This is a genomic window from Phyllobacterium bourgognense (assembly GCF_003337575.1).
Lineage (GTDB): Bacteria > Pseudomonadota > Alphaproteobacteria > Rhizobiales > Rhizobiaceae > Phyllobacterium > Phyllobacterium bourgognense.
Genome location: NZ_QPJM01000001.1, coordinates 461,374 through 519,044, shown reverse-complemented (window position 1 = coordinate 519,044; position 57,671 = coordinate 461,374). Strand labels below are relative to the sequence as shown.

Here is a 57,671-nt window from a genome sequence, read left to right as displayed (position 1 = left end):
GCGGTCAGAGCATCCGACTCAAATACCCGCATCGCATTGGTGGCATCGACGACGCCCTCGCCCGGAACTATTGTCCGCAGCGCCGTCACGATGTCCGAACGGCGCGACATGGTTGCGTCGTCGGCTTTCGGCATCAGTAGTCCGGACATGAACTTTCCCTTGCTACAGCTATTCCAGCATGTCTCGCTATGACATTATCCGCTTGAACGAGATATCGCACAACTACGACGCGAAAGACAATTGCACAATGAAAACAGTTGATTTCAAACATGCACGCGGGCCCGACAGGCTGCGGGTCTATGCGATTGGCGATGTGCATGGCCGGCTCGATCTTTTGCAGGAAATGCATCGGCGCATTCAGGCGGAGAACGAGAAATCACCGCCTTTCGATTGGGTGATTGTTCATCTTGGCGACTACGTCGATCGCGGTCCCGATTCAAAAGGCGTGCTTGATCTTTTGGTCAGCGCACAGAAGAAGACGCACCGAATGCTGGCTATCGCAGGAAATCACGATTTCGGCTTTCTTGAGTTTCTGGCGACTGGCGCTCCCAATGGAATGTTCGCACACAATGGCGGTCGCCAGACTGCACTTTCCTATGGCGTTTCCATCGATTTCAACGATCTTGGATCTGTAGCGGCAGGACGGAACGCGCTGCTAGACGCGGTTCCCCCGGGGCACATAGAATTTCTTCGCGGCCTGAAGCGCTCGATGATTTTTGGCGATTTTTTCTTTTGCCATGCTGGCATACGTCCGGGAATTGACCTCGAAAGTCAGGATCCGGAAGATCTTGTCTGGATCAGGGAGCAATTCCTTGGCGAGCCACGGCTCTATCCAAAAGTCATCATCCATGGCCATACGCCCGTCACTGACGTGGAAATCAGACCAAACCGCATCAATCTCGATACCGGGGCGGTGTTCAGCGGTCGTCTCAGCGCGATCGCAATCGACGCCGAGAACAAGTTTTTCCTTGAGGCGATGTGAAATCCGCTATCAGCGGAAAGAAGTGCTCACGCCGTAACCGTCGCTGGAAACCGTATGGCTACCGGCATCTACCGAGAACAGACCTGCGCCCATGAAGAGGATAGCTGAGAGCATGACGGCAGTTAGAAGTGCAGCACTCTTGGTAGTCATTTCGGCGTTTCCATTGGTTTATATGGGTCTGGCTTCATGCCAGTTAACCAGTGTGGCCAATAAAGGACGCAAGTATTACCAACTAGTGAATTGGAGACACGCTTCACATGAATCCCGACATCCAATCGGATTCGGAATTAGGCTGTTGCCAAGTTGCAACGAAAATCGCGATGCAGACCTAAATCAGTGCCACCCAAGCGCGAGCGAGCGCCAGGCCGGCCGCATCTGCTTCAGCCCCGTCACGCTCCAGATAGGTGCCGTAGTTGGCGAGCCAATCGGGATCCAGATTTTTGATCTGATCATGGAAAACACGTCTCCACTCGTCAACGAGCTTGGTATCGGCCTCGAAATGAAACTGGATGCCATAGACAGCACGACCGATACGAAATGCCTGGTTCCGGGTCATATGACTTGAAGCGAGGGGCACGGCACCTTCAGGAAGCGAAAAGGTGTCACTATGCCAGTGAAAAATCGGAAACTGCTGCGGAACAGCAGAAAGAACGGGATCAGACTTCGCTTCAACAGTTCCGGTCACCTCGTGCCAACCGAATTCGGCCGGATGTCCCAGAATGTTCTCTCCACCGTAGCCGCGTGCAACGAGCTGACTGCCGAGACAGATGCCGAGCACGGCCTTGCCGGCATCGCCAAAGCATTTGATCAGTCTCGCCAATGCGGGAAGATAGGGATAGGTGTCATCATCGAGCGCGCTCTGGTCACCACCGAGTACGACCAGCGCGTCGTGATCCAAATCGTCATTTGGCAAGATTTGATCAAGATAGGGTTGACGCAGATCGATTTCGGCGGCTGCTTCTTCCAATGCGCGTCCGACCTGGCCAAGGCCTGTATTCTGATAATTCTGAACGACGAGAACGCGCATGCAGCCTGCCTGATGATCGTAACAACGGGAGTTCTGGATAGCATGCGCTCTGGAGAGTCGGAAGCCGCCAAATGACCCTGCAAAACCGCGTGACACCTTTTGGCGATATTGTCGCTGCGCCATATCGTGGCGCGCTGATGGGAAATCGCGGCATCATCCACGATCCCGCGACGCGGACTTTGCTCAAGCGTCGATGGACGACACGGGCCTGGATCATCTGCGTCTGCGAATTCAAAGGTGTGCGGCGCGAGGTCATGGCCCGGCGAAGCTGGACCGAATTGTTCTTTTTAGACGAAGCGACAGCGCTCGCAGCGGGACACAGGCCATGCTTCTATTGCCAGCGGCAACAGGCGAAAGCCTTTCAGGCGGCGTGGGCTGACGGGAATAAAACATCGATCCAGCCTGCACCTGCCATGGACGCGGTCCTGCACAGGGAGCGGCTGGATGCAAAGGGTGGCAAACGGCGGCATCCCATTGAAGGTCAAATAAAGGATTTACCGAATGGTACGATGATTGCCAGTGGCGAAGATGCCTATGCTGTCAAAGATGGCGTGACGTATCTTTGGTCTTGGCAGGGGTACACACTATCTGATCCGTCCAGCCGCGATGTTATGCTCCTCACACCGCCTGCAACCGTCCTGGCGCTGAGAGCGGGCTATAACCCGCTCGTGCACCTATACATCAAGCCTTGACACTCACCGGAATTGACCTGCGGAACGTCCAGCCGAGGCTTGTACCCGCGGCAGCTAGCAGAATGACAGCGGACCCGACCAACTGCCTTGGCTGCAGGGCGTGTCCGAAGGCAATATAGTCCACCAAGATCGCAGCAATCGGATAGATGAAGGAAAGCGAGCCCGTAATGTGTGTCGGCAGTTTCTGAATTGCGCTATAGAGCAGGATATACATCAGCCCGGTGTGAACCACGCCAATTGTTACGAGACTGCTCCATTCGCCCGTGCTCTGCGGCAGTCGAGCGAAATCGGCGAATGGTGCAAGCATCAGGACGCCAACGCAGACCTGAATGAGGGCGATGAGGTGTGATGGAATGCCTTTCAGGCGTTTGGCCACTATGGCGGCGATTGCATAGAGAAAGGCTGCACCGAGCGACAGGGCAATGCCTTCCATATAGTCGGAGCCGTTATAAGCGCCTCCAGGTTTGGCCTGGACGATCAGCAGCATTCCCGCAAAGGCGAAACCCAGCCAGAAAAGCTTGGTAGCGGTGAGTTTTTCCTTGAAAACCAATGCGCCCAGACCAACCAGCATGAACGGTTGGACGTTGTACACCGTGGTGGCGATGGCAATGGATGCGCGCGAGTAAGCGGCAAAAAGCAAAACCCAGTTCAACACGATTGCTATGCCGCCAATAACGGCGAGCCCGAAGAGTTTCAGCGAAATGGCATCACGTCGCAGCAGCCCAAGCGCCGCGCAGACAGCAAGCAACGTCACAGCACCAATGGCGCAGCGCCAAAAAACCACCGACAGAACCGGCTGGCCTGACATCAATACAAACCAGCCGATTGTCCCTGAAATGAGCATGGCGGCAGTCATTTCGACGCTGCCCCTGAACACATCTTTTTCCATGGCGAACACCTTTTGTTGATTTGCTAAGGGTATGCGTCAAGTGGCGAATTTGATATATGTCGCGAAAGGCAAAACTCGCGCTTCACCTTCTTATTTGAGGCGAAATAAATGAGTGGCCTTAGGAGGAAATTATGCTTGATGATCTTGACCGAACTATCATCGAGATTCTTGTTCATGATGCGCGTATATCGCTAAAGGAGCTTAGCAATCAGGTGGGCCTGTCTTCGCCCAGCGTTTCCGAGCGATTGCGCCGCCTTGAAGAGAAAAAAGTGATCCGCTCCTTTACGATCGACATCGATCCCGTCGCCCTCGGCTATAGCCTCTCGGCCATCGTACGCGTCAGGCCATTGCCTGGCATGCTGCACATCGTTGAAAAGCTCATCCAGGAGACGCCGGAAATCACTGAATGCGACAAGGTCACAGGTGACGATTGCTTCGTTGGTAAATTACAATTCCGGACGATGGAACAACTCGACATGATACTCGACCGTCTATCGGAAAGGGCCGAGACAAACACTTCCATTGTCAAGTCGTCGCCGGTCAAGCGCCGCCTGCCGCCGCTCAGTTAAACATCCGGATATTCAATGCGCGCAAATTACAAAATGCAGCGGCTCTACGTCACCGACAGTCTTGCCGCCGGGAAGCGCGCAGAGACGGGTCCGGAGGCCGTCAACTATTTGTCCAATGTGTTGCGGATGAAGGACGGGGATGAAATCCTCGTCTTCAACGGGCGGGATGGCGAATGGCGTGCGGCATTGCGATTCGAAAGCAGGAAAAAGCTGTTCCTTGAGCCGCTGGAACAGGTTCGCCAACAGCCCGCCGCGCCCGATCTCGTCTATTGCTTCGCACCGTTGAAGCAGGGCCGGCTCGACTATCTGGTCCAGAAGGCGGTGGAGATGGGCGCAGGCGTTCTGCAGCCGGTAATCACACAACATACGCAAGTTTCTCGCATCGGGATCGAGCGAATCGAGGCCAATGCGATCGAAGCAGCGGAACAATGCGGCGTGCTGGCCATCCCGCAAACGCGTGAGCCTGCAAAGCTCGAAAAGCTGCTTGAAGGCTGGGACAACCAGCGTCGCCTCATTTTCTGTGATGAGGGACATGACACACATAATCCACTGCCGCTGCTGCAGTCGCTCCCGCGTGGCCCGCTTGGTGTCCTCATCGGTCCGGAAGGAGGCTTTTCCGACCAGGAACGCGAAACCTTGCGAAAGCTGCCCTTTGTCACCGCTATTCCACTGGGTCCGCGCATCCTGCGGGCAGATACAGCCGCAGTTGCGGCCCTCGCCTTGATTCAGGCGACGATAGGCGATTGGTGAGTTACAAATACTCTTGATGAGACCATAAGCGAAATTTGCTTGCGCTCCTGCACGAAAACGGTCAATCACGCGCGACGATCTCATCATCTCGGAAAGCACCATCCATGGCGCGCGATACGACAGACGAAACACCGATCACCGGCACTGAAGAACTGGCTACCTATCTTGCTCAGGGATCGAGGCCGGAGACCGACTGGCGCATCGGCACGGAGCATGAGAAGTTCCCATTTTACACGGAAGACAACAGCCCGGTTCCCTATGAAGGACCGCGCGGAATTCGCGCGATCCTCGAAGGCATGAAGTCCAAGCTTGGCTGGGAGCCGATCATCGACGAAGGCAATATCATTGGCCTTGTCGAGCCTACTGGTCAGGGGGCAATCTCGCTTGAACCGGGTGGGCAGTTCGAGCTTTCCGGTGCGCCGCTTCTCACCATTCATCAGACCTGCCGCGAATCCAACGCACATCTGGCGCAGGTGCGCGAAATCGCGGAGCCGCTAGGTATTCGTTTCCTTGGTCTCGGCGGCAGTCCCAAATGGACGCTCGCCGAAACGCCGCGCATGCCGAAATCGCGCTACAACATCATGTCCAACTATATGCCGAAAGTTGGCAAGGACGGCCTGAACATGATGTATCGCACCTGCACGATCCAGGTGAATCTCGACTTCTCGTCCGAAACGGACATGCGCCGCAAGATGCAGGTTTCGATGAAGTTGCAATCCATCGCGACCGCGCTCTTTGCAATGTCGCCATTTACCGAGGGCAGGCCAAACGGTCTGCTGTCATGGCGTTCAAACATCTGGCGCGACACGGACAACAATCGCTCGGGCGTTCTGCCGTTCATCTTCAACAAGAATTTTGGCTTTGCCGACTACGTCGAATGGGCACTCGACGTGCCCATGTATTTTGTCATGCGCCATGGTCGCTATCATGATTGTACCCACGTGACATTCCGTCAATTCATGAACGGCGCTCTGAAGGATTCCATCCCGGAAGGCACGCCGAACATGGGCGACTGGACCAATCATTTATCCACCCTGTTCCCGGAAGTGCGACTGAAGCGCTTCCTCGAAATGCGTGGCGCCGATGGCGGACCTTGGCGCCGCATCTGCGCTCTCCCAGCTTTCTGGGTTGGTTTGCTCTACGATGCCGAGGCGTTGGATGCAGCAGAAGCCATGACCTATGACTGGACCTACTCGGAAGTACAGGCGCTGCGCGACGAGGTTCCGGTGCAAGGCCTGCGCGCCACGCTGCGCAATCGGTCTGTGCATGAAATATCACGTGATGTGCTGGCGATTTCGCGGCTCGGCCTGAAGAACCGGGCAAAGCTCAACAGCGAAGGCTTCGACGAGACGCACTATCTCTCGTCGCTGGAGGAAGTTGTTGCGCGTGGAACAACGTCGGCTGAGCAGATGCTGTCGCAGTATAATACTGCTTGGGGCAGTTCCGTTGAGCCGGCATTTCTGGAATACGCCTATTAGGTCGTGAACTCATAAATCTGATGGAAATGGTATGAGGCCATCTTTTCGGATACAAGGAGCGAAGGCGATGGCAATGTTTATCCATTGTCGAGCCTTTGCGACGCTGTTGCCGGGAAGATGGACCATATCCTCCGGACGCCGAAACGGCTGCGAGCTGCCATGTCGAACCGTTCGGCCGGGGGAAAGACCCCGCCCTTCACGCTTCTCCTCGCATCTTCTTGCCGTTTCAGGCGCCATTTCTACCAGATTTATGAGTTTACGACCTAGTCAACTCGAGGATCGACCATGACAAAAACCATTCTGATTACCGGCGCCAGTCGCGGCATCGGCCGCTCGTCGGCAATTCTTGCAGGTCAGAGGGGCTGGTCGGTCGGCGTCAACTATGTGGGCAATAAAGCTGCTGCCGACGAAGTGGTTGAGACCATCATTGCAGCGGGCGGCAAGGCCAAAGCCATTCAAGGCGATGTTGCTGTCGAAACCGATGTCATCTCCATGTTCGAACAGACCGCCGAACTCGGCACTCTCGACGGTGTCGTGGTGAATGCAGGTATTGTTGCTCCTGGCTCGCGACTGATGGATATGGACATTGAACGTATGCGCCGCATCTTCGACGTGAACGTGCTTGGCGCCTATGTCTGCGCACGCGAGGGCGTACGCCATCTTGCCCGTTCACGTGGTGGCAATGGCGGTTCGATCGTTCTTTTGTCTTCGGCGGCGGCACGGCTCGGCGGACCGGGGGAATATGTCGATTATGCCGGATCGAAAGGTGCCATGGATACGCTGACGATCGGCCTGTCCAAGGAAGTTGGAGCGGAGGGTATCCGCGTCAACGCTATCCGGCCGGGGCTGATTGAGACCGATATTCATGCCAGCGGCGGCCAACCGGACCGGGCGCAGCGTCTTGGGGCTACCGCTCCACTCGGTCGTGCTGGTACTGCCGATGAAGTCGGCCAATCCATCGTGTGGCTCTTGAGTGACGAGTCATCCTATGTGACTGGGGCCATCCTTGACGTAACTGGCGGACGTTGAGCCAAGCCTTACAATTGTGACTCCCGCCGCCCGTTATCTGTGTTATGCGGGAGCTGTATCATTCATGCGGATTTCTGAACCATGCCGAAATACAAAGCGCTCTCCGAAGCCTATATTCCAGAATTGCCGAACTACTACAAAGGCAAGGTTCGAGAGAATTACGATCTGCCGGACGGAAGGCGCATCATCATCGCCACGGACCGCATCAGCGCGTTTGACCGCATTCTTGCGTCCATACCACTGAAGGGTCAGGTGCTGACGCAAACGGCGCGTTTCCAGTTTGAACAGATGCAGGATATTTGCCCCAATCACGTCATAGAGTATCCAGATCCCAATGTATTGGTTTGCCGCAAGCTGACCATCCTGCCGGTTGAAATTGTCGTGCGTGGTTATCTTGCCGGAACAACCGGAACGTCGATACTGACGCTCTATAAGGCCGGTCAGCGTGAAATGTACGGCTTTACCCTTCCCGATGGCATGCAGGACAATGAAAAGCTGCCGGCGCCGATTATCACACCAACCTCAAAGGCCTTCGATGGCGGCCACGACGAACCGCTGACCGCTGACGATATCCTGAAGGAACAGCTTCTTACCGAGGAGCAGTGGGAAACGATTACTGGCTACGCGCTGAAGCTTTTCGCGCGGGGTCAGGAGATCGCCGCGAGCCGTGGTTTGATCCTTGCCGACACGAAGTATGAATTCGGCACTGACGATGAAGGTAACATCGTGCTGGCCGATGAAATCCATACACCGGATTCCAGCCGCTATTGGTTTGCCGACAGCTACGCACCCGGCAAGCGGCCGGTCAGTTTCGACAAGGATTTCGTGCGTAACTGGGTCGTGGAACGTTGCGATCCCTATAAGGACGATATTCCGGAGATACCGGAAGACGTGATAGACGCGACGACGCAGGTCTATATTCAAGCCTATGAAAAGATCACCGACCGGAAATTTGCTGCTGGTGATCCGGCAGTCGATCCGCTGCAGCGTATTCGCAACAATCTGGCGAAATATTTCTAACGAGAGAAAAGTATTGAAGTCGGCGTTACTACGGCGCTAATCTCCCTTCGCGCATCAGCCCGGAGGAGGATCGGCGCCATGAATCTCGTAGACATGTTTTTGAAGGCACAAGGCGGACAAGCTGTCGATGCCCTTTCAAACCAGTTCAATCTCTCCCAGCAGCAAACCATTGCCGCTCTCGAGGCATTGATGCCCGCATTTTCCCAAGGTTTGCAGAGAAATGCCGCCGATCCAATGGGCTTTGGCGGCTTTGTTCAATCGCTCTCATCGGGCCGACAGGTCAATTATTTTGATAACCCGCAAGCAGCTTTCGACCCCATGGGCGTCGCCAATGGCAAGAATGTTCTCGATCAGCTTTTCGGGTCGAAAGACCTGTCGCGAGCCGTCGCCGATCATGCTGCGGCTGTCTCCGGGGTCGGCGCGGATACACTAAAACAGATGCTGCCGGTGGTCGCCTCGATGATGATGGGCGGCCTGTACAAGAAATCGACCGGCCAGTTTGCTGCGGCTGGGCTTGGCGGTGGCAATGTTATCGGCGACCTCATCGAGCAGATGATGCGCCAGAGCGGCGGTCAACCGTCCGCCCCCCAGCAAAGTGCACCTGGCGCAGGCGGCAACCCATGGGGACAGATATTGGAAAGCATGCTCGGCGGAGGTAGTGCCGGAGGACAGGCGCAGCCGCAAGGCCAGGGCAATCCGATGGGCAACAATCCGCTCGGCAAAATATTCGAAGAGATGATGAAGGGTGCTGGCGGCGCGGCGCAGCAAGCGCCGGCGCCGCGTGGCAGAGTCCCCCAAGACGCGGCGCCTCAGGATACGGCGCAGGGACAAAACCCGTTCGGTGATAATCCGCTGGGGAAAATATTCGAGGAAATGATGAAGAATGCTGGAGGGACCGCGGGGCCGCAAACATCACGTGGCATGCCTCAGGACAATGCGCCTCAAGAGACAACGCCGGGCCAAAATCCGTTTGGCGACAACCCCTTGGGCCAGATTTTCGGAGAAATATTCGGTGGTGGTGCGCAGCAGCGTCCAACATCGCAATCACCTCAACCACAGCCGGAAGCCCAGCAAAGAACAGCGCCTACCGCCCCTTCGGATAATCCTCTGAAGGACATACTCGGCCAGATGTTCGATACGGGTAAGCAGACGAACGATCAGTATCAGAAAGGTCTGGAATCCATCTTCGACCAATACAAGCGCGGTATGGATCGCTATCGCTAGGGCGTCGAAGGTTAGATAGACAAGAAAAAGCCCGGCCACTTGCATATGCAATGTGGGCCGGGCAGGAGGCAGGCGGGACGCCGGGAGGGGATTCCGGCGTGAATGGGCGCCTGCTAAACAGTCAAATCGTCAGCCTTAGATGATCGAGCGGGCAGCGCGAACACGCGACCTTACATCGGCCAAGGCGCCCAGTCTTTCACTCGGGTCATCGAGAAGCGAGGTGCCAATAGCAGAATGAAGATCGGCACGGGTAACACCGATATCATGCAGCATTTCGTCATTCCACTCGCCGAGGCTCATAATCGTTTTGCGATTACGACGTGCGACGATTACTTGCCTGACAAAGTTGGCAGCCTGCGACGCAAAGGTTGCGATCGTGCGGGTGAAACCGTTTACTTCAGTCATTCTCGTTGTCGTCGTCATCGCCGTTACTCCTTTTGAAGGGCGATCAAGAAAGTTAAACCGCGCGAAAACCATTTTCCGCGCACCACGCCGCGTTATCCCTTGAACCACTCGTAGGACACCGACGCTTCCTGAACATTTGCAGAATGATGCATAATAATTGATTATTCAAACGAATGTTTTTAATGTAAACCTTCAATAATAATGATGGATCAACCATTCCGGGAACATTACCATGAACGCACCGCTTGATCTCGACCAGTTGCAGACATTCACGGCTATCGCCGACCTAGGTAGCTTTACAAGAGCTGCCGACAAGGTGAACAAAACCCAATCCGCCGTTTCCATGCAGATGCGCCGGCTGGAAGAGCGCGTTTCAAAATCGCTTTTTGAGCGCGACGGCCGCACCAATCGACTGACGGAAGATGGCGAACGCCTGCTGGCCTATGCACGGCGGATGCTGCAGCTCAACAACGAAACCATTGCAGCTTTTGATGATACGCAGCTGCAGGGACACATTCGCATCGGTACACCAGACGACTACGCCGACCGGTTTCTGCCGGAAATCATGGCGCGATTTTCCCGTTCCAATCCCCGCGTCGAGCTATCGGTCGTCTGCGAGCCCACCGTCAATCTCGACGAGATGATCCGCAAGGGGCAACTCGATATTGCGCTCGTAACGCAGTGCGACGAGCAGCGCCGCTCAGAAGTTGTGCGTAGCGAACAGCTGCTTTGGGTTACCTCAGCCCACCATAATGTGCATGAAGAACAAGTACTTCCGCTGGCAGTTGGCCGCCCGACCTGTATCTGGCGCGCTGCCGCGGTGGATGTTCTGGACAGCATGCATCACGATTACCGCATTCTCTTCACAAGCTGGTCGGCCACCGTCTTGGCGGCGGCAGTGCTGGCGGGTCTTGCCGTCTCTATCTTGCCGGAGTGTGCCTTGCGTCCGGGAATGCGCGTTCTGACGGAGGCCGACGGTTTTGGCCGCTTGCCGGAATTCGGTATCGGCATCATGCGCGGCCACACCAAGCCCTCCGCGATCGTCGATGCGCTGGCACAACACATTGTCGAAAGTCTCGACAATCTGTCGATGCCCTCCCCCGTCAGCGTAAGCCAAGCTTCAGCGCCGATCATGGCTAATCAGCGTTTGCGCCAAGTCCGTGCAGCGGAGCTCGTTCCTGGCTGGTGATCACATTCCCCCTTGCCATGCCTTCACTGCGTCCAGGGGATAGAGCAGCATAAGTATGTTGAGGCTGAGATTGTCGCGTATGACCCAGCCAGCCAGCAGCTCGAAGAAGATCGCCAGCACGATCGTCAGCCAGAGGGGAGCCCTGGCGGCGAAGAAGAAGCCTAGTACCATGAATAATATGTCGCTGACGGAATTCAGAACACTATCACCGGTATAGCCGAGCGCAATCGTGGCTTCGCGGTAGCGATTGATGACCATGTCGGTGTTTTCAAAAATCTCCCAGGCTGCCTCGACGACGATAGCCATCAGCAGACGCTGACCGATGGGCAATTTACGGGCGACAAGCCAGAAAATACCGTAGAACAGGAAGCCATGGATAATATGCGAGAGCGTGTACCAGTCGGCGATATGCTGTGAATTATCTGACGAATTCGTCTCGCCAACCCACAGCTTTATTGTGCCGCAAGTACATATCGGGTTGCGGCCCATCCAGAGCAAGATCGCTGCAGCTGCAGCAATCATGAGCGCCCCTATCAGCAGATAATGACGTAATTTCAAACCTTTAGAAGTAGATGCAATATCTGCCGGCACGTGGATTCCCCTTTTCCAACTCTTGCGGATAGGCGATATTCCTGAAGCTTGCAATGGTGCAATCAAGGATTGCCGAGACTTGACCCTGACGGCAGGGGGACTAGGAATAGCGCATGAGCGAAAAGCCCGAATCTGCATCGAATGTTGCCGAATATACTGTCTCTGAAATATCCGGCGCGTTGAAGCGCACGGTCGAGGACACTTTCGGGCATGTAAGGGTCCGCGGCGAGATTTCCGGCTATCGCGGCCCGCATTCGTCTGGCCATGCCTATTTCTCGCTGAAAGACGACAAGGCACGAATCGAGGCGGTCATCTGGCGCGGTTCCATGAGCCGGCTGCGCTTCCAGCCGGAAGAAGGCATGGAAGTCATCGCCACGGGCAAATTGACGACTTATCCGGGCTCTTCCAAATACCAGATCGTCGTCGAACAGATGGAACCGGCTGGCGCCGGAGCGCTGATGGCACTCCTGGAGGAACGCAAGCGCAAGCTTGGTGCAGAGGGGTTGTTCGATCCCGCGGCCAAGCGGCGGCTGCCCTTCATGCCGCGCATTATTGGTGTGGTCACATCGCCGACCGGCGCTGTCATCCGCGACATCATCCACCGCATCACCGATCGTTTCCCGTTGCATGTTCTGGTCTGGCCGGTACGGGTGCAGGGCGAGACTTGCGGCGCCGAAGTCGCCAATGCGATCAATGGTTTCAATGGGTTAGAGCGATGTGGCGTTCTTCCTCGCCCCGATGTTCTGATCGTGGCGCGTGGAGGTGGCAGCCTTGAAGACCTTTGGGGCTTCAACGATGAAGCCGTCGTGCGCGCCGTCGCCGCATCGCAAATTCCCATCATTTCTGCCGTCGGTCACGAGACCGACTGGACGCTGATCGACCTTGCCGCGGACGTTCGCGCACCGACGCCAACTGGTGCTGCGGAGATGGCTGTGCCGGTCAAGGCAGATCTCCGGGCACAGGTCGCAACGCTTGGCGCCCGGCTTGCCTCCGGCATGTCGCGCTATCTCGACCGCCGTCGTCAGGCGCAGCGGGCGCTTGCCCGCGCTCTGCCCTCGGCGGATCAGTTGCTTGCACTTCCACGCCGACATTTCGACGAAACCGCAGGTCGGTTGGGCCGTGCCCTGCAGGCAAATACGCAGAAGAAACGCGGCGAGTTCGACGGCTGCGCAAGGCAGTTATCGCCGCGGCTTCTTCAGCAGAAGATTCGCGAAAAGCGGATTGAAATCAAGCGCTTGGACAGCCAGCTGCCGCGTTGTCTTGCAGCTTTTCTGCACCAGCGGCGCGCAGTTTTCGACCGGCAAGCCGCACGGCTTTCTATCGAACCTGCCGCACGGCTGGCACAGAGAGACCGGCAACATCTGCAGCAGCTGGACCGGCGTCAGGTCCAAGCCGTCAATCTGCTGATCGACCGTGCCAAACGGCGCAGTGGCGAACTTCAACGCCTGCTAAAAACCCTGTCATATCAAGGGGTTCTGGAACGAGGCTTCGCCGTTGTCCTCGACCCTTCGGGTACGCCGATCAAGCGAGCGGGAGCTGTTGCCAGCGGCGATGACCTTACCCTCAAGTTCCGGGACGGTGACGTACACGCTGTCGCAAAAGATGGTGACGAACGTCGATCGCAGCCGAAAACAGAGCGTCCCGCCCCAGCCAAAAAGCCCCCTGTTCCGGCTGGTTCGCAAGGCTCACTCTTTTAGTTGTTCGCGTCGCCACAACCATTTTTCTCGCCGGAGTTGAAAATTTCGTACCAGATTCGATGATTCATGTGTCAGAATCGGGGCTTCTTATGTGAGAATCGAAAATTCTTGCAGAGAAATTGTCCCGGTATTGCAATCTGCCGTTCAAAATCGGGTTTGCTATTCTCGCGTCCAGGCGGGACTGTTCAATTCAATCAGAGATTGTGACCAATCCTCGATGAAACGTTGGCGTTGTGCTCTGTCCTGCACCGCGAGCAGAGCCGGGCCGATGCGGATCGGCTGGGCAACGCCGGACTCTTTCAAATTTTGCGGACCGTCGACGCCGGGCGGCAGTTCACCACTTTCCGTGAAATAGAACGCATTGGTTCGCGCCACGGATTGGCCGCGCTCCGACAGGAGATAATCGAGGAACCGTGCGCCGAGATCTGATCGCTGTGCACCTTTCGGGATAAGCGCACCACGGCTCAAGACGAGCGTATAATCGCGCGGCACGACCACGCCTAATTCCGGGTGGCGCTGCGCCGCGTCATAAGCATAGGAACCGAGCATATTGTAACCGATGTAGAGATTGCCCTTGGCAACCTCATCCAGGATTTCGCCGGTGCAGCAACGAGCCACCGCGGAGGCACGCGCCATGCTTTCCAGCAGGCGGCCGAAGACGGTCGTCGTTTGCCGCGCATCATTGAAGGCAAGAAGATAACCGATCCCGGACAGGCGAATATCATAGGTGCCGACACGGCCGCGATAATAGTTGAGCCGCTCACGCAAGAGGTCGGCGAGTTCGACATGGGTACGGGGAACCTCAGCTGGCGGTACCTTGCTCCTGTTGTAAACGAACACCGCCGGCTCATAGGTAAAGCCGAAGACCTCGTCGCGCCAATTGGCCCACTCCGCGACGCGAAGGGTTTCGGGCGACGTATGCGCCGCGGCACAGCCGTCATTGGCGAGCTTGAGCAGTTGGTCGACCGATGACGACAAGAGCAGATCGCCGAGCGGTTCCTGCTTGCGGCAGGCCTCGCTGGCCAGGGCATTCAGTTCGTTGGTCAGATATTCATTATAATCGATCGACACATCAGGCGACGATTTCTGAAAATCCTCGATCAGCGGCTTTATCGCGGCCAGGTCTGTCGTCGAGTAGACCGTCAGCGTGCTAGCGCCCGGCTGGACGGCTGGAAACAGCGTTTTGTTGCTTTCAGCAGCCAACGCTTGTGCCGCGGTCAAACCAACCATCAAGAGCGCGAAACTCACCTGGATCATTTCGCCACTCCCTTGAACAGCGGCAGCGTCAAAACCACGGTAAAACCTTTTTCGTCGCGGGCGCGAAAGCTCAAGGTGCCACCATGGGCATTTGCCACTTCCTGGGCAATGGCGAAGCCAAGACCTGAGCTGCCTTCATGCGATTTCGACGTAGCAAAGCGCTGCGTCGCTTTCTCCCAGCTCTCAGGCGGGATCCCGGGACCGTCATCCTCAACCTCGACAAAGGCTTGCGTGCCGCTGGCGCGCACCCGCACCTCCAGCCGCTGATCCGTGCCATGCCGCAAAGCATTGTCGATGACGTTGACAATGGCTTCGCGCAGGCTGACCGCGTCGCCGAGAACGAAGGGCCGCTCATCCGGCGCTTCGAAAGAAATGACGATATCGGGATCGACCGTGACCGGAATAGCGACCCGATAGGCGCGTCTTGCCACATCGACAAGACTGATCGGCTCCAGCTGAACAGAATCGGCGCGATGAATCACCATCGCGTGGCTGAGCAATTGGTTGGTCAGCCGGGAGAGTTCGCTTGTTCTTTCCTTGACCCGATTAAAATGCTGGCGGCCCGCCTTGTCGAGTTTGCCGGTGCCCAGAAGATCGATCTGTGCCGTCAGCGCAGTCAATGGGGTGCGTATCTGATGTGCGGCATCAGCAATGAAACGCTGCAACAGATCGACGCGTTCATTGAGCCTTCCCATGAAATGGTTGATCGAGCTGACAAAGGGATCAAGCTCACGCGGCACGTCGACTGTAACCGGCGTCAGATCGTGCGGGTCGCGGCCACGAACCTCCGTCCCCAACTGTTCCACCGGCTGCAACGCATAGCGGATCGCCAGCATGGCACCAGCGAAAGCTAGCAGACTCATGATGAAGACGAGGATCGTCGCGCGCAGCGTGAGCTCGCGGGTCAAAGCCAATCGCGCCTCATTCGTCTGGGCTACGATGACATAGGCACGGCCAGAGACCGCAGGATCGGCGAGGATCCGGGTCGCATGGGCGATGCGCACAGGCTCACCCTTGTAGACGCCCTCTTCGACGCTCAGAGGATCTTGCACGCGCTCCAGTGGGGTTGGTGTCTTGAGATCATCATACCCGGTCAGGGTCTGGCCATGCGTATCGATGACGCGGTAGAAAATCCGGTCGCGGTCCGCGAGGCCGAGCAATTCGAACGCAGAGGTCGGCAGACGTGCAGTCAGTATTCCATCCTCGACCGAAAGACTTTCCGCCATCTGCAACGCCGCGCCAACGAGCAGGCGATCATAGGCCTTGTTCGCGGCAGTCTCGGCATAATACCAGGCAGCACTAACGAGCAGTGCGGCGCCAATAAAAAGGACAAACGAAATGCGCCGGGCAAGACGCCCGAACAGAGACGGGCCGTGTCGCAGGACTTCAGGGCGCATCGCCAGGTACCAGCTGATAACCGAGCCCGCGCACGGTGACGATATGCGCTTTGGCGCCCTCCAGCTTCTTGCGCAAACGGCCTATATAAAGTTCGATCGCGTTGGCGTTCGCCGCTTCATCGAAACCGAAAATCTGATCGAGTAATTCGTCTTTGCTGAAGACGCGGCCCGGCCGTGCAACGAGAACTTCGAGCAGCGTCAGCTCACGCCGCTTCAACTGTACTTCACGCTTGCCGACGTGCACGGATCGCGTGCCGCGATCGACGGCGATATCACCGCATTTGATCAGGTTGGTCGCCTCGCCACCGGTGTGGCGGCGCATCAGGACGCGCGACCGCGCCTCCAATTCGCGGAAGTCAAACGGCTTTACCAGATAGTCGTCCGCCCCAAGATCAAGCGCTCCAACCCGGTCGTCAATTTCAGAACGCGCGGTCAGGACAAGGACGGGAACCGCATTGCCGGATTTACGGATGCGTTTGAGGATTTCAAAGCCATCCATGCCCGGCAACATGACATCGAGAATGATCAGTGCATATTCGGTGAAATCGATGATTTCGGCTGCATCCCGCCCATTGGTTTCCCAGTCTACGGCATGCCCTGTCGCCTCGAAACGCCTGGCGATTGCCTCTCCCACATCGTGCGTGTCTTCTACGAGCAATATGCGCATGGCGTTTCATTCGCATGAAACATCAAGGGCCGCAAACAGTAAAAATCGGCACATCGACAGCCGCTCATGCAACCGCGCAACCGATTGTTTGCGAAACGTTTCAACCGGGCGTTCGTGGCGCCGTTGCCTGAACCAAGCGATGACGTGAGAGCATTTCAGTTTGGAGGCAGAAGCAGTCTGCACCGAGCCAGCCGGTGCATCGAAGGCAATTGGCCACTTCGACCGCGGCAACGGCCTTGCTTCCAACTTGGAGGTAAAGCGATGTGGTTCAGACCATGTAGCGTTACCCTCATCGTAAAAAGAACCCGGTCAGGCTGGACAATGTCTATCCGGGTTCATTTTACGAAATGAGGAATGGGGGCGGACGAAAGTTCGTCCGCGCTCCAAGATTGAACATAGCAGTTCTGCGAATTTTTCCAAGGTTCAAAATGCTTCGATGCTTCTGATCTCATTTGTCAGAACACCGAACGCAACGACACAACCGATTGTTTGCGAAGCGTTTCAACCGGGCGTTTGTGGCGCGATCACTTCAACCAAGCGATGAATTGACAGCATTCACTTTGGAGGCAGAAGCAGTCTGTACCGAGCCAGCCGGTGCATCGAAGGCGATTGGCCACTTCGACCGCGGCAACGGCCTTGCTTCCAACTTGGAGGTAAAGCGATGTGGTTCACACCATGTAGCGTTACCCTCATCATAAAAAGAACCCGGACAGGCTGGCAAGTCTCGTTCCGGGTTCACTTTATGAAATGAGGAATGGGGGCGGACGAAAGTTCGTCCCCGCTCCAAACTCAAACATAGCAGTTCTGCGGATTTTTCCAAGGTTCAAATACGCTAAACAGGGGGTGGACGGCGCGCAACAGAAGATTATCCTGCGGCCAACTTTGTTGAGGCTGGTGGGACATCGGGGCGATGATAATTAGTGATGCTTTTCCAAATGGCTTCCACAAAGGTGAAAAGCTCCGCTCATGTATGCCGCTTCGGCAACGTCGTCTCGATACCCAGCGCCTCTCCCGGCTATCCAACGGTTCCTCATGAACGTTCCTGAGTGGATCGGCCGCATCCTTGGCGGCGGATTGAGCAGTCGCGGCATTGGGTTGCAATGGGCGATTTTGCTCGGATTGTCGATCCTGTTCTTCTTGCTTCTGCACGCGACTCGTCTGCCGGCAGCGCTTCTGCTTGGGCCGATGGCCGCGGCCATTGTCGTGGCTGCAGCGGGCGGTTCGATCCGGCTGCCAATGCGCCCCTTCATTATCGCTCAAGGCGTGATCGGCTGCCTGATCGCGCTCAGTATTCGGCCCGCAGCGCTTGCCGAGATGCTGCACGACTGGCCGCTGTTCCTGGTGGTCATTGGGTCGGTTCTTCTGGCAAGCAACGCGCTCGGCTGGTTGCTGACGCGCTGGCAGGTCTTGCCCGGTACGACCGCCATCTGGGGCTCATCTCCAGGCGCAGCTTCGGCGATGACGCTGATGGCCGAGGCTTTTGGTGCAGACATCCGCCTGGTAGCATTCATGCAATATCTACGCGTGGTCTTTGTGGCAATCGTCGCCTCGGCCGTATCCAGTATATGGGTCGCAGCTCCAGTGGCTCCGGTGCCGGAAATCGTCTGGTTCCCGGCCATTTCCTGGCTTGGTCTTGCACAAACCTTGATACTCATAGCGCTTGGAAGTTCGCTCGCCGTGCGACTGCGCATCCCTGCTGGGCCGCTTCTGGTGCCGCTTGTCGTGGGTGTGGTTCTGCAGAACACGGGTATGATGGAGATCGTATTGCCGCCCTGGCTGCTTGCCGCGAGCTACGCGTTCGTTGGCTGGAATATTGGCTCGCGCTTCACACGGCCCATTCTTGTTCATGCAGCCCGTGCTCTGCCGCGCGTCGTCGCCTCTATCCTGACCTTGATTGCTATCTGCGGAGGAATTGCCGCCATCCTCGTATGGGTGGCCGACGTGGACCCGCTGACGGCTTATCTGGCGACCAGTCCCGGCGGCGCCGATTCCGTTGCGATCATTGCGGCGTCCAGCGATGTCGATGTGGCATTCGTCATGGCGATGCAAACATCGCGTTTCATCGTCGTACTTTTGACAGGCCCTGCGATTGCGCGTTTCATCGCGAAACGAACAGGGGTTTAAGGCCCGTCTTGGATTTGAAGAGTTTCGTGGAGAGATGATGGTACGGACGGGTGGGCTCGAACCACCGACCTCAGGAGCCACAATCCTGCGCTCTAACCAACTGAGCTACGACCGCATACCGTCATATTTTTGACAGGCGTCACATACGAAGGATTGACGCTTTTTGCAAGTGTTCGATGTAACAAAGACAGCAACAAACCGAAAAAGAAAAAGGCCGGGGGAGGATCCGGCCTTTTTCCATCAGCGCAAGACCAGGCGGGAGGAGCCATGAAGTCTTGCTTCCCCTACGGCCGGGAGGAGGATTGCCGTCGGGGTATTTCTTCCGTCAAATCGCCAATTAGGCGACCTTGACGTCCTTGATTGCCTTCTCGACAGCCGACTTGACCGGTGCGGAGATTTCTTCAACTGCCTTCGAAGCAACAGCCTGGAATTCCTTGGCCTGACCGGAGATGGCTTCAGCCTGCTTGCGAACGAATGCGCTCTGCAGTTCGATCACTTCGCCAAAGGACTTCACGCCAATCAACGCTTCGATATGAGCGAAGCCGGCTTCGGTGTTGGCGCGGAACGCAGCCAATGCCTTGAGCGAAAGAGCGGCGCCATTCGACTGAGCAGTTTCAAAAGTGGTTTCAAGGGTCTTCTGGGCAGCTTCGGCCTGATCCTTGATCTTGGCATAAGCTTCCTTGGACTGAGCAACGCCCTTTTCGGTGAATTCGCGAACCTGATCGGTTACAGCGGTTGCATCGAAGGTAGGGATCGAGAACGCATCGGCAGTCTGTTTGGTAGTCTTGCTCATAACAGGTTCCTTCCTTGGTGCAGATGGTCATTTGCCTCTGCAGCTGATTTGATAACCCCTATATAATTCAAAATATGGTGCGTTGCAACATTTATTTTGCAGTGCACAATCGTGTGCCTGTTTCTAAATCGAAATTATTATGTGGACGGTTGTATTACCGCGACGGAAGTTAACTAAACCAAGAGAAAGACATGTAAGATAGAGGGCTGCGAGTGGACGAGTGACGGCTGGATCATTATTAACAAAGTCTTAAGAACATCGCGAGGATGCGACTGTTCGATCGGAGCATGCTGGTCAACATATGGCGTCTGGAACTTATCCATTCATCGACATCGCCGTCCTCGACGAGATCCGCGAGCACTTTGCCAATGGCGATGCGCTGGTCGTGATATCGCAGGATCTGCAGAACGTTATCTGGGCCAATGGCCAAGGTGCGGCGATGCTTGGCTATGCGTCGATCGACGAGATAATCGGTGGCGGAGCGGTGCTCGGCATACAGGCACGGCGGCAGCTCATGGCGCTGGATGGTTTTCCTGCCATCGGGCACGGACGCACTGTTTCGTTGCGCGTTGCCTTCGGGCTTTCCAGCCGCATCCTGACATTCCAGGCGAGCGATCTGACATTGCCGCGCGGCGAACAGGCCATTCTTCTCTCGATCGCCAATTCCGATCGGGCAAGTTCCGGGAAGCAAATCGCATCATTGGCAATCAAGGGCTTTGGCGACCGGACAACCCATGCAGCGATGATCGACGCCAATGGCGGCGTGATCGCCGCATCGCAACAGTTTGCCAGGCTCGAATTCGATGACAAGATCCTCGGCGATCTCGTACGGGAGGTGCGGCTCGAGCGGGACCGCCTGGTCAAACGTCCGGTACAGACAGCCAAGGGCGCCATACCCACCGGTATTGCGAGACTGACGGACAGCCCCGCAATGCATCTGCTGTTTGCGATCGAGCCGGAAATTGTGGGCGGGCAGACAAGCGAAATCGTAGCGGCTGACGACCAGCAGCCCGAACTTGCCGTCGTGCCCGAGGCGCCAATTGCCGATGCGCAGATTGCAGATCAGACCTCTCTCGCATTCGAGCCATCATTTAAAGACACGGAAGCACCTTCGGACATATTCCAGTACGTACCATCCGAGGCGCCGGTGCGCTTTGTCTGGAAGGTCGACGCGCAGGCAAATTTCAGCGAGATATCGCCGGAGTTCTCCGCCGCTGTCGGACCGCAATCGGCGTCGATCATCGGCAGATCTTTCCGGGCCGTGGCTGCGAGCCATGGGTTCGACGACAATGAGGAAATCGCCGCGCTTCTCGAGCGCCGCGACACTTGGTCGGGACGGACGGTGCTATGGCCAATCGAAGGCACCGACCTGCGTGTGCCGATCGAGCTTGCTGCGCTGCCGATCTATTCGCGTGACCGGGTGTTCCTGGGTTTCCGGGGGTTTGGCGTGGCCCGTATGGGCGATGTGACAACCGATCCGAAAGCCGCCGGCGAGACATTGAACGACGTACAAGCGGTGGTGCATAAAGCGGCGGACGTAGACGTCTTCAACGGGGAAAAACCCGCGCTGGAAATCACGCCGGATACAACAGACAATATCATTCCGCTCAAGACGCAACGGCTCTCACGCGACGACGGACGGCTCAACGATGCCGAACGCAATGCATTTCGCGAAATTGCCGAAAGGCTGCGCCGGGAAGTTCTTGGTGATGGCCCGAAGAGCAATGGCGATGCAGAACCTGCGCCAGTTGCCGCGCCGGCTGTAAAGATGGAGCCCAAGGTTCCCGATGCGGAAGTGGTCGGTCCGGGCTATGCTGTTGCGGATGGCGATAGCAAGGACGAACTCGGCCAGCCTGAGGATTTTGCGATAAACATTCGCGAACAGGCGCGGCAAGGTGTCGACACGTCCATTCTCGCGGCCCTGCCCTTGCCGGTCCTGATTCACCGCCACGGCCAGATACTTTATGCAAATCCCGCGCTGCTGGAGAACATATTGTACGCGTCTGCCGAAGCGATCAACGATGCGGGCGGCTTGAGCATCCTCTTCGCCGATGAAACTGGCGATAGCAGCGATGACGACGAAGCCGGCATGAACCTTCGGCGCAGCGATGGCTCGGTGACGCGGGTTCAGGCGCATCTGCAGGCGGTCCGCTGGGACGAAGCAACCGAGAATGGCGAGCGTGCGCTGCTGCTCGCATTGTCGCCGCAAGCCCGGGCTGCCGACCATTTCGAGGTGAGCGAGCGCCAGCTGCTGCAGACGCGCATCGATGAGCTCAGCGCCATTCTCGATACGGCGACCGACGGCGTGATCCTGCTCGATTCAGCCGGTTCGATCCGCTCCGTCAACCATTCCGCCGCTGCGCTCTTCGGCTACGAGCCGGAGGAATTGACCGGCAAAGCCTTCTCCATGCTTTTCGCCATCGAAAGCCAGCGTGCAGCGATGGATTATCTGAACAGTCTTTCAGAAAATGGCGTCGCCAGTCTGCTCAATGACGGGCGCGAGGTGATTGGCCGTGAAGCCCAAGGCCGCTTCATCCCGCTGTTCATGACTATCGGCAAGCTGGACGCCTCCAAAGGATACTGCGTTGTCCTGCGCGACATCACCCACTGGAAACGCGCAGAGGAAGAGCTGGTCAGCGCCCGGCGCGAGGCCGAACGTACGTCTGCGCAGAAGAGCGAATTTCTGGCGCGCATCAGCCATGAAATCCGCACACCGCTCAATGCCATCATCGGCTTTTCCGAATTGATGGCGGACGAGAAGTTCGGCCCTATCGGCAGCGAACGCTACCGCGACTATTTGAACGATATCAGTCGCTCCGGCAATCATGTCCTGTCGCTGGTCAACGATCTACTCGATATCTCGAAGATCGAGGCCGGCGCCGTCGAGATGGATTTCGAGGCGGTTTCGCTCAACGAAGCGCTGACGGAAGCCGTTGCGATCATGCAGCCGCAAGCGAACCGCGAGCGTGTCATCATCCGCTCCAGCCTGACATCGCGGTTGCCCGACATTGTCGCGGACCATCGTTCGATCACGCAGATCGCGTTGAACCTCTTGTCAAATGCGATCCGATTCACGGGACCGGGCGGACAGGTTATCGTTTCCACGAGCTATGAGGCGAGCGGCGATGTGCTTTTGCGTGTGCGGGACACCGGCATCGGCATGACGCGGCAGGAGGTCGAGCAGGCTCTGCGGCCCTACAAGCAGATCACAACGCCGAAGCATTCTCGCAGCGATGGTACCGGGCTTGGCCTGCCGTTGACCAAGGCAATGGCCGAAGCCAACCGCGCCAATTTCACGATCGACTCCAATCCGGGTCGCGGGACGATGGTCGAGATAACATTTCCGTCCACGCGTGTTCTCGCTGAGTAGTCGGCTAATTCACAAACGGGTCATTTCCAACAAATCGATCGTAAAAGGTCTATACCGGCTTGAATTGCCCTGCGTGATCGCTAAACCGTGGATGGCAGTGCAAAAAGCTTACAGCCCCGGCAGCTGGAAGGATTGAAATCGGAAACGCTCATGTCCTGGTACAGGCCAAGGAACCTTCTCGCCACGATCTTGATGTTGGCTCTCATCGCCGTGGGAGTTCTGGCGGCCCTGCCCTACCTCGTCAGTACGGACCTGATTCGGGCCAGGCTTATCCAGGAAATCAGCAACTGGACTGGCTATAGCGTCGAGTCCCGTCAGACGCCGCAGATATCCTTCTTTCCCGTTTTCACCGCTTCGCTAGGCGATATCACCATTCGCAACCCGTGGCAGAGTGAAGGAGCACCCTTCATGCAAGCCGAGAGAATAGAAGTCGACCTGTCGCTTCTTTCCGCGCTACTGGGCAATATCGAATTTACTGAAACCAAAATCGTGCGGCCAAGATTTGTCATCGACGAACCGATCAAAAGCCTTTCCGAGATCGGCGAAGCCCTTGCCAAGAGTGATGGCCGGATCGGCGATGTCGTCCGGGAAGCGCGCGCTGCTGTTGAAGCCAATCCCGCCAAACCGGATATGAGCACCGTATCGTCGCAGCCGTTCGGGCGTGTGCGGCTGGAAGACGCGACGGTCACCTTCAAACGGCCAATCAACGGCGCCGAAGAACAAATCTCGAGCATCAGCGGCGTTTTTGACTGGCCGCAGACCTCGGGCGTTGCGAGTTTCCAGGGCAGAGCCATCTGGCACGGCGAAGAAACGGAAATCGACAGTTCGGCCACGCGGGCTTTGTTACTTCTGGCTGGCGGCACCAGCCCTCTGCAGGTCAATCTCGGCTCGACACCCTTGACGCTGTCATTCAACGGATCGGCCAATGTCTCCAAGGATCAGTTCTTCGAAGGAACGCTGTCGCTGACCTCACCATCCCTGAGACGCACGCTCGAATGGTCGAGAATGGCGACTATTCCGGGCGCGCCGATCGGAAGCTTCGCAATGGATGCATCCGTCTCCGGTTCCGCTACGCGCGTAAAGCTGGACGGACTGACGGCAACACTGAACGACAACCCCGCGAAGGGTGTCATCGAAGTCGTGCTTAATCAGGGCACACCCAGCGTCACCGGCACGCTTGCCTTCGAAACGCTCGACATTCATTCGGTGTTTTCAGGTTTCATGCCCTTGCCGGATGGTTCCGCGGATTCCGACACGGTTATCGACAGTGGTTTCCTGAAGCAGCTCAATCTCGACCTGCGCGTATCCACACAAAAAGCAACGATCGGGACGATCGATCTCTCGAAGGTCGCCGCGACGGCACAAATCCGCAATGGACGCGCGATGTTCGACATCGGCGAGGCCTCGGCATTCGATGGTTCCGTTGCTGCAAGTTTCCAGCTCGCGGATGAGGGGGATGGCGCAACGACCGGTGAATTGCGCCTCAACGGCACCGAAGTAAACAGTGCTTCTATCGCCTCCCTGCTTGGATTTGGCGATCGCTTCCAACTTGGCAAGGGAACACTGTCCCTTGTCTTGAAGGGTCCGATATCACGTTGGTCAACAGCGCTCGGCAATGCCAAGGGAACGCTGTCCATGCGCTTCGGCAGTGGGCAGATCCGTAGCCTGGACTTCAACGGCCTCCTGAGCAAGGCCAAGACGGACCGTTTCTTCAGCCTCAACGAGAAGACAGATGCCTGGCTGGCCTTCGATAAGTTCGAGGCCAAAGCGAATATCATGGATGGGGTGGCGGCCCTGGAGACGGCGCAAATCCAGACCAAGTCCGGCACTCTGAATTTTGCCGGTATCGTGACGCTGATCGGTAAAAGCCTGGCGCTCACGGGCGACTTCGCAGCCCGAGGTCCCGCTCCAGCATCGGCGGCAGGCGCTGCACCGGACGCGCCCAAGCCGGAGCCGACGATCAATCACACGCGCTTTTTTATTGGTGGTTCCTGGGACAACCCGTTTATCTCGCCGATCATTTCGCAGTAGACGAAAGTCGTCAGTGACCGCTCTTGGAAACCCGCGAGAAGATGCTATAGTCTTGGAGCAGAGGATGAGCTTTCGCTCACCCTCCGTTCCTTATCTAAAGACATGAACCCGGACGGTCACTGACCAGGTCGTCCGGGTTTTCTTGACGATAAGGGTTAGACTAAACGGTAGATGCCGCATAGTTTCACCTCCAAGTTTGAGGCAAGGCTGTTGCCGCAGTCGGGGGAGCCTGTCTTCCTCGATACACCGCTGGTCCGGTGTTGTTGCTTCGCCATCAAACTGTTAGCGCGTTAGCGCCATTTCTCATCTATTGCTTGGTTTGATGTGGGCAACAACGAACGTAGAGTTGCATTCGACCTGTTATCTCAGGCTCTGAGGTTGTCCGGGGTTGTCAGTTCCGTGCAGCGGCCTGTTCGTCGCGAGCCTTCTGAACCTCGCGGCGCTTGTTGGCAATCGACGCGATGATCACTCCGACTGCGACGATGGCAATCAGGATGGTACAGGCTGCGTTGATTTCCGGTGTCACGCCAAGCCGGACCTGCGAGTAAATGCGCATCGGGAGGGTCGTTGCGCCGGGGCCAGAGGTGAAACTGGAAATAACCAGATCGTCCAGCGAAAGGGTGAAGGCAAGCATCCAGCCCGAGACCACTGCCGGCAGAATCACCGGCAGCGTCACCTTGAAGAACGTCGTCACCGGCGTTGCCCCCAAGTCCATCGCCGCTTCTTCCAGCGAGCGGTCAAATGTCACCAATCGCGACTGCACGACGACGGCGACAAAGCACATGGAGAAGGTGATATGTGCGAGGGTCATGGTCCACAGGCCGCGGTCGAAGCCGATGGCAACGAACAGCAGCAGCATCGACAATCCCGTGATGACCTCCGGCATGACCAGCGGCGCGTAGATCATTGCTGAAAACAGCAAGCGCCCGCGAAAGCGCGTATAGCGGGTCATAGCCAAGGCACCGAGTGTTCCAAGAATTGTCGCAACCGTGGCCGAGACGAGCCCGACGCGGATCGTCACCCAAGCCGCATCGATGAAGCTCTGGTTGTGAAACAGGGACACGTACCATTTGGTCGAGAACCCTGCCCACACGGTGACGAGCCGGGATTCGTTGAACGAAAAGACGACCAGAAGGACGATCGGCAAATAAAGGAAGGCAAAACCGAACACCAGAGAGGCAATGTTGAAGCGGGACCAGGTGGTGTTCATCTTATTTCTCGCTTTCCTGCGCCCGCGCTTCCGCACGTTGGAACAGAACGATCGGCACGACCAGCAACAGCAGAAGAATCACAGCGACGGCGGAGGAAACCGGCCAGTCGCGGTTGGAGAAGAACTCGTTCCACAGTGTCTTGCCAATCATCAGGGTCTGCGATCCGCCGAGGAGGTCAGGAATGACGAATTCCCCGACTGCAGGAATGAAAACCAGGAAACACCCGGCTATGACGCCCGGCATCGACAGGCGAAAGGTGATTTTCCAGAAGGCGAGTATGGGCGGACAGCCAAGATCTTCAGCTGCTTCGACCAGCGAGTAGTCCATCTTTTCCAGCGCCGAATAAATCGGCAGAACCAGAAATGGCAGGTAAGAATAGACGATACCGATGAAGACGGCTGTATTGGTGTTGAGGATGTTGAGCGGCGTGTCGATCACATGCGCCCACATCAGGAATTGGTTTAGCAGGCCCTCGGGCTTCAAGATGCCTATCCACGCATAGACGCGGATCAGGAAGCTGGTCCAGAACGGCAGGATGACCATCATCAGCAGTGTCGGCCGCACCGTCGCGGGCGCGCGCGCCATGCCGTATGCAATAGGATAGCCGATGATAAGCGTCAGAACGGTCGAAACCGCGGCGATGAGCAAACTGGAAAGATAGGCTTTGTAATAAAGCGGATCCTCCACGAGCCAAATATAGTTGTCCCACGACAACTGAGCGAAGCTCTCCCTGAGCCCTTGCCAACCCGCCGAGAGATTGAACGCAGGCGTATAGGGCGGAATCGCCATGGCGACTTCAGACAGTGAAATCTTGAATACGATGACGAAGGGAATGAGAAAGAAGATCAGTAGCCACAGATAAGGAACGGCTATGACCAGCCGACCAGCAACGGACGATATCAATTTCTGCATGACATCGCCCCCTCACGCGGTCAACACGATACCGGCGTCGGTATCGAAGTTGACCCAGACCGTATCGTCATAGCCCAGCGGGTCTTCAACCGTGCGCACCGCGTTGAGGCTCGCCGCCTTGATGATCCGGCCGCTCTCAAGTTTCACATGGAAAACCGTCATGTCGCCGAAGTAGGCGATGTCATAAAGCTCCCCGTGCGCGGAGTTGACGGACGGATCGGCGGGCTGCTTGCGGCTGACCCGAATTTTCTCCGGTCTTATGGCAAAGCCGACCGGCTGGCCGACAGCGCAATTTCTCGAAGCTGCATCGGTGCGGATCGTCAGGTTTTCAGGAGCGACAGCGATGTCGATCTTGCCATTGGCGACTGCAGCGGCGGTGCCTTCGAACATATTCACATTGCCGATGAAATCGGCGACGAACTTCGAGTTTGGAGCTTCATAGACTTCCGCCGGCGTTGCCACCTGCATGACCTTGCCCTTGTCCATGACAGCGATCCGGTCGGCCATGGTCATCGCCTCTTCCTGGTCGTGGGTAACCACAACGAATGTCAGGCCGAGCTTCATCTGCAGGTCCATGAGTTCAAACTGGGTTTCCTCGCGCAGTTTCTTGTCGAGCGCACCGAGGGGCTCGTCGAGCAGCAAAACCTTCGGACGCTTTGCAACGCAACGCGCAAGCGCGACGCGCTGGCGCTGACCGCCGGAGAGCTGGTGCGGCTTGCGCTTGGCGAACTGCTCGAGCTTCACAAGCTTGAGCATTTCGGCGACACGCGCCTCGATATCGCCCTTGGCCATACCCTCCTGTTTCAGACCGAAAGCGATATTGCCTTCGACCGTCATGTGCGGAAAAAGGGCGTAGGACTGGAACATCATGTTGACCGGGCGCTTATAGGGCGGAATGCCGCGCATATCCTGACCATCGATGAGAATGCGCCCGGCGGTCGGCTCTTCGAAGCCGGCAAGCATGCGCAGGAGAGTCGACTTGCCGCAGCCGGAAGCACCCAGCAGCGCAAAGAATTCGCGATTATAGATGTTGAGGGACAAATCATTGACTGCCGCGAAATCACCGAACTTCTTGGTGACATTTTCGATCGCGATAAAGGGCTTCGCCTGCGGATCGTTCCAAGGTGCGAATGTGCGGCGAAAGCTTCCCAATGATTTCATGATTTGCCCCGGTCTTTTCTGTTCTTGATTTCAAAAGACCCCGGCATTGCCTGCCGGGGTCTTTTGTGGATTATTGGCCTGTGACCACTTTCGTCCACAAGCGCGTCACAACGCGTTGGGTTTTGGTGTCATAGGGTGTGACCGTGAAGAGCTTTGCCAGCACCTCGGGCGTTGGATAGATAGCCGGATCGTCCAGGATTTCCTTGGCGATGGCTGATTGCGAAGCCTTGTTGCCGTTGGCATAGAACACAACGTTGGACGCCTTGGCGGCGACATCCGGCCTCATCAAGTAGTTGATGAGTTCATGCGCCTCTGCCACATGCGGCGCATCAGCGGGGATAGCAAGCACGTCGAACCACATCTGGGCGGCTCCCGGAATGGAATAGCCGACGTTCACACCCGCCTTTGCTTCGGCGGCTCGGTCACGCGCCTGGAAGACATCTCCGGAATAGCCGAGCGCAAGGCAGATATCGCCATTCGCCAGCGCATTGATATATTCGGACGAATGGAACTTGCGGATATATGGGCGAACCGTTTCGAGCAGTGCACCGGCTTTGGCCAGATCGTCGGGATTTTTGCTATCTGGATCAAGTCCGAGATAGGCCAGCACCGACGGCATGACATCGGTTGCAGAATCGAGAACATAGATGCCGCAATCCTTGAACTTCGCAGCAATTTCTGGCTTGAACAACGCATCCCATGTTGGCGGCTCGTCTGTACCAAGGATCGTCTTGGCCTTGTCGACATTGTAGCCCAGCCCAGTTGTGCCCCACATCCAATCGACGGAATATTCATTGCCGGGATCGTATTTCTCGATACGCTGGCTGATGACATCCCACATATTGGAGAGATTGGGCAATTTGGATTTATCTAACTTCTGAAAAACACCAGCCGCAATCTGGCGCTGAAGGAAAGAGGCCGTTGGAACCACGACATCGTAGCCAGTACCGCCTGCGAGAAGCTTGGTCTCGAGAATCTCGTTGGAATCAAAGGTGTCATAGACGACTTTGATGCCGGTTTCCTTGGTGAAATCCTCCAAAGTCGTCGGGTCGATATAATCAGACCAGTTATAGACATTGACGACGCGTTCCTGCGCGAAGGCCGAGCTTGCAAGGCCGAGCGCGAGAGTGGCCGTCAACAGAGCGGTTTTGATACCCATTTAGTTCTCCATGATGCTGGCACTAATCCTTTGAATTGTGCCGGGGTTCCCGTGATTGGCCTCCACCTTTTTAGATTGCGAAGGCTTCGTCAACTGGCTTCAGGCAACACTTTCATTGAAAATTGCGCAAGTGCGAAATTTTCAATGATGCAGCGCAGTTGTCGTGTGGAGAATTGCGACTAGCGGACGACCGCCGCCACGCGTTTTTGACGCCGATATTCCCAGCCGAGATGCATGAGCAGTGCGGCGAGAATGATGGCGCCGCCGATGATCGTGCGCGGAGCCGGGACCTCGTTGTGCAGGAGCCAGACCCAGACCGGGCCGAGCACAGGTTCGAGCGTGCTGATCAGCGCGGCCAGCGCCGAGGGAATGAGCCGCGCGCCGCTGACGAAGAACGCGAGGCCGAGGCCGAGATTGACCGCGCCGAGTGCAAAGAGCAGGCCGAAATCGCGCACGCTCGTGCTGAACTGGCCGGCCATCGTCGAGGCCACGCAGGCGGCAATGACCACGCCGAGAAAAACCGCCGGCGTCATGCGCAGATGCGCCTTGCGGCGGGTTATGACGGTGGCGATGGCGAACGAGATGGCAATCAACAGCGCCAGCATATCGCCGATGGGCGAAACCTCCCCGTCAAGTGAATCCGACACCATGATGGCAACGCCGGCAATGACCACGGCAATGGCGATCCATGTGGCGGAACTGATGCGCTCGCGGAACAATATCCACGAGATCAAAGCCGCAAAGAGCGGAACACCCGCCTGCAGCAGGAGCACATTGGCGACCGTCGTATAGGACAGCGCGATGATGAAGCAGGATGAGGCGATGGCGAAGCAAATGGCGACGCCGAGGCCGGCCAGTCCCATATGCTGAAACAGCCGCCATGTGCCGCGCGGCCCGTCGCGCACCAGCATGAAGCAGAGGAGAAACAGCGCGGCGAAGACCGAGCGCCAGAAGACGATCGTCCAGTTGTCATTGGCTTCGACGAAGCGCGTGAGAGCGCCGCCGGTGCTCCACGCGATCGCGGCACCCGCCACCAGCAGACAGCCGATCATAGCCTCCGAAGAGCTCTTGGCTGGGTCAGGCCCGGTGACGGGCGGCAGGGGCACGGCGGAGATACTCATGCACGCGACAATGCCAAGCTTGTGGCAAAGGTTGAGTCTGGAAAACGACTGTTGATTGTCGGTTTAACGGCATGTTGGCAGCAGGTTGGCAAGGGGCGGCAATTGTCGTCCCTCGTCTTTGCGAGATCACACCATATGATGCGAATGACCGAAAGGCTGGAACCGCAGGCTGACATCGCCGACAAGCATTGTCGTTCCATCGGTCATCAGCGCCGTCGTCGTACCGGTGATCGCCGAGCCGTCGGCAAACTGCTTTGCGCCCTTCGGGTCCGGGAGAAGATTGATCAGCTTGATGCCCGCATCGCTCATGGTCATCAACTCGCCATCCTCGCTGATGCCGTTCTGGTTGGTATCCTGCCAGACACGGAACTCATTCCATCGGGCATCGTTCTGATCCAGCATGTTGTCGTGATTGGTATCGAAGGCATAACGCAGGCCTTCGAGATCGGTGACGTTCTCGCTGTCGATTTCCTTTTCGGTCTTCCACAACGCGAAAGCGATTTCGCGGGCCTGGTCGATCTTGCCGTCAGGACCGGCGGCACCGTCTTTGGCGAGATCGATCACCAGCAAGCCATCATCAGGACCAACCCAAGCCGTGCGGTCTGGCGTGCCATCGGAATTCCAATCGAAGCGTGGGGTGGAAATATCGGCAAGGTCCATGCGCTCGAGCAGGCGTACATCGAGAGTGTTGTCGTTGTTTAGGTCGAGGAGGACGGGATGACTGCCATAAATAACAATGGTATTCAGATGAATGGTCCCATCGGGGTCTTCAGTATGATTGGAGGGGTGCGGATTATTATAGTAAGGGCAATCATCGAGATGTTTTGTGATATCAAACACAGGGGGACGGGATTTGGGGTTGCTTGAAGAGTCACCGCCAATCGTGCTCGACCATGACGACCACGGCCGAACTATGCTCGAAACGAAGTCAAAGACCTGGCTCCAGAACCCGCCGCCATCTCCCCCACCGCCGCCAGTCTTGAAAACAAAACTGTTCTTTTTCTTGTTCAGTTCGCCAAACCGCTTTACTCCATTGTGGGTCCAGCTTGCCGACGTTGCTTCACCAGTTTTCATGTCATAGCCAAATTGGTAGATGTCTCCATTGTCCATGATGCGTTCTTCTGACCATTTCTTGCCATCAGAATAGTATGTTTCTTCGATTTGCGCCCATCCTTGATGATTACCAAGATCTTGTTCGGTGTATTTCCAGATTTTCCCCCCCATAAACTCTTTCTCCGATGCCGTCCCATCGGGATATATAACCTTCTCTGTCTTTACCCCCCGGAAGTCATACGTACTTTCATAGCGCGTTCCATCATCGAGTGTCCCTATTTCCGATACAGGATCACCATACTTGTCATATTCAATAACCGCTTTCTGTAAATTGCTTTTATTTTCAGGGTCGTACATCGTTACGGTTTGCGATCCATCCGCATGAACAGCAGTAATCGAGGTTACCTGACCTGCAGGATTATAGTCTGTTCTCGCTGTTACCTTGCCAGTGGTCGAATCATACGCCACATCGTACCGGCTGCCATCGTCAATAGTACCCTTCTCCCAGATTGCCTTCCCGTTCTTGTCATACCGAACGGCAACCTCTTTCCAGCCAGCAGCATTGGCGGGATCGTAAAAAGTCCTCGTCCGCGAGCCATCCGCATTGACCGAAGTAGCCGAACTGACCTGCCCTCCCAGATTATAATCTGTTCTTGCCGTCATCTTGTTTGTATTTGGATCGTATTTCACATCGTAACGGGTTCCATCGTCGATGACGCCTTTTTCCGAAACCAACCTGCCGTTCTTGTCGAATTCGACTGTGGCTTCACGCCAGCCCTGCTTGTTCCCAACATCATAGAAAAGTCGCGACTGGGTGCCATCCACTTTAAAAGTGGTAGTGGACGTTGTCTGACCTGCCTGATTGTATTCCTGCCGCCGATTAACCTCACCCGTATCTTTATCGAAGGTCAAATCATAGCGGGTGCCATTATCGTTCAACCCTTTTTCGGAGATCAGACTTCCATCTTTACGATATTCAATGGTGGCCTCTTTCCAGGTCTGTTTATTGTCTGGATCAAAAACCGTCTTGGTTTCCGCTCCGTCAGCCCTGACTGACCTGATCGAAGTCACATTCCCTGCCGGATTGTAGTCAGTTCTAGATGTCATCTTCCCCGTCAAGGGATCATATTTCTGGTCGTATTTCTCGCCATCGTCGAAGGTACCCTTTTCCGATATCAGCTTGCCGTTCTTGTCGTATTCAAAAGTATCTTCGCGCCAATCCTGTTGATTGTCTGGATCGAACACCGTTTTGGTCTGCGTTCCATCGATCTTGAAAACAGTATCGGAAACTTTCTGGCCGGCTTGGTTGTAGTCAAACCGCCGGTTAACCTCGCCCGTATCCTTGTCGAAAGTCAAATCATAGCGGGTGCCGTTATCATTCAATCCTTTTTCGGAAACCAGACTTCCGTCTTTGCGGTATTCAATAGTGGCCTCTTTCCAAGCCTCTTTATTTTCAGGATCAAAAACCGTCTTGGTTTCCGATCCATCTGTCTTGACTGACCTGATCGAAGTCACATTGCCCGTGGGATTGTAATCGGTCCTCGCCGTCATCTTCCCCGTCAAGGGATCATATTTCTGGTCGTAAGTGGTACCATCGTCGAAGGTGCCCTGTTCCGAAATCAGCTTGCCGTTCTTGTCATATTCAAAAGTACCATCGCGCCAATCCTGCTGGTTGTCCGCATCGAAGACTGTCTTCGATTGTGTACCGTCGCCCCGTGTCAGCACATAGGAATTGACCTTGGATGTGCCCGGTTGATAGGTGGCATCGTATTTGCTGCCATCGTCATTGATCCCCTTTTCAGAAACCGGATTGCCATCCCGTCCATATTGAACTGTTGCTTCCCGCCACGATTGCTTGTTGTCAGGGTCATAGACGGTTTCCGTTTGCGTGCCGTCGGAATTATTGGTGGTGACCGTCGTTACCTTCCCTGCCGGGTTATAGACTGTCTTGGATTTCGGAACATCGTTTGAATCATAGATCAGATCATAACGGCTGCCATCGTCATTGACTGCCTTTTCAAGGATCCGGTTGCCGTTCTTGTCATAGTCGATCGTCGCTTCCCGCCAGTCTCCTTTATTCTCCACGTCATGGAGCTTGCGGGTCTGCGTGCCGTCCACCCGATATGTGGTCTCCGTCGTCAATTTTCCTGCTGCGTCATACTCCTTGCTAAAATTGGTTTTGGTCGTACCGGGGAAAAAAACTCTGTCTATACGGGTATTGTTGTCGTTGATAACCTTTTCGGAGACGAGCTTGCCGTCCTTGCCATACTCGGCTGTGGCTTCCTTCCATGACTTTACGTTGACTATGTCGTAGGTTGTCTGTGTGGCCGTTCCATCCGCCTTGAAAAGGGTCTTGTATGTAGCCTCGCCGGAAACCGGATCGAAACTGGTTTCGTTGCGTGAACCATCCAGATTGAATTGCTTTTCGGATGTTTTGAGACCGGCGGGATTGAATGTGGAAACGGTGATCAGACTGCCATTGGGGTTGAGCAGCGCTTCCCTGGTTTTGGTGCTGAGGTCGTCAAAAGTCACATTCTTCAGCGTTCCGTCTTTTTCGATTGACGTACGCTGCAACAAACGGCCTAGAGTGTTTTTAAACTCAATTGCCGTGGGCAACCCGGTAATCGAGTTCGTAATGATGGAAAAATCTTTCTGATCGACAGCCAGATCAACCCCAACCCACTCCGCCATGGCTTTCGTGGCCTGCCACGCACGATCGATAAAGAAGCTGGCAGTCTGGCTGCCAGGTCCAGACAGTGCAGTTAACTGGATCTTATTCCATGAATTAGGTGCATAGTATTCGTAGCCCTTTTTTGCCACCTCAAGAATATTGGCTCCACCAATGCTTGGGATGGAAAGGCCCGTCAAATTTTGTGCGTTGCTGATCTTCAAGCCTGCAGCATTGGCCGCGTCATAAACGAACTTCATGCAATTTCTATCAAAAATCGAATAGTGCGTTATTCCATCGTTGATCAGCTTTTTCTGTTCTCCAAACCAAGTATTGATTTGGGTGGTTTGTTCCTTGCTCATCTTGAATTGTGTAATCTGAGCCGCACCGATATCCGTATTTTTGTACAGACCCGATGTATCAAACACCTCGTCAAGCGCTGCTGTCAAAGACCTTTCCGTTAGATTCCCAGCGTCATCGAATTCAAGTTTTGCAACAATCGCGTGTTGCCGAATGTTACCTTCCGTATATTCATTCTGGTTGTTGGTCACAACCCCTTGGACTTTTTTGGGATCATAGCGTCCAAATTCCTGATAGGTTGCCTTGCCATTCTCATCAATCACAATGAAGGCGGCGTGACCCAGCATGGGCGCTTCAAGATTACCACCGCTACCAACGTTGTAGTTTGGAAGTATTACCGGTATAAAAATGGGGATTTGTTTTACCATCGAAACATCCTAATTATTAGACAATTATTTACGCATCATGTGCTCATTAAAAAAATGAACGTATAGCGGAAAATATACTTCTTAATATTTTAAATGCCAGCAAATATATAAGTACAATAAAGGAGTATTTTGTTGATAAAAACAGTATATTCCAAAATAATACTTCGTAATACAATCTCGGAAATCGCTCTCGTTCCAGCGTTCTTGCCTTGGCTTTTTCCTCCCTGGATAACTCTTTTTCCAAGCGCGTCTCGAGCGCTTTAACATCGTGCCAAAGATCGTCACAACCATTCTTGCACGAAAAGGCTTCAGATATCTTTCCGTTCCTGAAACGCCAGAGCGTCACGGTAGCTTCAACTGTGTTTCGAAAAGTGCCGATTCCGTCCAGATAAAACCGGGTCAACTCTATTGAGAATGTATCGTCAAAATTCATGCTGACTATCTTGGCGACAATCCGGAAAGCGCGATCTTGATCCCCACACACTGCCCCTTCAAATGCCAAAGCATTAACATAGTAGTAGGTGCAATACGGGGACGAAAACCGCCCTATTGACACCCACAACTCATGGCATTCACGCGCGTACGAGACGGCCGCTCGATGATCCCCTCGCGTTTCAGCTTCCTGGATGGATTGTTGAAACGCCGTCGTTTTTTTCCAAATGGCTTCCCAGTCACTCTCCGCTTCCACATCCTGTGCCGTCGCAACGGCTAACGGCCAAAGCACTGTGCAAAACACAATTGCAAGGCTGCGCCCAAGCGTTGGCCATATCGCCAAAGTGGCAAGAGACATTCCTGATTCCTATCGATTGCACAGCGCTCATTACACGCGCAGACTTCCCTTGCAATTCGACCTTGGTTGAAGCGCGCGCAACGTGCGTCTGAGTTGCACCTGCTAAAATCAAATGCACTCAGCGTGTCACGATCAGTTCGTTTCTCGGCTCTTGCCGTCCCGAAATTCCAGATCCTGCAGCGCATAATCAGCGGATATTCCAGCTAGTTGTTCATAGTCGATCGCTGCGACGTACAAGACTTGGCCAGCCACTCCTGCAATGTTAGGGTGGCCGCGAATGTGTCGACTGGTTGGGGCAACAAATGACAATTGATAAAATTACGCGCCGGGGGCTCGTGTTGGGCAGTATAGCACTCATGACCTCCGGATGCGGTTCCGGAGTGCGCGAGGCGTTTTCACCAATCTCATCTGCTTTTGCCGTGCCACGCGGCATGGATCCCCGTCTGAGACGGCAGGAGGTGGCGTATCAAGGGAGCGAGGCGCCCGGGACGCTCGTCGTCAACACCTATGAACGTTTCCTCTATGCGGTCCAGCGGGACGGGTCGGCCACGCGCTATGGTATCGCGGTCGGCGAAGAGGGATTGACGCTCAAAGGCAGGGCGACGATCGAGCGCAAGGAGCAATGGCCATCCTGGACGCCCACTGCAAGCATGATCAGGCGCAAGCCGCATTTGGCGCAATATGCCGGCGGAGTCCCCGGCGGGCCAAACAACCCGCTCGGTGCACGGGCGCTTTATCTCTACCGCGGCGGACGTGACACCTATTTTCGCCTGCACGGTACAAATGAACCCTGGTTGATAGGACAAGCCGTATCGAACGGGTGCATTCGCCTGACGAATGAGGACATCCTTTATCTCTATGACAACACACCTTTGGGAACCCCGGTATTGATCGTCTAAGAGCTTTGTCTTGGAACTCTGTCCGGCAGTCATCTGACGCGATCTCCTGCGCTCACAGTGTTCACGTACTTAATGTACCCTACGCTCGTCGCATGGGCCGACCCGCGGCGACTTTCGAAACACGCCCTCATAATCCGGGCCTGGACCGCCCTGTTGCAAACTGGACACACTTGTTGTGCGTTTACCATTCCAAGCTCTAGTCATCACTACTATTTGTGCTACTCTACCATTGGTAGTACTCTACCATCAGTAACCTACTCGCCTTTGAGGGAAAGGAAATTTGATGAGCAGGATTCTATTCGCTGTAGTTGCCACCTTGGCCGTTGCCAGCCTAAGCGCGTGTGGGACGATGGGTAAGGGGAAAGCCCCGCCGCCAGTCGCTGAAGAGCCCGCAGCAGCACCAGTTTATAAATAAGAAGTTTCGTCAAAAAAATGGAAGGGTCGCCCGACCCTTCCAGCATCATGTGATTCGCAAAAAAAGCCGGCTTCACAAGCGGCTGTGCGGCCCCCGATGATTTATAACGGGTATGGCCGGGCTTGAGGATTGCGTTTTGACGAATTCTGGTATGGGATGACGCTCATGAGTGTTCGTCTTTTGTCTGTGATCATGCTTGGGCTCGCAGTGGCGGGATGTCAAACGAGCAATGAGAGCAAGTCGGGTTCCGTGTCCGGTATCAGTGACAGCACTGCGGCCGTTCAGGTTACTTCGGCGACAACAAAACAACCCGCGCAAAAAAACGGGCGGTACTATATCGAGTTTCGCTCGCGCTATGCCCTTACCTACGGCCATACCTATGTGATGTTCGGGCGTCTGGACAAGGCGGGCAATATAGTTGATCGCGAAGTTGCCGGTCTTCACCCGGCTACAAACAGCGTGGTTCCCTATATTCTTGGCCATTACATACCCGTACCAGCCGAGACCGGTGAGAGCGACGGTGATACGGACGATAAGTACAGGTCGGCAACCTGGCGCGTCACCTTGAACGAAGCCGAATACAATAAAGTCGTCGCCTACATACGCAAACTCCAAGCCAGATCGCGTTTCTGGCAGGCAACGACGTTCAACTGCAATGCCTTCGTCGGCGAGATTGCGCGGTCCATGGGATACAAAGCACCCGGCCACTTGCTGCGTCCGCAACAATACATCGTCAAGCTTCGAGAGATGAACGGCGGGCCCAATGCGGTCGGGTATACCGGCCCTCCCGGCTAGGCTAGGCATTCACACTCTGACGGCCTGCAAATGGCGTCTTTCTGTGTCCGGTGCTCGAAACCCACCATTTTCGCCGCGTCATAGTGTGAATCGCAACAGCCTCTGGCATTTCCGATCAAATAAACACAGTTCTGTTTTCCGGATGGCGAAACTCGCCTTACTGAAAATCGAACGCGCTGAGCCCTGTCACCATCTCGTCCAGTCCCACCGGCCGCGTCACGGGTGGTTCGGCTCGGGAGAGGCAGGCGGCGCGTTCGCACAGGCGGCAGGCCGGGCCGACAGGCGTGGATCCGACGAATTTGCCGAGCGGAGGGGCGCTAATACTCATGTTACCGAACGCGCTGCCGTAAACCGTCTTGTCGGCATGTTCGATATCGCAGCCGAGTAGGATGGCCGTGCGGCGCGGGCGTTCGTTGAAGGCGCCCTGCGGCCCTTCCAAGGTGCGGGCAATCGTCATGAACTCGGCGCCATCCGGCATCTCCACCGCCTCGACGAGGATCTGGCCAGGCTGAGCGAACGCGGCATGGACAGGCAGCTTCGGGCATTCGCCGCCGAAACGGGACTGCGGGAATCCTTGCGCCCCTGCCCGGCGGAAACGATTGCCGGCGTGGTCGACTTCCAGCATGAAGAACGGAATGTCGGACTTGCCGTCAAGCGTTGTCAGGCGGTTGGCGGCCTGTTCGAAGGAGACGTGGAAGCGTGAACGAAGGACGTCAACATCATAGCGAGCACGAACAGCCGCACTCTGGAAAGCCTGATGAGGCATCATGAGTGCATGCGCCGCGTAGCGCCCGAACTCGAAACGGGCAATGCGGCGCGCCTCGTCCGAGGAGAGTTTCAAATCCTGTATTTCGGCTGCGATGACGACCTGCATGCGCATGAGCGCCGCCTCCATCGCCACTTCGCGCAACTGGTCGAAGGGTGACAAGCGTTCAGATATGAACAGCCGCTGCGAATGCCGATCATAACGCCGGCGCCAGTTCGGCATGGTCGCCACGGGAAGCACACGCACGGAGATGCCATGTTCACTCTTTAACCAGGCCTTGAGTGCGCCAAGCAGATCATCGCCAGGCTTGAGCAGGCTGGTAAAGCTGTCGACCTCGCCTTCAATGCGGGGAAAATGATTGGCGCGGCGCTCCAGGGCCTCGCGCGCCTCATTCAGCGGCATGCGTGTGGCAACAAGGGATGGGGCGCGGCCGTCCTTCGCCAGAAGTTGTGACAGATCAGAAAGGCGCTCGAGCGATTCCCTGTACGCGCGATAAAGCTTGATGACGCCGGTGGCGGCATTGGGCGCCGCATCGCTGATTTCGATGAGCTCCTGGTCGCCCGGCAACTCGCCATTGAGCAGCGGGTCGGAAAACACTTCCTTGAGCACGGCCATGGAGGAGCCTGTCTCCATCTGCAGTGTGTCGAGCTCGATCTTGTAGGTTGAGGAGAGTTTGAGCAGGAGCTGCACCGTGAGCGGCCGCTGGTTGCGCTCGATGAGATTGAGATAGGAAGGCGAAATACCGAGCGCCTCGGCCATCGAGGTTTGTGTCAGGCCGCGCTCGTTGCGAATGCGCCTGATACGCGGTCCGGCGAATATCTTGCCTTCAGCCATGGAGCCTCACTATTGCGTGCATCGCTGCTGTGCGTGGTTCGACAAGCTCACCATGAGGGACTTGGCTGATTGCAAAAAGCAGTTCGACAAGCTCACCATGAGGGGCTTGGGCTGAGTGCAGGGAGCTATGTTCTGCGACGTTCCCAATTGGTGTTGCTATCAATCCACATCCCTCATGGTGAGCTTGTCGAACCACGCACAGCAGCATTGCAGGCCGGTTATGACAAGATTTACATATCCATCACCCAATCAGGATATTACAAAATTTACAAATTTACAAACCAGTATTGTCAAACACACGACACGATAACTCGATATAACCGCCCAAATATGCGATATTTCTGGATCATATCGCGCTGCAATGTAAATCTAGTCATATTAACGCAGCTTTTAAACTCCTTATGATGCAGGCTGCGGCGGGATAAAACTCTTTGTGGAGATAATAATGACTGATTTTTACAACCTCGTACCAAACGCACCGGAGGGCCGCTATGATGGTATCGAACGTCCTTATACACCTGACGATGTCCAGCGCCTCAGGGGCTCGGTTCAGATCAAGCATACTCTCGCTGAGAACGGTGCCAACCGGCTCTGGAAGCTCATCCACGAAGAAGGTTTCGTCAATGCGCTGGGCGCTCTCTCGGGCAACCAGGCTATGCAGATGGTTCGCGCAGGCCTCAAGGCAATCTATCTTTCCGGATGGCAGGTGGCTGCAGACGCAAACACAGCTTCAGCCATGTATCCTGACCAGTCGCTCTACCCGGCAAATGCAGCGCCGGAACTGGCCAAACGCATAAACAAGACGTTGCAGCGCGCCGACCAGATCGAGACGGCAGAGGGCAAGGGCCTTTCGGTCGAAACCTGGTTCGCGCCGATCGTTGCCGATGCCGAGGCAGGCTTCGGCGGCCCGCTCAATGCCTTCGAGATCATGAAGGCCTTCATCGAAGCCGGCGCTGCCGGTGTCCACTATGAAGACCAGCTCGCTTCGGAAAAGAAGTGCGGTCATCTTGGCGGCAAGGTTCTGATCCCGACGGCAGCGCATATCCGCAACCTGAACGCCGCGCGGCTTGCCGCGGACGTTATGGGAACGCCAACACTGGTCATTGCCCGCACGGATGCGGAGGCTGCCAAGCTCTTGACGTCGGATATCGACGAGCGTGATCAGCCGTTTGTCGACTATGACGCCGGACGGACGACGGAAGGCTTCTACCAGGTGAAGAACGGACTGGAGCCTTGCATTGCCCGTGCCATCGCCTATGCGCCGCACTGCGACATGATCTGGTGCGAGACCTCGAAGCCGGATCTTGAGCAGGCCAAACGCTTTGCCGAAGGCGTGCGCAAGGAGCATCCGAACAAGCTCCTCGCCTATAACTGCTCGCCTTCCTTCAACTGGAAGAAGCATCTGGACGAGGCAACGATTGCCAAGTTCCAGCGCGAGCTCGGGGCGATGGGCTACAAGTTCCAGTTCATCACGCTGGCCGGCTTCCATCAGCTCAACTTCGGCATGTTCGAACTCGCCCGCGGCTACAAGGACCGGCAGATGTCGGCCTATTCGGAACTGCAGGAGGCGGAATTCGCCGCCGAGACCAATGGTTACACGGCGACCAAGCACCAGCGCGAGGTCGGGACCGGGTATTTCGATGCGGTTTCACTGGCAATCACCGGCGGCAAGTCCTCGACAACGGCAATGAAGGAATCGACCGAGACGGCGCAGTTCCGCCCGGCTGCAGAGTAAAATAACGAAACGCCAAGGAGAAAAATCATGGCACCGCAGACACGCGTCAAGGAACGGGCCGAGGAGCAATCATCGGCCATGAATACAGACCAGCAGGCTGTCATTCGCATGGTCGCCAATGACCTGCATCGCCTCAACCAATCCGTCATGAAGGCGGTTGACGCCGGTGTATCCGTGGAACTGGTCCGTTCCGCCCGTCACCACGGCGGCGACGGCAACTGGGGCGATCTTCTGATCCCGGTTGTTCTTACAAGGCAGTAGCTCTCCGCGGCCTGGCATGGCTCGGTTTGGAGCCAGAATGACGCGCAAAACCGCTCGCAAGCAATTGCGGGCGGTTTTAGGTAGTAACTCACCGATCCGGTAGAAATGGCGCTAGAAACTGCTAGGGCGGAGCCGACCAGGGGCGAGCCACAGGTCTCGGCCGTCCTTCGCCCCAACGGTTCGACACTCCAGCTTGCAGCCGTTTCGGCGCCCTCCGCATAGGGTCCATTTGCCAGGCTACGCCGCGCAAATGCTCGACGATGGATAAACATTGCGATTTCAACCGGATCAACGAGTTCACGACCTAGCCAAGGGAAAGTGCGTGGTCCGATTTGCCGTCGAACCACGCACCGATGACTGGAGCTGTCTGACCCCACAGCGAACGAAGGAAATTCGCTTCAAACCATCCAATCACCTGCTCAGTTCAAGAAGAGGCGCCTTATATTCATGGTCGACGCGGGCGTTCGATCCATATGCTGGTCGGCCGCATAGGCAAGGGCAAGGCCGACAATGGCTCGAGTGATCTCATTCGACGACCAACCTGCTTCTCCTGCCTCACTCGCAAGAAAATCGACGGCACGCCGGAACTCCGGCTCTAGGGCCAGCTGACAATCGTAGCTCCGGCTTGGATATTCGGTCGGACGCATCGGTTTATGAATACGCATGCTCCTCTCCCTATGCCATGCATGAGCTCCCAGAAAATGCGACGGATATCAAATTGTCTGGTAGCATCTCAGAAACTTCAAATGCATGCGCTCTCGCCTTTTTGCTTTACGCAGAGCATGTTTTCCGACAAGTGTCTTGTTGGTCAGCGCAGAAACCAAAAACTTCGGATCGTGCTCCCCAACATTCGAACCCCATTGCCCGACATACCGCTTTTGGCAAAGAGGCAGAATGTTATCGCCCGAAAAATAATAGACGTCATCCATCCAAGTCTTCCCCTCGGAAAATCTAAGCAAACTTATCAATACACTAATTATTCTGGATTAGTAAAAGTATATATCGAAAATTCTGTCTGTCAATTGACAAACTTTTTTTAAAAATAACTTTGCAAAAAGAATTCGTCAAATTGATAGAACATTGTGCGCGTCAATTTTTATTGGAGCGTTTACTCAAGACATACATTGCTTGTGATAACCGTTTTCGATCGAAGTTCGTATTTCTGCTGCAGGTTTTTTACCGTTTCGAATGCTGCGATGCCACGGGGGCGTATGAACCTGAGCCTCGCCATCTTTTCAGTTTTCGTTTCCAAGAATACACGCCATAACTTTCCCATTTGCCCCTAAAGGAATTGATCTAAAGTATCGATTGGAGCATTTGAATGTAGAGTAATCCTTTTTATATTTTACAATATGTGTCATAATAGGGTGCAGAGAAAATATAACCGATTATTCGGTCAAATAATGACAGACAATTCTATTATTGTCCATTGGCGGACAATGCATTGTGTCATTTTTTTATTTCGATATTTATAGCATTTCATCACGCAGGATTCTCTGTTCCCGCGAGAAGGGACGAGGATGCCAGCTTCACAATTTGCGTTCGAGAACAAGCTTCTCAGGCATATGCGCGCGAGCGATTTTGAATTGCTGGCACCGCATCTCGAAGCACAGAAGTTGCCGCTGAGACACGTGATCGAGAAATCGCAAACGCCCGTCACCGATGTATACTTTCTTGAAACAGGTCTTGCATCGATCGTCTCGAAAATGCCCAATGGCCGCGACGTCGAAGTGGGAGTCTCCGGCAATGAGGGGATGACAGGGTCCTCGGTCGTTCTTGGGGCGATGCAATCGCCGCATGACAGCTATATGCAGGTAGCCGGCATAGGCTACAGTATCGCTACTGTGGATCTTCAGCGCGCAATGGAAACAAGCGCCACCCTGCGCAACTACCTGCTCCTCTTTGTCCAGACCATGGTCATCCAGACGGCCTCGACCGCATTGGCGAATAGTCAGGCGGACGTCTCATCCAGAATGGCTCGTTGGCTCCTGATGGTGCATGACCGCACCCACGGCCCAGATATTGTGCTGACGCACGAATTCCTGTCAGTCATGCTTGGAGTGCGGCGGCCATGGGTGACCGAAATCTTGCATATACTGGAAGACAAACGGTTGATCCGGGCAAAGCGAGGACAGATAACCATCGTCGATCGTACCGGACTTATGGCCGAGGCCAATGGTTTCTACGGGGTGGCCGAGAACGAGTATAAACGTCTGCTCGGGATAAACCTCGCCCGATAATCCCTAGCTGCAAACTTTTCCGCTGGAGGATTTCCGTTTTCCTTTCGAATCACGAAAATGCTTTAGATTTGTTTTTGCGCAATTCCGGACGGAAAACCGCTTCACACTTTTCCTGAAATTGCTGATTTTTGTTTTTACGCAATTCCGGACGCAAAACTGCTTCACACTTTTCCTGAAATTGCTGATTTTTGTTTTTGCGCAATTCCGGACAGAAAACCGCTTCACACTTTTCCTGAAATTGCTGATTTTTGTTTTTGCGCAATTCCGGACGGAAAACCGCTTCACACTTTTCCTGAAATTGCTGATTTTTGTTTTTGCGCAATTCCGGACGGAAAACCGCTTCACACTTTTCCTGAAATTGCTTTATCATCTTGTCACCGCAACTCATTCTGGTGATTGATGCCCTCCGAAACTCCCGAGAAAAAACCCGCACGGACCCGGCGGCGTACGCCGGCCTATGTCAAAGCCACACGCGGCGTGAAGAACTGGCGTGAAGCTTCCGAGTGGCTGGCCTGGCGGGATATCGAGGACATCGAATGCATTACCCCGGATCAGGCGGGTGTGGCGCGCGGCAAAATGATGCCGTCGAAAAAATTCACATCCAATACCTCGCTGGCGCTGCCCTCCGCCGTATTTATGGCGACAATCTCCGGCTCCTATCCGGAAGATGGGCATGGCTTCTCTTATCCCGAAGACGACGGCGACCTAAAGCTGATGCCGGATCTCTCCACGCTTTCGGAAGTACCGTGGGAAAGCGATCCGACAGCGCAGGTCATTTGTGATCTCGTCAACAAGGACGGGGAAGCGGTGGAATTTACCCCGCGCAATGTCCTGAAGCGCGTCATGGCCGCTTATGCCAGGAAGGGCCTGAAGGCGGTCGTCGCGCCGGAAATCGAATTCTACCTCGTCAAGAAAAACCCAGATCCGGATTATCCCCTGACCCCGCCTGTCGGACGCTCGGGCCGGGCGATCGGTGGTGGACAAGGTTATTCAATCGCCGGCGTCAACGAGTTCGACGAACTCATCGATGATATCTATCATTTCTCCGAAAGTCAGGGCCTCGAGATCGACACGCTGATCCATGAGGAAGGCGCGGCGCAGCTGGAGATCAATTTGCGACACGGCGATCCTATCGAGCTTGCCGATCAGGTGTTCCTGTTCAAACGCACGATCAGGGAAGCCGCACTGAAGCACGACATGTATGCGACATTCATGGCGAAGCCTATACAGGGCCAGCCGGGTTCCGCGATGCATATCCATCAATCGATCATCGACAAGAAGACGGGCAGAAACGTGTTCTCCAACCCGGATGGAACGGAAAGCCCGGCGTTCCGGCATTTTATTGGCGGCATGCAGAAACACGTCCCGGCCTCGCTCGTGATGTTTGCGCCTTATGTGAATTCTTACCGGCGGCTGACACCGGCGGCCTCTGCGCCTGTCAATGTCAAATGGGGCTATGACAACCGCACCACGGCCTTTCGTGTACCGAGGTCCGACCCCGCGGCGCGGCGTGTCGAAAACAGAATCCCCTCCTCCGACGCCAACCCGTATCTGGCACTGGCGGCATCGCTCGCCTGCGGCTTGATCGGCATGAACAACAAGATCGAGCCGGATGAACCTGCCTCCACGACCGTCAACGACAATCTGATTGAATTGCCGCGCGGGTTGATCGAGGCGACAATCCTGTTCGAGCAGGACAGGGAACTGGTGGCCATGCTCGGCGAATCCTTCGCAATCACCTACGCCGCAATCAAACGCGCCGAGTTCGAGACCTTCATGGAGGTCATCAGCCCGTGGGAGCGCGAGTTTTTGCTGCTGAATGTGTGATGTTGCCCCTCATCCGCTGTTTTCTTTCTACTGCGCAACTGCTGTGCGTGGTTCGACAAGCTCACCATGAGGGAGGTAGTTGATTGCAAGCGGCCAAGTTCTGCAAGGTTGGTGATTGCATGCAGTCCACCACCTCCCTCATGGTGAGCTTGTCGAACCACGCACAGCAGTTGCGCAGCAGATCAATGTAGAAGTTTGCAAAAATATGCCCTACCAATCACCCATTGCCCCCGGCATCTCCTGGTACGAGACCGCGGTCGATGACCGTCCGGAATATCCGGCGCTGGATGGATCGCGCAGCGCCGACGTCGTCATTATCGGCGGCGGGTTCACAGGTCTTTCCGCAGCCGTGCATCTGGCGTCGGCAGGTGTCGATGTGGTGTTGCTCGAAGCCTGGCGCTTCGGCGACGGCGCATCAGGGCGCAATGGCGGCCAACTCGGCACCGGTCAGCGCGCCTGGGCGGAAGAACTCGAGGCGCAATATGGTTTCACCCGCGCCAAGGCGCTTTTCGATCTCGCTGAAGAGGCGAAGAGCCATCTCCTACAATTTGCCGAGACCCACAAGATCGACATCGAATATGTGCCGGGGCAAATGTCCGTTGTGCACAAGAAGCGCTACCTGAAGGACTATCGGGCGCACGCGGAACTGATGGCGACACGTTTCGGCTATCCGCATATCCACTACATGGATGCCGCGGAAACCGCGGAACGCCTTGGTTCGAAGCGCTATCTCGGCGGAACATACGACAAAGGCACCGGCCATATCCAGCCGATGAAGCTGGTGGTCGGCACAGCAAAGGCAGCGGCGCAGGCCGGCGCGCATCTCTACGAGAACAGCAAGGTAACCGGGGTCAAATCCGACAACGGCCGCGTGACCGTTACGACGCCTTTCGGCAATGTGACGGCGGCAAAGTGCCTGATCGCGGTCAATGCCTATGGCGGAAATCTCGAACCAATCAGCGCAGCGCATGTGATGCCGATCCGCTCGTTCATCGGTGCGACCGTGCCGCTCGGGCCCGACAGTCCCGTTTTGCCGGGCGGCGAGAGCGTCGACGATTCGCGTTTCGTGGTGCGCTATTTCCGCCGCTCGAAGGATGGGCGGCTGCTGTTCGGCGGGCGCGAGGCCTATACGGCAGACAACCCGCTCGATATCAGCACGCATATCCGCCGGCAGATCGCCGAGATTTATCCGGCGCTCGCCGATGTCGAAATCACGCAGGCCTGGGGCGGCTCGGTGGGCATTACCCTGCCGCGCCAGCCCTTTGTTCGCGAGGTCATGCCGAACGTGATCTCGGCCGGGGGCTATTCCGGCCATGGGGTGATGCTGTCGAATTTCGTCGGCAAGCTCTATGCCGAGACTATTGCCGGCAACCGCGACCGGCTGAAGCTGCTGGAGGAGCTGAAAGTACCGGCATTTCCGGGTGGGCGCACCTTCCGGGCGCCGCTGTTATTCCTTGCGCTCAGCTGGTACGCGCTGGTCGACAGAATCTAGGTTTCTTCAAATAAAAAATCGCAAATTCTTGCGTCTAAGTACATGTTTTCGGTAGTTATTCTGAATTACGCATTAGATATTAATGATTATACTTGGATGTAACTAAATATAGGTATACACTGCTTGTAGCGACTGTGGGGTTCAAGGCCCCATTCCGGCGACCGCCCCGCAGCCCGAGAGGGCAGCACTTGCCCTCTCACCCACGGGGAGGGATTGGTTATGGCAACATTATCCCAAAATTATAAGAATATACTTGGCGTCGGCAACGTGCCGGACCCGGGGACGATGGGAGACGATCGTCCGAATACTCAGTCATATCTTCTTTCAGCTGCAAATCACTACTACCAAGGTCTAGGTGGAAACGACCTCATCACTGGCGGCCTTGGCAATGACTACATCGAGGGCGGAGCAGGGGCCGATTCCATATTACTCGATCCCGGCATTGGTCTTACCCCGGCCACTAACAGTGACACGCTCGGTTATTTAAACTCCAACTCAGGCGTAAACGTCACTCTGAGTTTGCTTGGCGGCATTCAGAGCGCCTCCGGGGGCCACGCCCTAGGTGATACGGCCGTCGGGGGCTTCGAAAATCTCGTTGGCTCTGATTTTGGCGATGTCCTGACCGGCAATGCCAGCGCCAACATCATTATCGGTATGGGCGGTGATGACGACATATCTGGAGGCGGCGGCAATGACGTGCTGTATGGCGGTGACGGTGTCGATACCATTCACGGCGGTCTCGGTGATGACAAGATTTATGGTGAGGCCGGCGACGATAAGCTTTTCGGGGACGAGGGCAATGATACGTTCTATTTCAGTTCCCAATATAACGCGATGGACGGAGGAGCCGGGACAGCAGATACGGTAGACTATTCGGGGGTCGAGAACAGCCGCGGCACAATCGTCGATTTAAGACCGGACGCGAACGGATGGGGACACGGAGGCGATGCAGCAGATGGCGATACATACAAATTTATCGAGAACGTTGTCGGTAGCCAATTCAACGACCGTATTTACGGTACTGGTGAGGCCAACAATATCTCCGGTGGAGGAGGTAGCGATAATCTACTGGGCGGCGGCGGAAACGATGTGATCAACGGAGGCGCCGGCGATGATCAACTCCGAGGAGGTGAAGGAAACGACACCCTTACTGGTGGCGCGGGTCGCGACCAGTTCATCTATGAATCCCTTGCCGATCTGAACGGCGACAGGATAGTCAACCTAAACGCTCTATATGATCAAGAGAGGATCGATGCGAGAGCGGCCAATATTACAACCGTAAGTTACGTCGGCACTAGTGGAGAGTTCACCCAATACCGACTTATTTCGGGCACCAGCTCCGCAACTATATATGTGGACTTTGATGGAAGCGGTATCCATCACGGCAGTCTCTTCCTCATTTAATATCATGATGGGAATAAACCAGGAGGCCTGAAAGGTCTCCTGGCCCCATATGCAGGGGCATTTGGGCTTTGCAACTCTTATCTTGAACGGTCCTAAACCTTCCGCACGATCACGCTACCCACCGAATACCCCGCGCCGAACGAGCAGATGACGCCGAGGCTGCCGGGGGCGAGATCGTCGGAATATTTCGAGAAGGCGATGATCGAGCCGGCGGACGACGTATTGGCATAATCCTGCAGGATATTGGGTTGTTCGCCGGGTTCCGGCTCGCGGCCGAGCACCTTGACGCCGATCAGGTCGTTCATGCCCTTGTTTGCCTGGTGCAGCCAGAGCCGCGACAGGTGCGCCGGCGCGATGTTCTCGTCGGCGAGATGGGTGAGGATCAGATCGGAGACGATCGGCACCACCTGCTTGAAAACTTTGCGGCCTTCCTGCTTGAACAGCATGTCGCGCCGGTCGGCCATGTGGCCTTCGCGGGTGCGGCGCAGGAAGCCGTTATTGTTGCGGATATTGTTGGAAAACTGCGTGAGGCAGCGCGTTGAGACGATCTCGAAGCGGTCCTTGGCGGTGGCCAGGTCGTCGCGCTCGAGCAGCACGGCGGTGCAAACATCGCCAAAGATGAAATGACAGTCGCGATCGCGCCATTCGAGATGCGCCGAACAAATTTCCGGGTTGACCATGAGGATCGCGCGGGCCGAGCCCGAGCGGATCATGTCGGCAGCGGCCTGGATGCCGAAGGTGGCCGACGAGCAGGCGACATTCATGTCGAAGCCGAAGCCTTCGATGCCGAGGGCCTGCTGTACCTCGATGGCGATGGCCGGATAGGGGCGCTCGTGATTGGAAGCGGCGCAGATCACCGCATCGATTTCCGACACATCCCGCCCGGCTTTGGCGAGGGCGAGACTCGCGGCATGTACGGCCATCTGCGCCATGACGGACAGATCCTCGTCTGCGCGCTCGGGCAGGACCGGGTGCATGATCTCCGGATCGAGGATGCCGGATTTGTTGAGGACATAGCGGTTTTCAATGCCGGACGCGCGGACGATGAAATCCTCCGCTGACATCGTCATCGGCGCGCGTGTGCCTGCGGCAATCTCATCGGCGTAGAGCTCGTTCTGCCGTGTGGCATAGGTGTTGAACGCCTCCACCAGCTCGGCATTGCTGATGGACTGCTCTGGCGTGAAAACGCCCGTACCGCTGATGACGACTTTATGCATGGCGCTTCCAAAATTTTGTCTTTGAAAAGCGATAGAGTTTCCAGGCGTTTCGCGCAAGTTGTCATAGGTGCGCCCCCCTCTCCGTCACGACGGAGTAGGTGTTCTAAGCCGAAGGTAGTGGCAATTAAGGCTGGTCTTGTCATCAAGGGTTCATGTGAGGGTCATAGCCTTTCCTCACTAAAGCCCGTTTTGAAACCAAGGTGCGGCGGTCATCTAACGCGGTTTTCTGCGCTTCCGCACTTAGGTATGCTGCACTCGTCGCAAGGGCGCCCCCGAAAACCACGCCATTTCGGCTCGCGCTGACAGGAATTTCAACACACCCAAGAAGCAGGCAGTAGAACAAATTGGCCGGCTTTTGCTGGCCTTTTTTGTTTCACCATACGCGGCCAACCCAACCTTTGTGGTTCGAAAGCGTATCGAAGGTCGTGTCCGCGGAGATCAATGGCAGCTCATGATGTATTGCTGTCGCAGCAAGCATCCGGTCGAACGGATCGCGGTGAGCCCAGTCCAATCTCGAGGCCGACAGGCTGATTTCGGGAGTAAGCGCAGCAACGTGCCCTCCTACCTCGCCCAGCAAAATCACCAGCCGGTCTAGAAAAGCCTCCATCTCGGGCCATTTACCGATCCGAACCTTCTGGCCAATTTCGAAGAAACTGACGGGAGAAACAAAAACAGCCTCAGCCTGTTCAACAGTTGAAATGAATTTGGCGGACAGGCGTGGACTCTTATAGAGAGACCAAGCCCACGCATGGGTGTCAAGAAGGATTGATTTCACTCACGGCCTTCCCAAAGGGCAAGATCTTCCTCGGACATGGGCTCGAAGAAATCTGGCGCCTCGCCGAGCTGACCTTTCAGAATTCCAACCTTGAAACGGCTTTTGGGAATCGGAACGATCTTGACGACCGGATTCTTGCCTTTGGCAATGATAACCTCTTCGCCAGCCAAGGCGGCATCGATCAATTTCGATAAATTGGTTTTGGCTGCGTGAACTGTCACCTGCATTTAAATGCTCCATTAGCTAACTTAGCTAATACCATCGATTTTCTATTTCGACAATCGAAAGTTCACGCAGCCGGTCGTGACTAGAGCCATTCCGTTTCTCTTCAAATCACGGAATGGCTCTAGGTTTGTTTCTACGCAATTCCGGACGGAAAACCGGTTCCCACTTTCCTGGAATTGCTCCAGGTTTGTTTCTACGCAGTTCCGGACGGAAAACCGGTTCCCACTTTTCCTGGAATTGCTCCAGGTTTGTTTCTACGCAGTTCCAGACGGAAAACCGGTTCCCACTTTTCCTGGAATTGCTTTAAGCGTCCGGGTAATCCGCACCCAACGTCACTTTTTCCCAAGCGCCGAAATCCTTTTGAAGGTCCGCAATTTTGGCGTGAGCGTTCTGCCATGCCTGTTTGCCGAGCAGCAGGCGTAGTGGCGGATCCTTGGCTTCGACCGCCTGAACGATCGCCTTGGCCGCACGGACCGGATCACCCGGCTGATTGCCGCTGATGTTGCGGATCATCTCGGCGCGCTGACCGGACGTGGCGCGATAGTCTTCAATCGTGTGCTTGGCTTCATTGGCGGAGCGGCCGGCCCAATCGGTGCGGAATGGACCTGGTTCGACGATAAGCACCTTGAGCCCGAGGGGCGCGATTTCCTTTGAAAGAGCTTCCGACAGCGCTTCGACGGCGAATTTGGTCGCAGTGTAGAAACTGACGGCAGGGTTGGCCACCAATCCACCCTGCGAGGAGATATTCACGACGGTGCCCGAGCGCTGCTTGCGCAGGGTTGGCAGGACCGCACGCGTCATATTGGCAAGACCCCAGACGTTGATCTCGAACATCTGCCGCACCTCTTCCATTTCGCTCTCCTCGAAGGAGGCGAAATAGCCGATGCCGGCATTGTTGACGAGCACATCGATGCGTCCGAAGCGTTCTGTCGCGGCTTTGACGGCGTTTTCAATATCCTCAGGCTTGGTCACGTCGAGCTTCAGCAAAAGCGCGTTGTCCTCATGGCCTTTGGCAATGTCTTCGATCTGTGAAACGTTGCGAGCGGTGACAACGGTCGGATAACCAAGCTCAAGCGTATGGCGCGCAAGTTCGCGGCCAAAGCCGGTTGAACAGCCAGTGATGAACCAGACAGGTTTCGATGTCATGTTGATGTCCTTGAAAGATGGGAGCGCCACGGGGGTCCGAAGGGGCCAGGGCAGCACAGGGGAAAATCTGCTACATTAGAGCAACTTCGTTTTTTCTTCGAAACACGGAATTGCTCTAGTCTTTATTTTGCGCAATTCCGGACGGAAAACCGCTTCGCACTTTTCCTGGACTTGCTCTGGTAATGTAGCCCACCTAGCCCATGTTTCAAGGTTTATCGTTCGATCAGATGCAGCGCCCGCCATCAACTTCCAGTGCAACGCCGGTAATAAAGTCGGCTTCGCTCGAGGCAAGCCACAACGCTGCATTGGCAACGTCAAGCGGAGTGGACAAGCGGCCAAGCGGAACCGTGGCCTTGAACTGCGCACGCTTTTCCGGCGTGTCTTCACCCATGAACAGGCCGAGCATCGGGGTTTCGCCCGCGACCGGGCACAGGCAATTGACCCGGATGTTCTTCGGTGCAAGTTCGATCGCCATGGATTTGGTGGCGCTGATCGCCCAGCCTTTCGACGCATTGTACCAGGTGAGACCAGGGCGAGGGCGCAGGCCCGCTGTCGAGGCGGTCGTGATGATCGAGCCACCGCCCTGCCTTTCCATGACAGGCACCACGGCGAGCGCGGAATAGTAAATCGCTTTCATGTTGACGCCGGTGATGAGATCGAATGTCGCCTCGTCAACGCCGAGCATCGAGCCATTGCGGTGGGTGAAGCCGGCATTGTTCACCATGATGTCGATCCGGCCAAACGCGTCCATCGCGGCCTGTACCATGACGTCCACCTCTTCCTTGCGCGTCACGTCGGCATGAATGGCAACGGCCGATTTGCCGATATCCGCGGCGACCTTTTCGGCACCCACAAGGTTCAGATCAGCAACGACGACATTCGCCCCCTCCCCGGCGAAGCGCTTGGCCATTGCCTCGCCAAAGCCCGATGCTCCTCCGGTGATGATTGCTGTCTTGCCTGCCAAACGCTTCATGTCTTCTCCTCATGCATGGTGGTGATTTGATCAATCGTGGCGGAAGATGATCGTCTTGGTCGCGGACATGTCGTAAAGGGCCTCGAAACCCTTTTCACGACCATGACCGGATTTCTTGAAGCCGCCAAATGGCAGTTCGACGCCACCGCCGGCGCCGTAGGCATTGACGAAGACCTGCCCCGCACGCACGCGCTTGGCAACGCGATGCTGGCGCGCGCCATCTCTGGTCCAGATACCCGCGACGAGGCCATAGTCCGTGTGGTTGGCGAGCCTTATGGCCTCCTGCTCGTCGTCAAACGCGAACAGCGTGAGCACCGGGCCGAAAACCTCCTCCTGGGCGATAATGGCCGCCGGATCGACGGCACCGAACAGCACTGGTACCACGTAGTAGCCAGTGGTCGGGGCTTGGGCATCGATGGAACCCCGCGCAATGACATCGATGCCTGCCTCGGCAGCCGACGCGACGTAATCTTCAACCCTGCGTTTCTGTGCCGGATTGATCATCGCCCCGAGGTCGAGATCCGCATCGTGAGGGCCGGCAACGAGCTTGTCGAAACGCTCGCCCAGCGCGGCAGCGACCTCATCGTAGATCGGACGCTCGATGAGAATGCGGCTACCGGCCGAGCAGGTCTGCCCACCGTTCTGGATGATTGCATTGACGAGAACAGGGAGCGCCTTTTCAATATCCGCGTCGGCAAAGACAATCTGCGGTGACTTGCCGCCAAGTTCCATCGTAACGCCGCGATTGTTCGCGGCAGCGGCCTGCTGGATGGCTGTGCCAGTTGCGGGAGAACCGGTGAATGTCACATAGTCCACGTCGGGATGCGCTGAGAGAGCTGCACCTGCTTCGCGGCCGTAGCCGGTGATGACATTGAGCACGCCATCCGGAAGACCTGCCTCAATGGCAAGTTCGCCGATACGGATCGTTGAGAGCGATGCATCTTCGGCTGGCTTGATGACCAGCGTGTTGCCCATGGCAAGCGCCGCGCCAACCACGCGCGCCATAATCTGCATCGGGTAGTTCCACGGAATGATCCCGGCAACGACGCCGTGCGGTTCGCGCAATGTCAGCGCCGTATAGCCATCGAGAAACGGGATTGTATCGCCATGGATCTTGTCGGCCGCACCGCCGTAGAATTCATAATAACGTATGGCCGCGGCAACATCCGCCCTGCCCTGGCGAATCGGCTTGCCGGTATCGCGCGATTCGAGCGCTGCAAGTTCATCACCATGCTGTTCGATCAATTGCCCGAGCCGCGTCAACAGCCTACCGCGCTCGAAGGCAGGCATCCTTGACCAGGGACCGCGATCGAAGGCCTCGCGCGCGGCACGTACGGCACGGTCCACATCATCGGCATCGCCCGCCGGAATGGTCGCAAAGGCCAAGCCATCGGACGGACACAAAACAGTGATCGTTTCCTGGCTTAATGCGGCAACAGGTCTGCCATTTACGATGTTCAGGAAATGCTTATCCTGTGCGACAACTCTGGATAGATTATGTACCATGATCACATCCCATTCGTTGCAAGCCTATTGGAAAGGACACGAATTGGAAATGCATTTTGACGCAGTTTATGCTTCAGGACTGGTCATTTTAAATCGATTAGATTATACAACCCGCAAAGTCAGGCATAGCGAGACTCTCCCATGACAAGTCAGATTATCCCGGTTGATCCCTTTGATTGTATCGTGTTCGGAGGTACCGGCGACCTTGCCGAGCGCAAGCTGATCCCGGCGCTTTATCAACGCCAGCGCGATGGCCAGCTTTCAGAACCGACCCGCATCATCGGCGCCTCCCGTTCGCCTATGTCAAACGACGACTACCGCAAGTTCGCGGAAAGCGCGATCAAGGAGTTCGTGAAGCCGAGCGAATTCGACCAGAAGCAGGTCGATCAGTTTCTGGCGCGTGTGTCCTATGTCGCGGTCGATGCCACCTCAGACAATGGCTGGGAGGAGCTGAAGACCGAGATCGGTAATGATACCAAACGCGTCCGCGCCTTTTATCTTGCTGTCAGTCCATCCCTCTTCGCCGACATCTCAAGCCGCCTGAAGAGCTACAAGCTGGTTCATGACCACACGCGCATTATTGTGGAGAAGCCGATTGGCCGCGACCTTCAGTCAGCCATCGCACTCAATGATACGATCGGCCACGTTTTTCACGAACAGCAAATCTTCCGCATCGATCATTATCTCGGCAAGGAGACTGTGCAAAATCTGATGGCGCTGCGCTTTGCCAATGCGCTGTATGAACCTCTTTGGAATTCGGCCCATATCGACCACGTGCAGATTACAGTTGCTGAATCTGTCGGGCTGGAAAATCGCGCTGGCTACTACGATACGGCGGGTGCACTTCGCGACATGGTGCAAAATCATATCATGCAGCTGCTTTGTCTCGTGGCTATGGAGCCGCCGGCATCGATGGATGCGGATGCAGTGCGCGACGAAAAGTTGAAGGTGCTGCGGTCGCTCAGCCCGATCACCTCGAAGAACGCCGAGGAGCTTACCGTCCGCGGCCAATATCGCGCTGGCGCTTCTTCGGGCGGCGCAGTGAAGGGCTACATACAAGAGCTGGAACACCCCAGCAACACCGAAACATTCGTCGCCATCAAGGCCGAAATCGCCAACTGGCGTTGGGCCGGGGTGCCGTTCTATCTGCGTACGGGCAAGCGCCTGGCATCACGTGCTTCCGAAATCGTCGTGTCGTTCAAGCCCATCCCGCATTCGATCTTTGGTGACAGTGCCGGCCGCGTTGTCGCCAATCAGCTCGTCATCCGCCTGCAGCCGGACGAGGGCGTCAAGCAGTGGATGATGATCAAGGACCCGGGTCCGGGCGGCATGCGCCTGCGTCACGTTCCTCTGGACATGACCTTCGCCGAATCCTTCACCGCGCGTAGCCCCGACGCCTATGAACGGCTGATCATGGATGTAGTACGTGGCAACCAGACGCTGTTCATGCGGCGCGACGAAGTGGTCGCGGCGTGGCAATGGGTCGACCCGATCCTGAAGGCGTGGGCCGAAACCGAACAGCCACCGGCAGGCTATACCGCCGGCACGTGGGGTCCATCGGCAGCTATCGCTCTTATCGAACGCGACAACCGCACATGGCACGAACCTGAGTGAAATTTGATCCCATGACAGCAGATCCGAGATTGACCAGTTTTGCCGATGGCAATGCGCTTGCCGAAGCCCTCGCTTCGACCGTTGCGGCACGGCTGGCGGACGCAGTGGAAGCACGCGGTAAGGCTGTGCTGGCCGTATCGGGCGGCACAACCCCTGCCCGGTTTTTCAAGGTGCTGTCACTCAAGGATTTGGCGTGGGACAAGATCACGATCACGCTGGTGGATGAGCGCTTCGTACCGCCGACCAGCGACCGTTCAAACCAGAAGCTCGTGACAGAAATGCTTCTGCAAAACAAAGCCGCCCAGTCGAATTTCATCGGGCTCTACAATGAGACGCCTAATGCCGAAGAAGGTGCTAAAATAGCGGCGCAGGCGATAGCCAAGCTTGGACAGCCATTCGATGTCGTCATTCTCGGCATGGGCGGCGATGGTCATACCGCGTCGTTCTTTCCCGGCGGAGACCGGTTGAGCGACGCGATTTCGCCAGATCAGCCGGCGCTAGTGCTGCCGATGCATGCAGAAGGTGCAGGCGAGCCAAGGCTGACGCTGACGCTACCGGCAATCGTCAATGCACGTTTCGTGGCGCTGCATATTGAAGGTGCGGGCAAGCGTACGACCCTTGAGGCGGCTCTTGGACGTGGCGCGACAACCGACATGCCGATACGCGCGATATTGCGATACGAGCCGATTGCGCTCGAGATTTTCTGGGCTCCCTGAGGCCCGGAGCCTGTGATTGCCGGGAAGGCTCCCAAACTTCCGGGCAAACGCCATAAGGAGACATGAAATGACCGTCCTGCAACGGGTGAAAAGCATTACCCATCGCATCTGCGAACAGTCGAAGCCGACACGCGATGTCTATCTCGATCATCTTCGCGAAGCGGCATCGCGCAAGCCAAAGCGTTCGGCGCTCGCCTGCGCCAATCTCGCCCATGGGTTTGCGGCCTGCAGTCCTTCCGACAAGGCGGCGCTCGCTGGCGATGTCATAGCCAATCTTGGCATCATCACCTCCTATAATGACATGCTTTCGGCGCATCAGCCCTTTGAGACCTATCCGAATCTAATCAAGGCCGCGGCGAAGGAAGCTGGCGGTGTGGCTCAGGTTGCGGGCGGTGTGCCTGCCATGTGCGATGGCGTGACGCAAGGGCAGCCGGGTATGGAGCTCTCGCTGTTTTCGCGCGACGTTATTGCCATGGCGACCGCCATCGGCCTGTCGCACGACATGTTCGACGCCGCGGTCTATCTCGGCGTTTGCGACAAGATCGTGCCGGGCCTCGTGATCGGCGCGCTTACCTTCGGCCACTTGCCGGCCGTGTTCATTCCCGCAGGCCCGATGACTACTGGCCTTCCCAATGACGAGAAGGCCAAAACGCGCCAGCTCTATGCGGAAGGCAAGGTTGGCCGCGAGGAGCTGCTCGAATCCGAATCCAAGTCCTATCATGGGCCTGGCACCTGCACATTTTACGGCACAGCCAATTCCAACCAGATGCTGATGGAGATCATGGGCCTGCATATGCCGGGTTCGTCCTTCATCAATCCGGGCACGCCCTTGCGCGAAGCGCTGACG

51 protein-coding genes and 1 tRNA gene (2 of these 52 only partly in view) are annotated in these 57,671 nt (G+C 56.0%); 24 read left to right on the top strand and 28 right to left on the bottom strand.

Translation table 11 applies throughout. The features are described 5' to 3' along the window. Window positions 1-149 carry the 5' end (the start) of an FAD-linked oxidase C-terminal domain-containing protein gene (locus tag C7476_RS02500; RefSeq protein ID WP_114428307.1) on the bottom strand. It extends 1,348 nt beyond the left edge of the window, so the window shows 149 of its 1,497 coding nt (coding positions 1-149); the start codon lies at window positions 147-149; its stop codon lies off the left edge, out of view. A gap of 98 nt (window positions 150-247) precedes the next feature. On the opposite strand from C7476_RS02500, the gene C7476_RS02495 reads away from it, so the two are divergent. After that, a complete protein-coding gene (locus C7476_RS02495) occupies window positions 248-982 on the top strand; it encodes a metallophosphoesterase family protein (RefSeq protein ID WP_114428545.1) in 735 nt (244 codons plus the stop codon). Window positions 983-991: 9 nt separating this feature from the next. Here the strand turns inward: C7476_RS02495 and C7476_RS28035 are convergent, their stop codons facing one another. Both C7476_RS28035 and C7476_RS02490 read right to left on the bottom strand, forming a co-directional pair. Then, a complete protein-coding gene (locus tag C7476_RS28035) occupies window positions 992-1,132 on the bottom strand; it encodes a hypothetical protein (protein ID WP_181872325.1) in 141 nt (46 codons plus the stop codon). A gap of 178 nt (window positions 1,133-1,310) precedes the next feature. Then, window positions 1,311-2,009 carry a type 1 glutamine amidotransferase gene (locus tag C7476_RS02490; protein ID WP_114428306.1) on the bottom strand — a complete coding sequence of 233 codons (699 nt, stop codon included), beginning with the start codon at window positions 2,007-2,009 and terminating at the stop codon, window positions 1,311-1,313. A 71-nt stretch (window positions 2,010-2,080) separates the two neighbouring features. Between C7476_RS02490 and C7476_RS02485 the strand changes: the two genes are divergently transcribed. After that, complete coding sequence (locus C7476_RS02485; protein WP_114428305.1) at window positions 2,081-2,701, top strand: hypothetical protein; 621 nt, start codon at window positions 2,081-2,083, stop codon at window positions 2,699-2,701. Here C7476_RS02485 and C7476_RS02480 read toward each other — a convergent pair. Further along, the gene (locus C7476_RS02480) at window positions 2,691-3,590 is read right to left on the bottom strand and encodes a DMT family transporter (protein ID WP_114428304.1); all 900 of its coding nucleotides are present in this window, start codon (window positions 3,588-3,590) and stop codon (window positions 2,691-2,693) included. The two genes, C7476_RS02485 and C7476_RS02480, sit on opposite strands and share 11 nt — an antisense overlap. Window positions 3,591-3,721: 131 nt before the next feature. Between C7476_RS02480 and C7476_RS02475 the strand changes: the two genes are divergently transcribed. The 6 genes from C7476_RS02475 to C7476_RS02450 all read left to right on the top strand — a co-directional run bounded on the left by C7476_RS02475 (window position 3,722) and on the right by C7476_RS02450 (window position 9,660). Then, window positions 3,722-4,159: an Lrp/AsnC family transcriptional regulator gene (locus C7476_RS02475; RefSeq protein WP_114428303.1), complete on the top strand. Its 438-nt coding sequence runs from the start codon at window positions 3,722-3,724 to the stop codon at window positions 4,157-4,159. Window positions 4,160-4,174: 15 nt separating this feature from the next. Continuing rightward, on the top strand, window positions 4,175-4,909 hold the full coding sequence (locus C7476_RS02470) for a 16S rRNA (uracil(1498)-N(3))-methyltransferase (RefSeq protein ID WP_114428302.1): 735 nt from the start codon (window positions 4,175-4,177) through the stop codon (window positions 4,907-4,909). A gap of 104 nt (window positions 4,910-5,013) precedes the next feature. After that, complete coding sequence (locus C7476_RS02465) at window positions 5,014-6,387, top strand: glutamate--cysteine ligase (protein ID WP_114428301.1); 1,374 nt, start codon at window positions 5,014-5,016, stop codon at window positions 6,385-6,387. Between the two features lie 285 nt (window positions 6,388-6,672). Next, window positions 6,673-7,416, top strand: coding sequence for an SDR family oxidoreductase (locus tag C7476_RS02460; RefSeq protein ID WP_114428300.1), 744 nt, complete (start codon window positions 6,673-6,675; stop codon window positions 7,414-7,416). An 81-nt stretch (window positions 7,417-7,497) separates the two neighbouring features. After that, window positions 7,498-8,436 carry a phosphoribosylaminoimidazolesuccinocarboxamide synthase gene (locus tag C7476_RS02455; RefSeq protein ID WP_114428299.1) on the top strand — a complete coding sequence of 313 codons (939 nt, stop codon included), beginning with the start codon at window positions 7,498-7,500 and terminating at the stop codon, window positions 8,434-8,436. A gap of 78 nt (window positions 8,437-8,514) precedes the next feature. Further along, window positions 8,515-9,660, top strand: coding sequence for a DUF937 domain-containing protein (locus C7476_RS02450; RefSeq protein WP_114428298.1), 1,146 nt, complete (start codon window positions 8,515-8,517; stop codon window positions 9,658-9,660). A 135-nt stretch (window positions 9,661-9,795) separates the two neighbouring features. On the opposite strand, the gene C7476_RS02445 is transcribed toward C7476_RS02450, so the two are convergent. Then, on the bottom strand, window positions 9,796-10,083 hold the full coding sequence (locus tag C7476_RS02445) for a DUF1127 domain-containing protein (protein ID WP_181872324.1): 288 nt from the start codon (window positions 10,081-10,083) through the stop codon (window positions 9,796-9,798). Window positions 10,084-10,297: 214 nt separating this feature from the next. Between C7476_RS02445 and C7476_RS02440 the strand changes: the two genes are divergently transcribed. Beyond that, window positions 10,298-11,254 carry a LysR substrate-binding domain-containing protein gene (locus tag C7476_RS02440; RefSeq protein WP_106715502.1) on the top strand — a complete coding sequence of 319 codons (957 nt, stop codon included), beginning with the start codon at window positions 10,298-10,300 and terminating at the stop codon, window positions 11,252-11,254. Here C7476_RS02440 and C7476_RS02435 read toward each other — a convergent pair whose 3' ends face one another. Continuing rightward, complete coding sequence (locus tag C7476_RS02435) at window positions 11,255-11,812, bottom strand: DUF2585 domain-containing protein (protein ID WP_281032671.1); 558 nt, start codon at window positions 11,810-11,812, stop codon at window positions 11,255-11,257. It lies immediately after the preceding gene. 146 nt (window positions 11,813-11,958) lie between these two features. Here C7476_RS02435 and xseA point away from each other — a divergent pair, with 146 nt between their 5' ends. Beyond that, window positions 11,959-13,542, top strand: a complete 1,584-nt coding sequence (gene xseA, locus C7476_RS02430) for an exodeoxyribonuclease VII large subunit (protein WP_114428295.1) — start codon at window positions 11,959-11,961, stop codon at window positions 13,540-13,542. A 159-nt stretch (window positions 13,543-13,701) separates the two neighbouring features. Here xseA and C7476_RS02425 read toward each other — a convergent pair whose 3' ends face one another. The 3 genes from C7476_RS02425 to C7476_RS02415 are packed head-to-tail and all read right to left on the bottom strand — an operon-like array spanning window position 13,702 to window position 16,863. Beyond that, the gene (locus C7476_RS02425) at window positions 13,702-14,799 is read right to left on the bottom strand and encodes an ABC transporter substrate-binding protein (protein WP_114428294.1); all 1,098 of its coding nucleotides are present in this window, start codon (window positions 14,797-14,799) and stop codon (window positions 13,702-13,704) included. Beyond that, window positions 14,796-16,196, bottom strand: a complete 1,401-nt coding sequence (locus C7476_RS02420) for a sensor histidine kinase (RefSeq protein ID WP_114428293.1) — start codon at window positions 16,194-16,196, stop codon at window positions 14,796-14,798. Before C7476_RS02420 ends, C7476_RS02425 begins: the two co-directional genes overlap by 4 nt. Further along, the gene (locus C7476_RS02415) at window positions 16,186-16,863 is read right to left on the bottom strand and encodes a response regulator transcription factor (protein WP_114428292.1); all 678 of its coding nucleotides are present in this window, start codon (window positions 16,861-16,863) and stop codon (window positions 16,186-16,188) included. Before C7476_RS02415 ends, C7476_RS02420 begins: the two co-directional genes overlap by 11 nt. Window positions 16,864-17,895: 1,032 nt before the next feature. Here C7476_RS02415 and C7476_RS02405 point away from each other — a divergent pair. Then, window positions 17,896-18,987: an AbrB family transcriptional regulator gene (locus C7476_RS02405; RefSeq protein ID WP_114428544.1), complete on the top strand. Its 1,092-nt coding sequence runs from the start codon at window positions 17,896-17,898 to the stop codon at window positions 18,985-18,987. A 38-nt stretch (window positions 18,988-19,025) separates the two neighbouring features. Here C7476_RS02405 and C7476_RS02400 read toward each other — a convergent pair. Both C7476_RS02400 and C7476_RS02395 read right to left on the bottom strand, forming a co-directional pair. Then, window positions 19,026-19,102, bottom strand: a tRNA-His gene (locus tag C7476_RS02400). A gap of 222 nt (window positions 19,103-19,324) precedes the next feature. After that, window positions 19,325-19,780, bottom strand: coding sequence for a phasin (locus C7476_RS02395; protein ID WP_112526051.1), 456 nt, complete (start codon window positions 19,778-19,780; stop codon window positions 19,325-19,327). 301 nt (window positions 19,781-20,081) lie between these two features. Between C7476_RS02395 and C7476_RS02390 the strand changes: the two genes are divergently transcribed. Together C7476_RS02390 and C7476_RS02385 are read left to right on the top strand one after the other, a co-directional pair. Continuing rightward, window positions 20,082-23,150, top strand: coding sequence for a PAS domain S-box protein (locus tag C7476_RS02390; protein WP_114428290.1), 3,069 nt, complete (start codon window positions 20,082-20,084; stop codon window positions 23,148-23,150). Between the two features lie 150 nt (window positions 23,151-23,300). Then, window positions 23,301-25,181 (top strand): AsmA family protein, encoded by a 1,881-nt coding sequence (locus C7476_RS02385; protein ID WP_114428289.1) that lies wholly within the window; start codon window positions 23,301-23,303, stop codon window positions 25,179-25,181. Window positions 25,182-25,572: 391 nt separating this feature from the next. Here C7476_RS02385 and C7476_RS02380 read toward each other — a convergent pair whose 3' ends face one another. The 7 genes from C7476_RS02380 to C7476_RS02350 all read right to left on the bottom strand — a co-directional run bounded on the left by C7476_RS02380 (window position 25,573) and on the right by C7476_RS02350 (window position 35,984). Next, a complete protein-coding gene (locus tag C7476_RS02380; RefSeq protein ID WP_114428288.1) occupies window positions 25,573-26,391 on the bottom strand; it encodes an ABC transporter permease in 819 nt (272 codons plus the stop codon). Window position 26,392: 1 nt separating this feature from the next. Beyond that, the gene (locus C7476_RS02375) at window positions 26,393-27,304 is read right to left on the bottom strand and encodes an ABC transporter permease subunit (protein WP_114428287.1); all 912 of its coding nucleotides are present in this window, start codon (window positions 27,302-27,304) and stop codon (window positions 26,393-26,395) included. Window positions 27,305-27,316: 12 nt separating this feature from the next. Beyond that, on the bottom strand, window positions 27,317-28,465 hold the full coding sequence (locus tag C7476_RS02370; RefSeq protein WP_114428286.1) for an ABC transporter ATP-binding protein: 1,149 nt from the start codon (window positions 28,463-28,465) through the stop codon (window positions 27,317-27,319). Window positions 28,466-28,535: 70 nt separating this feature from the next. After that, complete coding sequence (locus C7476_RS02365; protein ID WP_114428285.1) at window positions 28,536-29,624, bottom strand: polyamine ABC transporter substrate-binding protein; 1,089 nt, start codon at window positions 29,622-29,624, stop codon at window positions 28,536-28,538. A 179-nt stretch (window positions 29,625-29,803) separates the two neighbouring features. Then, complete coding sequence (locus tag C7476_RS02360) at window positions 29,804-30,676, bottom strand: DMT family transporter (RefSeq protein ID WP_114428284.1); 873 nt, start codon at window positions 30,674-30,676, stop codon at window positions 29,804-29,806. A 195-nt stretch (window positions 30,677-30,871) separates the two neighbouring features. Further along, window positions 30,872-35,194, bottom strand: a complete 4,323-nt coding sequence (locus C7476_RS02355) for an RHS repeat domain-containing protein (RefSeq protein ID WP_147274603.1) — start codon at window positions 35,192-35,194, stop codon at window positions 30,872-30,874. A 46-nt stretch (window positions 35,195-35,240) separates the two neighbouring features. Further along, window positions 35,241-35,984 (bottom strand): hypothetical protein, encoded by a 744-nt coding sequence (locus C7476_RS02350; protein ID WP_114428282.1) that lies wholly within the window; start codon window positions 35,982-35,984, stop codon window positions 35,241-35,243. 302 nt (window positions 35,985-36,286) lie between these two features. On the opposite strand from C7476_RS02350, the gene C7476_RS02345 reads away from it, so the two are divergent. Continuing rightward, window positions 36,287-36,883 (top strand): L,D-transpeptidase, encoded by a 597-nt coding sequence (locus tag C7476_RS02345; protein ID WP_114428281.1) that lies wholly within the window; start codon window positions 36,287-36,289, stop codon window positions 36,881-36,883. A 571-nt stretch (window positions 36,884-37,454) separates the two neighbouring features. Next, a complete protein-coding gene (locus tag C7476_RS02335) occupies window positions 37,455-38,093 on the top strand; it encodes a hypothetical protein (protein WP_114428279.1) in 639 nt (212 codons plus the stop codon). A gap of 157 nt (window positions 38,094-38,250) precedes the next feature. On the opposite strand, the gene C7476_RS02330 is transcribed toward C7476_RS02335, so the two are convergent. Then, window positions 38,251-39,693: a helix-turn-helix domain-containing protein gene (locus C7476_RS02330; RefSeq protein ID WP_114428278.1), complete on the bottom strand. Its 1,443-nt coding sequence runs from the start codon at window positions 39,691-39,693 to the stop codon at window positions 38,251-38,253. A gap of 445 nt (window positions 39,694-40,138) precedes the next feature. Between C7476_RS02330 and aceA the strand changes: the two genes are divergently transcribed. Both aceA and C7476_RS02320 read left to right on the top strand, forming a co-directional pair. Then, window positions 40,139-41,428, top strand: a complete 1,290-nt coding sequence (aceA, locus tag C7476_RS02325; RefSeq protein ID WP_114428277.1) for an isocitrate lyase — start codon at window positions 40,139-40,141, stop codon at window positions 41,426-41,428. 27 nt (window positions 41,429-41,455) lie between these two features. Next, a complete protein-coding gene (locus C7476_RS02320; protein ID WP_114428276.1) occupies window positions 41,456-41,689 on the top strand; it encodes an SMc00767 family acetate metabolism repressor in 234 nt (77 codons plus the stop codon). 419 nt (window positions 41,690-42,108) lie between these two features. Here the strand turns inward: C7476_RS02320 and C7476_RS02315 are convergent, their stop codons facing one another. Continuing rightward, window positions 42,109-42,354, bottom strand: a complete 246-nt coding sequence (locus C7476_RS02315) for a hypothetical protein (RefSeq protein WP_114428275.1) — start codon at window positions 42,352-42,354, stop codon at window positions 42,109-42,111. Window positions 42,355-42,402: 48 nt separating this feature from the next. Beyond that, complete coding sequence (locus C7476_RS02310) at window positions 42,403-42,618, bottom strand: hypothetical protein (protein WP_114428274.1); 216 nt, start codon at window positions 42,616-42,618, stop codon at window positions 42,403-42,405. 591 nt (window positions 42,619-43,209) lie between these two features. On the opposite strand from C7476_RS02310, the gene C7476_RS02305 reads away from it, so the two are divergent. Next, window positions 43,210-43,929: a Crp/Fnr family transcriptional regulator gene (locus C7476_RS02305; RefSeq protein ID WP_245426032.1), complete on the top strand. Its 720-nt coding sequence runs from the start codon at window positions 43,210-43,212 to the stop codon at window positions 43,927-43,929. A 49-nt stretch (window positions 43,930-43,978) separates the two neighbouring features. Here the strand turns inward: C7476_RS02305 and C7476_RS28030 are convergent, their stop codons facing one another. Next, window positions 43,979-44,299: a hypothetical protein gene (locus tag C7476_RS28030; protein ID WP_181872323.1), complete on the bottom strand. Its 321-nt coding sequence runs from the start codon at window positions 44,297-44,299 to the stop codon at window positions 43,979-43,981. 29 nt (window positions 44,300-44,328) lie between these two features. Here C7476_RS28030 and C7476_RS02295 point away from each other — a divergent pair, with 29 nt between their 5' ends. The 3 genes from C7476_RS02295 to C7476_RS02285 all read left to right on the top strand — a co-directional run bounded on the left by C7476_RS02295 (window position 44,329) and on the right by C7476_RS02285 (window position 48,652). Next, window positions 44,329-45,756 (top strand): glutamine synthetase family protein, encoded by a 1,428-nt coding sequence (locus C7476_RS02295; protein WP_112526085.1) that lies wholly within the window; start codon window positions 44,329-44,331, stop codon window positions 45,754-45,756. Between the two features lie 205 nt (window positions 45,757-45,961). Continuing rightward, on the top strand, window positions 45,962-47,248 hold the full coding sequence (locus C7476_RS02290) for an NAD(P)/FAD-dependent oxidoreductase (RefSeq protein WP_114428272.1): 1,287 nt from the start codon (window positions 45,962-45,964) through the stop codon (window positions 47,246-47,248). Between the two features lie 219 nt (window positions 47,249-47,467). Next, window positions 47,468-48,652 (top strand): calcium-binding protein, encoded by a 1,185-nt coding sequence (locus C7476_RS02285; protein ID WP_114428271.1) that lies wholly within the window; start codon window positions 47,468-47,470, stop codon window positions 48,650-48,652. 92 nt (window positions 48,653-48,744) lie between these two features. Here the strand turns inward: C7476_RS02285 and C7476_RS02280 are convergent, their stop codons facing one another. The 6 genes from C7476_RS02280 to C7476_RS02255 all read right to left on the bottom strand — a co-directional run bounded on the left by C7476_RS02280 (window position 48,745) and on the right by C7476_RS02255 (window position 54,494). After that, on the bottom strand, window positions 48,745-49,869 hold the full coding sequence (locus C7476_RS02280) for a beta-ketoacyl-ACP synthase III (RefSeq protein WP_114428270.1): 1,125 nt from the start codon (window positions 49,867-49,869) through the stop codon (window positions 48,745-48,747). A gap of 373 nt (window positions 49,870-50,242) precedes the next feature. Then, window positions 50,243-50,644: a type II toxin-antitoxin system VapC family toxin gene (locus tag C7476_RS02275; RefSeq protein ID WP_114428269.1), complete on the bottom strand. Its 402-nt coding sequence runs from the start codon at window positions 50,642-50,644 to the stop codon at window positions 50,243-50,245. Then, entirely contained in the window at window positions 50,641-50,871 is a 231-nt protein-coding gene (locus tag C7476_RS02270) for a type II toxin-antitoxin system Phd/YefM family antitoxin (RefSeq protein WP_114428268.1), read from the bottom strand. The genes C7476_RS02275 and C7476_RS02270 overlap by 4 nt, the downstream gene beginning before the upstream one ends. 301 nt (window positions 50,872-51,172) lie before the next feature. Continuing rightward, window positions 51,173-52,015, bottom strand: a complete 843-nt coding sequence (locus C7476_RS02265) for an oxidoreductase (protein WP_114428542.1) — start codon at window positions 52,013-52,015, stop codon at window positions 51,173-51,175. Window positions 52,016-52,238: 223 nt separating this feature from the next. Beyond that, entirely contained in the window at window positions 52,239-52,988 is a 750-nt protein-coding gene (locus C7476_RS02260; protein ID WP_114428267.1) for an SDR family oxidoreductase, read from the bottom strand. 30 nt (window positions 52,989-53,018) lie between these two features. Continuing rightward, on the bottom strand, window positions 53,019-54,494 hold the full coding sequence (locus tag C7476_RS02255) for an aldehyde dehydrogenase family protein (protein ID WP_114428266.1): 1,476 nt from the start codon (window positions 54,492-54,494) through the stop codon (window positions 53,019-53,021). Window positions 54,495-54,635: 141 nt separating this feature from the next. Between C7476_RS02255 and zwf the strand changes: the two genes are divergently transcribed. From zwf to edd, 3 genes are all read left to right on the top strand, one after another. After that, window positions 54,636-56,108: a glucose-6-phosphate dehydrogenase gene (gene zwf / locus C7476_RS02250; RefSeq protein WP_114428265.1), complete on the top strand. Its 1,473-nt coding sequence runs from the start codon at window positions 54,636-54,638 to the stop codon at window positions 56,106-56,108. 11 nt (window positions 56,109-56,119) lie between these two features. Then, window positions 56,120-56,824 carry a 6-phosphogluconolactonase gene (pgl, locus tag C7476_RS02245; protein WP_114428264.1) on the top strand — a complete coding sequence of 235 codons (705 nt, stop codon included), beginning with the start codon at window positions 56,120-56,122 and terminating at the stop codon, window positions 56,822-56,824. A gap of 67 nt (window positions 56,825-56,891) precedes the next feature. Then, window positions 56,892-57,671: the beginning of a phosphogluconate dehydratase gene (edd, locus tag C7476_RS02240; RefSeq protein WP_114428263.1), read on the top strand. It continues 1,047 nt past the right edge of the window; 780 of the gene's 1,827 nt are visible here — the first part of the coding sequence; it begins with the start codon at window positions 56,892-56,894; its stop codon lies beyond the right edge, outside the window.

Excerpts from the sequence above, each read along its gene's own strand:
- C7476_RS02345 (WP_114428281.1), top strand. The coding sequence starts at position 36,287 with ATGACAATTGATAAAATTACGCGCCGGGGGCTCGTGTTGGGCAGTATA.
- C7476_RS02450 (WP_114428298.1), top strand. The coding sequence starts at position 8,515 with ATGAATCTCGTAGACATGTTTTTGAAGGCACAAGGCGGACAAGCTGTC.
- C7476_RS02355 (WP_147274603.1), bottom strand. The coding sequence starts at position 35,194 with ATGGTAAAACAAATCCCCATTTTTATACCGGTAATACTTCCAAACTAC.
- C7476_RS02380 (WP_114428288.1), bottom strand. The coding sequence starts at position 26,391 with ATGAACACCACCTGGTCCCGCTTCAACATTGCCTCTCTGGTGTTCGGT.
- C7476_RS02330 (WP_114428278.1), bottom strand. The coding sequence starts at position 39,693 with ATGGCTGAAGGCAAGATATTCGCCGGACCGCGTATCAGGCGCATTCGC.
- C7476_RS02370 (WP_114428286.1), bottom strand. The coding sequence starts at position 28,465 with ATGAAATCATTGGGAAGCTTTCGCCGCACATTCGCACCTTGGAACGAT.
- C7476_RS02405 (WP_114428544.1), top strand. The coding sequence starts at position 17,896 with ATGAACGTTCCTGAGTGGATCGGCCGCATCCTTGGCGGCGGATTGAGC.
- pgl (WP_114428264.1), top strand. The coding sequence starts at position 56,120 with ATGACAGCAGATCCGAGATTGACCAGTTTTGCCGATGGCAATGCGCTT.
- C7476_RS02310 (WP_114428274.1), bottom strand. The coding sequence starts at position 42,618 with ATGGATGACGTCTATTATTTTTCGGGCGATAACATTCTGCCTCTTTGC.
- C7476_RS02350 (WP_114428282.1), bottom strand. The coding sequence starts at position 35,984 with ATGTCTCTTGCCACTTTGGCGATATGGCCAACGCTTGGGCGCAGCCTT.
- C7476_RS02480 (WP_114428304.1), bottom strand. The coding sequence starts at position 3,590 with ATGGAAAAAGATGTGTTCAGGGGCAGCGTCGAAATGACTGCCGCCATG.
- C7476_RS02280 (WP_114428270.1), bottom strand. The coding sequence starts at position 49,869 with ATGCATAAAGTCGTCATCAGCGGTACGGGCGTTTTCACGCCAGAGCAG.
- C7476_RS02375 (WP_114428287.1), bottom strand. The coding sequence starts at position 27,304 with ATGCAGAAATTGATATCGTCCGTTGCTGGTCGGCTGGTCATAGCCGTT.
- C7476_RS02465 (WP_114428301.1), top strand. The coding sequence starts at position 5,014 with ATGGCGCGCGATACGACAGACGAAACACCGATCACCGGCACTGAAGAA.
- C7476_RS02290 (WP_114428272.1), top strand. The coding sequence starts at position 45,962 with ATGCCCTACCAATCACCCATTGCCCCCGGCATCTCCTGGTACGAGACC.
- C7476_RS02470 (WP_114428302.1), top strand. The coding sequence starts at position 4,175 with ATGCGCGCAAATTACAAAATGCAGCGGCTCTACGTCACCGACAGTCTT.
- C7476_RS02320 (WP_114428276.1), top strand. The coding sequence starts at position 41,456 with ATGGCACCGCAGACACGCGTCAAGGAACGGGCCGAGGAGCAATCATCG.
- C7476_RS02265 (WP_114428542.1), bottom strand. The coding sequence starts at position 52,015 with ATGACATCGAAACCTGTCTGGTTCATCACTGGCTGTTCAACCGGCTTT.
- C7476_RS28030 (WP_181872323.1), bottom strand. The coding sequence starts at position 44,299 with ATGATAAAGCAATTTCAGGAAAAGTGTGAAGCGGTTTTCCGTCCGGAA.
- C7476_RS02270 (WP_114428268.1), bottom strand. The coding sequence starts at position 50,871 with ATGCAGGTGACAGTTCACGCAGCCAAAACCAATTTATCGAAATTGATC.
- C7476_RS02360 (WP_114428284.1), bottom strand. The coding sequence starts at position 30,676 with ATGATCGGCTGTCTGCTGGTGGCGGGTGCCGCGATCGCGTGGAGCACC.
- zwf (WP_114428265.1), top strand. The coding sequence starts at position 54,636 with ATGACAAGTCAGATTATCCCGGTTGATCCCTTTGATTGTATCGTGTTC.
- C7476_RS28035 (WP_181872325.1), bottom strand. The coding sequence starts at position 1,132 with ATGACTACCAAGAGTGCTGCACTTCTAACTGCCGTCATGCTCTCAGCT.
- C7476_RS02460 (WP_114428300.1), top strand. The coding sequence starts at position 6,673 with ATGACAAAAACCATTCTGATTACCGGCGCCAGTCGCGGCATCGGCCGC.
- C7476_RS02475 (WP_114428303.1), top strand. The coding sequence starts at position 3,722 with ATGCTTGATGATCTTGACCGAACTATCATCGAGATTCTTGTTCATGAT.
- C7476_RS02495 (WP_114428545.1), top strand. The coding sequence starts at position 248 with ATGAAAACAGTTGATTTCAAACATGCACGCGGGCCCGACAGGCTGCGG.
- C7476_RS02260 (WP_114428267.1), bottom strand. The coding sequence starts at position 52,988 with ATGAAGCGTTTGGCAGGCAAGACAGCAATCATCACCGGAGGAGCATCG.
- C7476_RS02445 (WP_181872324.1), bottom strand. The coding sequence starts at position 10,083 with ATGACGACGACAACGAGAATGACTGAAGTAAACGGTTTCACCCGCACG.
- C7476_RS02295 (WP_112526085.1), top strand. The coding sequence starts at position 44,329 with ATGCCCTCCGAAACTCCCGAGAAAAAACCCGCACGGACCCGGCGGCGT.
- C7476_RS02315 (WP_114428275.1), bottom strand. The coding sequence starts at position 42,354 with ATGCGTATTCATAAACCGATGCGTCCGACCGAATATCCAAGCCGGAGC.
- aceA (WP_114428277.1), top strand. The coding sequence starts at position 40,139 with ATGACTGATTTTTACAACCTCGTACCAAACGCACCGGAGGGCCGCTAT.
- C7476_RS02485 (WP_114428305.1), top strand. The coding sequence starts at position 2,081 with ATGACCCTGCAAAACCGCGTGACACCTTTTGGCGATATTGTCGCTGCG.
- C7476_RS02420 (WP_114428293.1), bottom strand. The coding sequence starts at position 16,196 with ATGCGCCCTGAAGTCCTGCGACACGGCCCGTCTCTGTTCGGGCGTCTT.
- C7476_RS02285 (WP_114428271.1), top strand. The coding sequence starts at position 47,468 with ATGGCAACATTATCCCAAAATTATAAGAATATACTTGGCGTCGGCAAC.
- C7476_RS02440 (WP_106715502.1), top strand. The coding sequence starts at position 10,298 with ATGAACGCACCGCTTGATCTCGACCAGTTGCAGACATTCACGGCTATC.
- C7476_RS02335 (WP_114428279.1), top strand. The coding sequence starts at position 37,455 with ATGACGCTCATGAGTGTTCGTCTTTTGTCTGTGATCATGCTTGGGCTC.
- C7476_RS02365 (WP_114428285.1), bottom strand. The coding sequence starts at position 29,624 with ATGGGTATCAAAACCGCTCTGTTGACGGCCACTCTCGCGCTCGGCCTT.
- C7476_RS02425 (WP_114428294.1), bottom strand. The coding sequence starts at position 14,799 with ATGATCCAGGTGAGTTTCGCGCTCTTGATGGTTGGTTTGACCGCGGCA.
- xseA (WP_114428295.1), top strand. The coding sequence starts at position 11,959 with ATGAGCGAAAAGCCCGAATCTGCATCGAATGTTGCCGAATATACTGTC.
- C7476_RS02390 (WP_114428290.1), top strand. The coding sequence starts at position 20,082 with ATGGCGTCTGGAACTTATCCATTCATCGACATCGCCGTCCTCGACGAG.
- C7476_RS02385 (WP_114428289.1), top strand. The coding sequence starts at position 23,301 with ATGTCCTGGTACAGGCCAAGGAACCTTCTCGCCACGATCTTGATGTTG.
- C7476_RS02255 (WP_114428266.1), bottom strand. The coding sequence starts at position 54,494 with ATGGTACATAATCTATCCAGAGTTGTCGCACAGGATAAGCATTTCCTG.
- C7476_RS02415 (WP_114428292.1), bottom strand. The coding sequence starts at position 16,863 with ATGCGCATATTGCTCGTAGAAGACACGCACGATGTGGGAGAGGCAATC.
- C7476_RS02305 (WP_245426032.1), top strand. The coding sequence starts at position 43,210 with ATGCCAGCTTCACAATTTGCGTTCGAGAACAAGCTTCTCAGGCATATG.
- C7476_RS02395 (WP_112526051.1), bottom strand. The coding sequence starts at position 19,780 with ATGAGCAAGACTACCAAACAGACTGCCGATGCGTTCTCGATCCCTACC.
- C7476_RS02490 (WP_114428306.1), bottom strand. The coding sequence starts at position 2,009 with ATGCGCGTTCTCGTCGTTCAGAATTATCAGAATACAGGCCTTGGCCAG.
- C7476_RS02455 (WP_114428299.1), top strand. The coding sequence starts at position 7,498 with ATGCCGAAATACAAAGCGCTCTCCGAAGCCTATATTCCAGAATTGCCG.